The 57,671-nt window shown below is 38.2% G+C and carries 51 protein-coding genes, 1 tRNA gene and 2 pseudogenes (1 of these 54 running past the window's edge); 25 read left to right on the plus strand and 29 right to left on the minus strand.

The window, feature by feature from the left end:
• Positions 1 to 326: 326 nt before the first annotated feature.
• The 5 genes and pseudogenes from AC1M9D_RS02400 to gatC all read right to left on the minus strand — a co-directional run.
• Positions 327 to 431: pseudogene (locus AC1M9D_RS02400) on the minus strand (hypothetical protein); the annotation flags it as partial.
• The gene (locus AC1M9D_RS02405; RefSeq protein ID WP_481611424.1) at positions 425 to 1,225 is read right to left on the minus strand and encodes an NYN domain-containing protein; all 801 of its coding nucleotides are present in this window, start codon (positions 1,223 to 1,225) and stop codon (positions 425 to 427) included. The gene AC1M9D_RS02405 and the pseudogene AC1M9D_RS02400, both read right to left, overlap by 7 nt.
• Positions 1,226 to 1,297: 72 nt before the next feature.
• The gene (gene gatB / locus AC1M9D_RS02410; RefSeq protein ID WP_481611425.1) at positions 1,298 to 2,773 is read right to left on the minus strand and encodes an Asp-tRNA(Asn)/Glu-tRNA(Gln) amidotransferase subunit GatB; all 1,476 of its coding nucleotides are present in this window, start codon (positions 2,771 to 2,773) and stop codon (positions 1,298 to 1,300) included.
• Positions 2,773 to 4,251: an Asp-tRNA(Asn)/Glu-tRNA(Gln) amidotransferase subunit GatA gene (gatA, locus tag AC1M9D_RS02415; RefSeq protein ID WP_481611426.1), complete on the minus strand. Its 1,479-nt coding sequence runs from the start codon at positions 4,249 to 4,251 to the stop codon at positions 2,773 to 2,775. Before gatA ends, gatB begins: the two co-directional genes overlap by 1 nt.
• A 45-nt stretch (positions 4,252 to 4,296) precedes the next feature.
• A complete protein-coding gene (gatC, locus tag AC1M9D_RS02420) occupies positions 4,297 to 4,611 on the minus strand; it encodes an Asp-tRNA(Asn)/Glu-tRNA(Gln) amidotransferase subunit GatC (protein ID WP_035269791.1) in 315 nt (104 codons plus the stop codon).
• Between the two features lie 133 nt (positions 4,612 to 4,744).
• On the opposite strand from gatC, the gene AC1M9D_RS02425 reads away from it, so the two are divergent.
• The 6 genes from AC1M9D_RS02425 (at position 4,745) to AC1M9D_RS02450 (ending at position 9,524) form a co-directional block, all read left to right on the plus strand.
• Positions 4,745 to 5,791 (plus strand): rod shape-determining protein, encoded by a 1,047-nt coding sequence (locus AC1M9D_RS02425; RefSeq protein ID WP_035269793.1) that lies wholly within the window; start codon positions 4,745 to 4,747, stop codon positions 5,789 to 5,791.
• A 30-nt stretch (positions 5,792 to 5,821) separates the two neighbouring features.
• The gene (mreC, locus tag AC1M9D_RS02430) at positions 5,822 to 6,679 is read left to right on the plus strand and encodes a rod shape-determining protein MreC (RefSeq protein WP_035269796.1); all 858 of its coding nucleotides are present in this window, start codon (positions 5,822 to 5,824) and stop codon (positions 6,677 to 6,679) included.
• Positions 6,666 to 7,160: a rod shape-determining protein MreD gene (gene mreD, locus AC1M9D_RS02435; RefSeq protein WP_092766998.1), complete on the plus strand. Its 495-nt coding sequence runs from the start codon at positions 6,666 to 6,668 to the stop codon at positions 7,158 to 7,160. The genes mreC and mreD overlap by 14 nt, the downstream gene beginning before the upstream one ends.
• On the plus strand, positions 7,148 to 7,714 hold the full coding sequence (locus AC1M9D_RS02440; protein ID WP_481611427.1) for a Maf family nucleotide pyrophosphatase: 567 nt from the start codon (positions 7,148 to 7,150) through the stop codon (positions 7,712 to 7,714). The genes mreD and AC1M9D_RS02440 overlap by 13 nt, the downstream gene beginning before the upstream one ends.
• A gap of 51 nt (positions 7,715 to 7,765) precedes the next feature.
• Complete coding sequence (gene rng / locus AC1M9D_RS02445) at positions 7,766 to 9,220, plus strand: ribonuclease G (RefSeq protein ID WP_035269804.1); 1,455 nt, start codon at positions 7,766 to 7,768, stop codon at positions 9,218 to 9,220.
• Positions 9,221 to 9,356: 136 nt separating this feature from the next.
• Positions 9,357 to 9,524, plus strand: a complete 168-nt coding sequence (locus AC1M9D_RS02450; RefSeq protein WP_171076802.1) for a PA1571 family protein — start codon at positions 9,357 to 9,359, stop codon at positions 9,522 to 9,524.
• A 52-nt stretch (positions 9,525 to 9,576) separates the two neighbouring features.
• On the opposite strand, the gene AC1M9D_RS02455 is transcribed toward AC1M9D_RS02450, so the two are convergent.
• On the minus strand, positions 9,577 to 11,031 hold the full coding sequence (locus AC1M9D_RS02455) for a WS/DGAT/MGAT family O-acyltransferase (RefSeq protein WP_481610929.1): 1,455 nt from the start codon (positions 11,029 to 11,031) through the stop codon (positions 9,577 to 9,579).
• Positions 11,032 to 11,197: 166 nt separating this feature from the next.
• Entirely contained in the window at positions 11,198 to 11,932 is a 735-nt protein-coding gene (locus AC1M9D_RS02460) for a phosphoadenylyl-sulfate reductase (RefSeq protein WP_481611428.1), read from the minus strand.
• Between the two features lie 198 nt (positions 11,933 to 12,130).
• Between AC1M9D_RS02460 and thrH the strand changes: the two genes are divergently transcribed.
• Positions 12,131 to 12,748, plus strand: a complete 618-nt coding sequence (thrH, locus tag AC1M9D_RS02465; RefSeq protein WP_035269809.1) for a bifunctional phosphoserine phosphatase/homoserine phosphotransferase ThrH — start codon at positions 12,131 to 12,133, stop codon at positions 12,746 to 12,748.
• Positions 12,749 to 12,799: 51 nt separating this feature from the next.
• Here thrH and AC1M9D_RS02470 read toward each other — a convergent pair whose 3' ends face one another.
• From AC1M9D_RS02470 to AC1M9D_RS02490, 5 genes are all read right to left on the minus strand, one after another.
• On the minus strand, positions 12,800 to 13,987 hold the full coding sequence (locus tag AC1M9D_RS02470) for an OmpP1/FadL family transporter (RefSeq protein ID WP_092767001.1): 1,188 nt from the start codon (positions 13,985 to 13,987) through the stop codon (positions 12,800 to 12,802).
• Between the two features lie 296 nt (positions 13,988 to 14,283).
• Positions 14,284 to 15,648 carry an OmpP1/FadL family transporter gene (locus tag AC1M9D_RS02475; RefSeq protein ID WP_092767002.1) on the minus strand — a complete coding sequence of 455 codons (1,365 nt, stop codon included), beginning with the start codon at positions 15,646 to 15,648 and terminating at the stop codon, positions 14,284 to 14,286.
• A gap of 336 nt (positions 15,649 to 15,984) precedes the next feature.
• Positions 15,985 to 17,271 carry an OmpP1/FadL family transporter gene (locus AC1M9D_RS02480; protein WP_481611429.1) on the minus strand — a complete coding sequence of 429 codons (1,287 nt, stop codon included), beginning with the start codon at positions 17,269 to 17,271 and terminating at the stop codon, positions 15,985 to 15,987.
• A 219-nt stretch (positions 17,272 to 17,490) separates the two neighbouring features.
• Positions 17,491 to 17,566, minus strand: a tRNA-Arg gene (locus tag AC1M9D_RS02485).
• Positions 17,567 to 17,636: 70 nt separating this feature from the next.
• On the minus strand, positions 17,637 to 18,986 hold the full coding sequence (locus AC1M9D_RS02490) for an amino acid permease (RefSeq protein WP_481611430.1): 1,350 nt from the start codon (positions 18,984 to 18,986) through the stop codon (positions 17,637 to 17,639).
• Positions 18,987 to 19,308: 322 nt separating this feature from the next.
• Between AC1M9D_RS02490 and prpF the strand changes: the two genes are divergently transcribed.
• The 4 genes from prpF (at position 19,309) to AC1M9D_RS02510 (ending at position 22,741) form a co-directional block, all read left to right on the plus strand.
• Entirely contained in the window at positions 19,309 to 20,496 is a 1,188-nt protein-coding gene (gene prpF, locus AC1M9D_RS02495; protein ID WP_481589110.1) for a 2-methylaconitate cis-trans isomerase PrpF, read from the plus strand.
• A gap of 234 nt (positions 20,497 to 20,730) precedes the next feature.
• Positions 20,731 to 21,405 (plus strand): GGDEF domain-containing protein, encoded by a 675-nt coding sequence (locus AC1M9D_RS02500; protein WP_481611431.1) that lies wholly within the window; start codon positions 20,731 to 20,733, stop codon positions 21,403 to 21,405.
• A 21-nt stretch (positions 21,406 to 21,426) separates the two neighbouring features.
• The gene (locus AC1M9D_RS02505; protein WP_481611432.1) at positions 21,427 to 21,693 is read left to right on the plus strand and encodes a nucleotidyl cyclase domain-containing protein; all 267 of its coding nucleotides are present in this window, start codon (positions 21,427 to 21,429) and stop codon (positions 21,691 to 21,693) included.
• Between the two features lie 136 nt (positions 21,694 to 21,829).
• A complete protein-coding gene (locus AC1M9D_RS02510) occupies positions 21,830 to 22,741 on the plus strand; it encodes a polyprenyl synthetase family protein (RefSeq protein WP_481593593.1) in 912 nt (303 codons plus the stop codon).
• Between the two features lie 34 nt (positions 22,742 to 22,775).
• Here AC1M9D_RS02510 and putP read toward each other — a convergent pair whose 3' ends face one another.
• The 5 genes from putP to AC1M9D_RS02535 form a co-directional block, all read right to left on the minus strand.
• Entirely contained in the window at positions 22,776 to 24,266 is a 1,491-nt protein-coding gene (gene putP, locus AC1M9D_RS02515) for a sodium/proline symporter PutP (RefSeq protein WP_092767008.1), read from the minus strand.
• Positions 24,267 to 24,433: 167 nt separating this feature from the next.
• The gene (locus AC1M9D_RS02520) at positions 24,434 to 25,288 is read right to left on the minus strand and encodes an SPFH domain-containing protein (RefSeq protein ID WP_035268029.1); all 855 of its coding nucleotides are present in this window, start codon (positions 25,286 to 25,288) and stop codon (positions 24,434 to 24,436) included.
• 24 nt (positions 25,289 to 25,312) lie between these two features.
• Positions 25,313 to 25,786 (minus strand): NfeD family protein, encoded by a 474-nt coding sequence (locus AC1M9D_RS02525; protein WP_180028098.1) that lies wholly within the window; start codon positions 25,784 to 25,786, stop codon positions 25,313 to 25,315.
• 86 nt (positions 25,787 to 25,872) lie between these two features.
• On the minus strand, positions 25,873 to 26,802 hold the full coding sequence (locus AC1M9D_RS02530; protein ID WP_481611433.1) for a patatin-like phospholipase family protein: 930 nt from the start codon (positions 26,800 to 26,802) through the stop codon (positions 25,873 to 25,875).
• Between the two features lie 74 nt (positions 26,803 to 26,876).
• On the minus strand, positions 26,877 to 27,494 hold the full coding sequence (locus tag AC1M9D_RS02535) for a lysophospholipid acyltransferase family protein (protein WP_481591646.1): 618 nt from the start codon (positions 27,492 to 27,494) through the stop codon (positions 26,877 to 26,879).
• A 137-nt stretch (positions 27,495 to 27,631) separates the two neighbouring features.
• Here AC1M9D_RS02535 and AC1M9D_RS02540 point away from each other — a divergent pair, with 137 nt between their 5' ends.
• The 6 genes from AC1M9D_RS02540 to AC1M9D_RS02565 all read left to right on the plus strand — a co-directional run bounded on the left by AC1M9D_RS02540 (position 27,632) and on the right by AC1M9D_RS02565 (position 33,208).
• Complete coding sequence (locus tag AC1M9D_RS02540) at positions 27,632 to 28,918, plus strand: MFS transporter (protein WP_481611434.1); 1,287 nt, start codon at positions 27,632 to 27,634, stop codon at positions 28,916 to 28,918.
• A 110-nt stretch (positions 28,919 to 29,028) separates the two neighbouring features.
• Positions 29,029 to 29,748 (plus strand): HAD family hydrolase, encoded by a 720-nt coding sequence (locus tag AC1M9D_RS02545; RefSeq protein WP_481611477.1) that lies wholly within the window; start codon positions 29,029 to 29,031, stop codon positions 29,746 to 29,748.
• 140 nt (positions 29,749 to 29,888) lie between these two features.
• Positions 29,889 to 30,797 carry an AEC family transporter gene (locus tag AC1M9D_RS02550; RefSeq protein ID WP_035268008.1) on the plus strand — a complete coding sequence of 303 codons (909 nt, stop codon included), beginning with the start codon at positions 29,889 to 29,891 and terminating at the stop codon, positions 30,795 to 30,797.
• Positions 30,798 to 30,922: 125 nt separating this feature from the next.
• On the plus strand, positions 30,923 to 31,435 hold the full coding sequence (locus AC1M9D_RS02555) for a hypothetical protein (protein WP_180028102.1): 513 nt from the start codon (positions 30,923 to 30,925) through the stop codon (positions 31,433 to 31,435).
• A gap of 629 nt (positions 31,436 to 32,064) precedes the next feature.
• Positions 32,065 to 32,403 carry a hypothetical protein gene (locus tag AC1M9D_RS02560; protein WP_481591651.1) on the plus strand — a complete coding sequence of 113 codons (339 nt, stop codon included), beginning with the start codon at positions 32,065 to 32,067 and terminating at the stop codon, positions 32,401 to 32,403.
• A 148-nt stretch (positions 32,404 to 32,551) separates the two neighbouring features.
• Entirely contained in the window at positions 32,552 to 33,208 is a 657-nt protein-coding gene (locus AC1M9D_RS02565) for an FAD-binding protein (RefSeq protein WP_481611478.1), read from the plus strand.
• Here the strand turns inward: AC1M9D_RS02565 and AC1M9D_RS02570 are convergent.
• The 3 genes and pseudogenes from AC1M9D_RS02570 to AC1M9D_RS02580 form a co-directional block, all read right to left on the minus strand.
• Positions 33,165 to 33,938: pseudogene (locus AC1M9D_RS02570) on the minus strand (citrate:proton symporter); the annotation flags it as partial. The gene AC1M9D_RS02565 and the pseudogene AC1M9D_RS02570 overlap by 44 nt on opposite strands.
• 337 nt (positions 33,939 to 34,275) lie before the next feature.
• Positions 34,276 to 35,598: a polyamine export protein PaeA gene (gene paeA / locus AC1M9D_RS02575; protein ID WP_035267989.1), complete on the minus strand. Its 1,323-nt coding sequence runs from the start codon at positions 35,596 to 35,598 to the stop codon at positions 34,276 to 34,278.
• 141 nt (positions 35,599 to 35,739) lie between these two features.
• Positions 35,740 to 36,732, minus strand: a complete 993-nt coding sequence (locus tag AC1M9D_RS02580; protein ID WP_035268043.1) for a LysR family transcriptional regulator — start codon at positions 36,730 to 36,732, stop codon at positions 35,740 to 35,742.
• Positions 36,733 to 37,413: 681 nt separating this feature from the next.
• Here AC1M9D_RS02580 and AC1M9D_RS02585 point away from each other — a divergent pair.
• The gene (locus tag AC1M9D_RS02585) at positions 37,414 to 39,015 is read left to right on the plus strand and encodes an isocitrate lyase (protein WP_035267987.1); all 1,602 of its coding nucleotides are present in this window, start codon (positions 37,414 to 37,416) and stop codon (positions 39,013 to 39,015) included.
• 194 nt (positions 39,016 to 39,209) lie between these two features.
• Entirely contained in the window at positions 39,210 to 39,797 is a 588-nt protein-coding gene (locus tag AC1M9D_RS02590; RefSeq protein ID WP_180028109.1) for a 1-acyl-sn-glycerol-3-phosphate acyltransferase, read from the plus strand.
• 30 nt (positions 39,798 to 39,827) lie between these two features.
• Here AC1M9D_RS02590 and AC1M9D_RS02595 read toward each other — a convergent pair whose 3' ends face one another.
• The 4 genes from AC1M9D_RS02595 to trpS all read right to left on the minus strand — a co-directional run bounded on the left by AC1M9D_RS02595 (position 39,828) and on the right by trpS (position 44,503).
• A complete protein-coding gene (locus AC1M9D_RS02595) occupies positions 39,828 to 40,565 on the minus strand; it encodes a sulfite exporter TauE/SafE family protein (protein WP_481611435.1) in 738 nt (245 codons plus the stop codon).
• Positions 40,566 to 40,734: 169 nt separating this feature from the next.
• Complete coding sequence (locus AC1M9D_RS02600; RefSeq protein WP_481611436.1) at positions 40,735 to 42,444, minus strand: flotillin family protein; 1,710 nt, start codon at positions 42,442 to 42,444, stop codon at positions 40,735 to 40,737.
• 18 nt (positions 42,445 to 42,462) lie between these two features.
• The gene (locus AC1M9D_RS02605) at positions 42,463 to 43,101 is read right to left on the minus strand and encodes a YqiJ family protein (protein WP_481593582.1); all 639 of its coding nucleotides are present in this window, start codon (positions 43,099 to 43,101) and stop codon (positions 42,463 to 42,465) included.
• Between the two features lie 388 nt (positions 43,102 to 43,489).
• The gene (gene trpS, locus AC1M9D_RS02610) at positions 43,490 to 44,503 is read right to left on the minus strand and encodes a tryptophan--tRNA ligase (RefSeq protein WP_481611437.1); all 1,014 of its coding nucleotides are present in this window, start codon (positions 44,501 to 44,503) and stop codon (positions 43,490 to 43,492) included.
• 201 nt (positions 44,504 to 44,704) lie between these two features.
• Between trpS and AC1M9D_RS02615 the strand changes: the two genes are divergently transcribed.
• The 3 genes from AC1M9D_RS02615 (at position 44,705) to AC1M9D_RS02625 (ending at position 48,288) form a co-directional block, all read left to right on the plus strand.
• Positions 44,705 to 45,628 (plus strand): DUF808 domain-containing protein, encoded by a 924-nt coding sequence (locus AC1M9D_RS02615; RefSeq protein WP_481611438.1) that lies wholly within the window; start codon positions 44,705 to 44,707, stop codon positions 45,626 to 45,628.
• A 55-nt stretch (positions 45,629 to 45,683) separates the two neighbouring features.
• Positions 45,684 to 46,583: a KPN_02809 family neutral zinc metallopeptidase gene (ypfJ, locus tag AC1M9D_RS02620; protein ID WP_481611439.1), complete on the plus strand. Its 900-nt coding sequence runs from the start codon at positions 45,684 to 45,686 to the stop codon at positions 46,581 to 46,583.
• 205 nt (positions 46,584 to 46,788) lie between these two features.
• On the plus strand, positions 46,789 to 48,288 hold the full coding sequence (locus tag AC1M9D_RS02625; protein ID WP_481611440.1) for a cation:proton antiporter: 1,500 nt from the start codon (positions 46,789 to 46,791) through the stop codon (positions 48,286 to 48,288).
• Positions 48,289 to 48,966: 678 nt separating this feature from the next.
• Here the strand turns inward: AC1M9D_RS02625 and AC1M9D_RS02630 are convergent.
• Positions 48,967 to 49,929, minus strand: a complete 963-nt coding sequence (locus AC1M9D_RS02630; protein WP_481611441.1) for an alpha/beta fold hydrolase — start codon at positions 49,927 to 49,929, stop codon at positions 48,967 to 48,969.
• 105 nt (positions 49,930 to 50,034) lie between these two features.
• Here AC1M9D_RS02630 and AC1M9D_RS02635 point away from each other — a divergent pair, with 105 nt between their 5' ends.
• Positions 50,035 to 50,358 (plus strand): MGMT family protein, encoded by a 324-nt coding sequence (locus tag AC1M9D_RS02635; protein ID WP_481611442.1) that lies wholly within the window; start codon positions 50,035 to 50,037, stop codon positions 50,356 to 50,358.
• 32 nt (positions 50,359 to 50,390) lie between these two features.
• Here AC1M9D_RS02635 and AC1M9D_RS02640 read toward each other — a convergent pair whose 3' ends face one another.
• On the minus strand, positions 50,391 to 50,831 hold the full coding sequence (locus AC1M9D_RS02640) for a universal stress protein (protein ID WP_180028116.1): 441 nt from the start codon (positions 50,829 to 50,831) through the stop codon (positions 50,391 to 50,393).
• A 411-nt stretch (positions 50,832 to 51,242) separates the two neighbouring features.
• Between AC1M9D_RS02640 and AC1M9D_RS02645 the strand changes: the two genes are divergently transcribed.
• On the plus strand, positions 51,243 to 52,649 hold the full coding sequence (locus tag AC1M9D_RS02645) for a KAP family P-loop NTPase fold protein (RefSeq protein WP_481611443.1): 1,407 nt from the start codon (positions 51,243 to 51,245) through the stop codon (positions 52,647 to 52,649).
• Here AC1M9D_RS02645 and AC1M9D_RS02650 read toward each other — a convergent pair.
• Complete coding sequence (locus AC1M9D_RS02650; protein WP_481611444.1) at positions 52,632 to 53,249, minus strand: CatB-related O-acetyltransferase; 618 nt, start codon at positions 53,247 to 53,249, stop codon at positions 52,632 to 52,634. The genes AC1M9D_RS02645 and AC1M9D_RS02650 overlap by 18 nt on opposite strands.
• A 104-nt stretch (positions 53,250 to 53,353) precedes the next feature.
• Between AC1M9D_RS02650 and AC1M9D_RS02655 the strand changes: the two genes are divergently transcribed.
• Positions 53,354 to 53,977 (plus strand): FMN-binding negative transcriptional regulator, encoded by a 624-nt coding sequence (locus tag AC1M9D_RS02655; protein WP_092765925.1) that lies wholly within the window; start codon positions 53,354 to 53,356, stop codon positions 53,975 to 53,977.
• Positions 53,978 to 54,021: 44 nt separating this feature from the next.
• On the opposite strand, the gene greA is transcribed toward AC1M9D_RS02655, so the two are convergent.
• Together greA and carB are read right to left on the minus strand one after the other, a co-directional pair.
• The gene (gene greA / locus AC1M9D_RS02660; RefSeq protein WP_035266896.1) at positions 54,022 to 54,498 is read right to left on the minus strand and encodes a transcription elongation factor GreA; all 477 of its coding nucleotides are present in this window, start codon (positions 54,496 to 54,498) and stop codon (positions 54,022 to 54,024) included.
• A 94-nt stretch (positions 54,499 to 54,592) separates the two neighbouring features.
• On the minus strand, positions 54,593 to 57,671 hold the 3' portion of the coding sequence (carB, locus tag AC1M9D_RS02665; protein WP_481611445.1) for a carbamoyl-phosphate synthase large subunit. 155 nt of this gene lie beyond the right edge of the window; only the last 3,079 of its 3,234 coding nucleotides appear in the window; its start codon lies beyond the right edge, outside the window; it ends in the stop codon at positions 54,593 to 54,595.

Here is a 57,671-nt window from a genome sequence, read left to right on the forward strand (position 1 = left end):
ACAGAATTAGGTCGCCCTCATACCCAAGTTGTCTCTTAAATTTGAGTAGCTTAAGGGAACTCAGCCTTTCAAACCTTTATGCAACAAAGCCGCTTAGAAAAATCAAAACTTAAGCAATTAATTGAAGAGCTTGGATTTCTTAGAAATATGCCTTATCAATATTTTTTTGACCTAGATACTGATACAATTCAAGACTATAAAAAGAATATAAAATTGATTGAGGAATGTAAGAAGATTAGTAAAACTGCATTTCAATAGAAACTATCATTTTATTAGATTAAAAAACCCGCTCTAAAGCGGGTTTTTTATTCCAAAATTAATCAGTTTTAACCAATCAATTTCTTCATCAATTCATTCACTTGTGCAGGGTTAGCTTTACCTTTTGCGGCTTTCATGACTTGACCAACAAGACCGTTAACGGAATTTATTTTAGTTTTACATATAGGTTTTTATGTTCATTACTAATGCGTTCTTCTATTTGAAAAATTTGTGGAAAGCCTTTTACCAAATCCCCTAATTTCTTAAAACCATATGTACGAGGGTCAAAATCCACTTGTAAAAGTTTCCACTGAGAGCCAAGTGATGCAACACTAATCCATTCACTATCATGATTATCAAACACTTGTTTAATAATATTTAATGGTAGAGAAGTTGTGGCTGTATCGTTTTTTATTTCTTGTTTCGGTGCATCCTTAACATTATTTTCTTGTTTAACTTCTTTAGGGGATGGTGTATTAGTTTCTTTAATTAATGGTTCTTCATAATTACTTAAGTTTTCTACATAAGTAAAATGTGAGCAAGCATTCCTAAATGCTTCAGGCGTTTGCTTTTTACCAAAGCCGTAAACGGTTGCTCCTTGTTCCTTAATACGAATGGCGAGAGCAGTAAAGTCACTATCGCTAGAAACCAAACAAAAACCATCAAATCGACCTGTATAGAGTAAATCCATTGCATCAATAATCATAAAACCATCAGTTGCATTTTTACCTGTGGTATAGGCAAATTGTTGCATTGGCTTAATTGCTAAACTATTGATAGCTTGTTTCCAATTTCCATTTTGACTGACAAAGTTTCCATAAATACGTTTGACAGTTGCTTCACCATATTTGGTAAGTTCATTTAGAATATTTTCTATATCTTTTGCGGAAGCATTATCTGCATCAATTAAAACTGCTAATTTATTTGTTCTTTCTTCTGAAACGTTAAATATTGTTTTTAAAGCCATTATTCTCTCAAAAATAAAAACCCCACTCTAGGTAGGGTTTTTATCGCATAAAGATGATTAATTAGTCAATCATCAACCAATCAATTTCTTCATTAATTCATTCACTTGCGCAGGGTTAGCTTTACCTTTTGCTGCTTTCATCACTTGACCAACAAGACCGTTAAAGGCTTTCTCTTTACCAGATTTATACTCTTCAACCATCTTCTCATTAGCAGCAAGCACGTCCTTAATAATTGCTTCAATTGCGCCTGTATCAGTTTCCTGTTTTAAGCCTTTTTCAGCAATAATCTCGTCCGCAGTTTTGCCTTCATCCCACATAAAGCCGAACACTTGTTTCGCAATCTTACCGTTAATGGTGTTATCCACAATACGCGCAATCATGCCACCCAATTTCTCTGCTGATACAGGAGAGTCTGCCAACTCTAAGCCCGCTTTGTTTAAAGCACCTGAGAATTCACCCATCACCCAGTTTGCAGCAATCTTACCTTGTGCAGCACCGCCCGCAGCCTTAACAACTTCTTCATAAAACTCTGACATTTCACGAGTCAATGTTAAAACGTGCGCATCGTACTCAGTCACACCAAAGTCAGCCACAAAACGCGCACGACGTGCAGCAGGAAGCTCAGGCATAGTCGCTTTAATCGCTTCGATTTGCTCATCTGCAATGATCACAGGCAACAAGTCTGGGTCAGGGAAGTAGCGGTAATCGTTCGCTTCTTCTTTCGAACGCATTGAACGCGTTTCCATCTTCACAGGGTCGAACAAACGAGTTTCTTGGTCGATGGTGCCATCCCATTCCAAGATTTCCATTTGACGTTCAATTTCAACATTGATCGCTTGTTCAATGAAACGGAATGAGTTGAGGTTTTTAAGCTCACAACGTGTACCAAACGGCTGACCCGGACGACGTAAAGACACGTTACAGTCGGCACGGAACGAACCTTCTGCCATGTTGCCGTCAGAAATGCCTAACCAACGCACAAGGGTGTGAATCGCTTTAATGTAGGCAACAGCTTCTTCAACCGAACGCATATCGGGTTCAGATACGATTTCTAAAAGCGGCGTACCTGCACGGTTTAAGTCGATACCTGACATCCCTTCAAATTGGTCATGGATCGATTTACCTGCATCTTCCTCAAGGTGCGCACGGGTTACGCCAATGCGTTTAACTGTGCCATCTTCAAGTTGGATGTCGATATGACCCAAGCCCACAATTGGGTTGTCCATTTGGCTGATTTGGTAGCCTTTTGGAGAGTCAGGGTAGAAGTAGTTTTTACGTGCAAATACTGACGCTTGGTCGATGTAAGCATCGATACCCAAACCAAAGCGAATGGCAAGATCAACCACTTCTTTGTTCAATACAGGCAGTACGCCCGGCATTGCCAAATCAACAAGGCTCGCTTGTGTATTTGGGTCTTGACCAAATTCAGTTGAAGAACCTGAGAAGATTTTAGATTTAGTCGCAAGTTGAGTGTGAATCTCAATACCAATAACGACTTCCCAACCATCAATCAAATTTGACTTAGGTTTTGCATTATTCTTCGCCATTATGCATTCTCCTCAGCAATTACAGCGCGTTTGGTGTGCCAATCAGTTGCTTGTTGGTATTGGTGCACCACAGACAACAATTGAGATTCTGACCAGTAGTTACCAATCAACTGTAAGCCAACAGGTAAATTATTTTGATCAAAACCAACAGGCGCGTTAATCGCAGGAAGACCTGCAAGGTTGACCGCGATGGTATAGATATCGCCCAAGTACATTTCAACTGGAGAAAGGTTTGCACCAATCTTATAGGCCGTTGTTGGTGCAGATGGCGCAGCAATCACGTCAACAGACTCGAATGCTTTTAAGAAATCTTGTTGGATTAAACGACGTACTTTTTGTGCTTTGACATAGTAGGCATCGTAATAACCTGCAGACAGCGCATAAGTACCAATCAAGATACGGCGTTGAACTTCAGCACCAAAACCTTCAGAACGAGAACGTTTGTACAAGTCCATGATGTCTTTTGGATCTTCACAGCGGTAGCCATAACGTACGCCGTCAAAACGTGACAAGTTAGACGATGCTTCAGCAGGGGCAATCAGGTAATAGGTTGGAACATATGCCTCAGTCATGTTGAGGTCAATTTCAACAAGCGTTGCGCCCATCTCTTCCAATTTTTTTAGAGATTCTTCAACACGAGCTTTAACGTCAGCAGCTAAACCTTCAACATTAAAGTACTGTTTTGGAATACCAATACGTAAACCTTTTACCGATGTGCCATTGAGGTTAGCCACGTAGTCATCAGCATCTTTTTGTACAGATGTTGAATCTTTTGCGTCATGACCTGCCATCACGTTCATAAGGTAAGCACAGTCTTCTGCTGAACGCGCCATTGGACCGCCTTGGTCAAGTGATGATGCATAGGCAATCATACCGAAACGTGATACACGACCATAGGTTGGTTTTAAGCCTGTAAGGCCACAGAACGATGCAGGTTGACGGATTGAACCGCCTGTATCTGTACCAGTCGCAAACGGTGCAAGGTCAGCTGCTACAGCCGCAGCAGAACCACCTGATGACCCGCCTGGGACACGATCTAAAGCCCAAGGGTTCGCCGTTGCACCGAAGTAAGATGATTCTGATGTAGAACCCATGGCAAATTCGTCCATGTTCACTTTACCTAAAGTCACTAGGCCCGCAGCTTTACCTTTCGCTACAACGGTTGCGTCGTACGGAGAGATAAAGTTGTCTAGCATTTTAGAACCAGCCGTGGTTTTAATGCCTTGCGTACAGAAAATATCTTTATGTGCAATAGGTAAACCAGTCAAAGTGGTTGCTGTACCTGCTTTGATCGCTGCATCAGCTGCATCAGCTTGAGCCAATGCTTGTTCAGCAGTCACAGTGACATAAGATTTGACTTGCGCATCAATTTTTTCAATACGGTTTAAATAATGTTGCGTCAATTCACGTGAAGAGAATTTAGCGGTTGCTAAACCATCGATAAGTTCACGAACCGATAAGCGATGTAAATCTGTCATGAGAAAAATTCTTAACTAAAATTTAAATAGGGCAAAACTGAACAATTATTCAATTACACGTGGAACAAGATACAAACCGTCTTGCACAGCTGGTGCAACGGCTTGATAGTCATCACGATGGTTTTGTTCAGACACAGCGTCTTCACGTAATGGCTGCGGATGGTCAAATGGACTCTTAAGTGGCTCAACACCTTCGGTATCAATGCCTTTCAAGGTTTCCATCATTCCTAAAATTTTATTCAAACTTTGAGCATATTCAGCAGATTGAGTGTCATCCAAAGACAAGCGTGCTAAGTGTGCAATGCTTGAAACGGTTTGTGCATTTAAATCTGCAGATTGCTGAGCATCTGATGCTGACATGCTGTCTCACCTAATCAGTAATAAAAATATTCAAAATATCATGCGTTATAATAAGCGATTGACTTGTCCAAAGCATCACATTTAGTTAAAGTTGCCATCTTACGTCTATATAACGTTGAACTGAGAACGACCCGTGATTCTAAAACGACTAATTGGCTTGTTTTCGCCAGATCTAGCCATAGATTTAGGCACCGCTAATACACTAATTTATGCGCCAGGACGGGGCATTATATTAAATGAACCGACTGTTGTGGCAATTCGTCACAGTGGTTCACAAAAAATAGTTGCCGCTGTTGGCTTGGATGCTAAGCAAATGCTTGGTCGTACCCCTGCGAATATTTCTGCAATTCGTCCAATGAAAGATGGCGTGATTGCGGATTTCGAAGTCACTGAGACCATGTTAAACCAATTTATTGGTAAAGTGCATGAAAAGCGTCTTTTCCCACCAGCGCCACGTGTTGTGGTGTGTGTGCCATGTAAATCAACTTTGGTTGAACGTCGTGCGATTCGTGAGGCTGTATTCAATGCAGGCGCACGTGATGTACGTTTAATCGAAGAGCCAATGGCAGCAGCGATTGGTGCAGGCATGCCAGTTGAGCAAGCATGTGGTTCGATGGTCGTAGACGTAGGTGGTGGTACAACTGAAATTGCAATCATTTCATTGCAAGGTTGTGTCTATGCAGATTCATTGCGCATTGGTGGTGATGTTTTTGACGAACAAATTATTCATTATGTTCGTAAAGCACACGGTTGCGTCATTGGTGAAACAACGGCTGAAACCATTAAGAAAGAAGTGGGTATGGCGCTTCCTGATGAAGATGGCAAAGTGTTAGAAATCGAAGTTCGCGGTCGTAACTTGGCGGAAGGTGTTCCGCGCGCAATTACGGTGACTTCTGATGAAATTACTCAAGCAATCACTGATCCATTGCAAAGCATTGTGTCTGCAGTGAAATCTGCGCTTGAACAAACACCTCCTGAGTTGTCATCAGATATCGCGGAGCGCGGTATTGTATTGACTGGTGGTGGTGCGTTATTACGTAACTTAGACAAGTTATTATCGCAAGAAACAGGTTTGCCAGTAGTAGTTGCTGAAGATCCGCTTTCTTGTGTAACACGTGGTGGTGGCAAAGTCTTAGAACTCTTTGACAACCCGAACCATGACATGCTGTTTGTTGGTTAATTTTCTGTAATTTAATTTAAGGACGAGGCGGTGCAACCGAATCTGTTTTCAAGACAACCGCCATCTTTTCGCTCTTTCATCATTGCAGTCATCGTGTGTTTGTTCGTGTTAATGTTTAATTGGCGCGCTCCACACTTGATTCAACCAGCAAGAGATGTCTTGTACGCGGCATATAATCCCATTTATGCCATTGCAAGCTATCCCGTTTTATCGAAAGAATGGCTCAGTCAACAAACCAAGTCTGAAGCGCAACTGCGTCGTGAGAATACTGCGATGCAGGCAGAGCTGCTTCAGGCTCAGGTTCGCCTTCAAAAACTCTCAGAACTCTCCGCTGAAAATACGCGCTTACGTGGATTATTGGATACGCCTTTGATCATTGACGGTCGTATGGAAATCTCTGAGGTGATTGGCACAGATGCTGATCCGTTACGTCATATCATTATCATTAACCGAGGTGCTGCGAGCCAACTGCGTGTCGGGCAAACGGTGTTGGATGATAACGGTATCATGGGGCAGATCATCAATGTTTATCCGCACAGTAGCCGTGTCATGTTATTGTCTGATAAAGAACACTCCTTATCTGTACGTCTTGAAAACTCTGGCATGCGTGCCATTGTGTCAGGCACTGGTGATTTAGGTCGTCTGAAAATGGAATATGTACCGACCAGCGCTAACGTCAAAGTCGGGGACAAGGTGTATAGTTCAGGTTTAGGACAACATTTTCCTGCGGGTTATTTGGTCGGAACAGTGTCCAAAGTTAAGCGTGAAAATACCGGTGAGTTTGCGCAGATAGACGTGAAACCTGCAGCTCAGTTGGCAGGTGGACACCATGTAGTGGTACTGTTCTCAGACTCATTAGCCATGGAGCAACCTCATGCTCAGCGCTAAAAAAATATCATCAGTTAAAACACGTGATCCTCTATGGATCATCGTGCTTTCAATCATTATTGGTTCGGTGTTGGTGGTGTATCCTCTGTCTTATACATTAGCAGGATGGCGACCGCTGATCATGTTGATGATTACGGTGTATTGGATCTTGCTTCAACCGACATGGTGTGGTGTTTGGTTTGCTTTTGCAGTCGGATTATTTACCGATTTACTGCTTGATGCACCCCTTGGATTACATGCGCTAAGCTTTGTTTTACTCACATTTACCATCCGTTGGTTTGTGCGTGAACGCCGTTTAATGACGTTTGGAAATACTTGGGCAATCGCTAGTGTTGCTATATTGGCACATTTGATTTATGTCCTTTTTGCACAAATTATTTCCGATATGCAATTTTCGATAACTCGTCATTGGCAGCCATTAATGAGCAGTATTTTAACTTGGCCCATCTTGTATTATTTGCTTAGAAAATGGCGAATTTAATCCTGGCGTCGAGCTCGCCTCGGCGTAAAGAATTGCTTGCACAGCTTGGACTTAAATTTGATATTTTTAGTCCAGAAATCGATGAGTCTGTACGTGATGGTGAGCAAGCGCATGATTATGTTCGACGTTTAGCAGAACAAAAAGCTCAGGTTGTTTTAGCGCGATTTCCAGATGCGGTGGTCATTGCTGCAGATACAAGCCTCAGTTTAGATGGGCAAATTATTGGCAAACCTGACTCGAAGCAACATGCGTTTGAAATTTGGCAATCCTTGTCAGGGCGTCAGCATGAAGTTCTCAGTGGCGTTTGTGTGGCTTCACAACATAAAACAATAAGTACGGTAGTGAGCACAAAGGTTGATTTTCAATCACTCAGTCATCATGATATGGAAGAATATTGGTCAACTGGGGAACCTGTAGGAAAAGCAGGGGCTTACGCAATACAAGGAATCGCCGCAAAGTTCGTTCCTCGTATTGAAGGTAGCTACACCAATGTGGTGGGTTTGCCTTTACATGAAACATCACAGTTACTGAATCAAATATTGAAAAGTGGTTAAGGCACTAAATTAACCTTTTAAAAAATTTTTATAATGTTTTGAGTGTTTTTTATGTCTGACGAGTTGTTGATTAACGTCACCCCAATGGAGTGTCGGGTGGCGTTAGTTGAAAATGGGACGGTCAACGAACTATTTGTTGAACGCAACGCTAAACGTGGTTTAGTCGGGAATATTTATAAAGCCAAAGTTGTACGTGTATTGCCTGGTATGCAAGCGGCATTTGTAGACATTGGCTTATCTCGTACTGCTTTTTTACATATCAATGACATGATTTGGCCTCGTAATCAACCGACGCCAAATGTCTTTGATCTTCTGCAACCAGGTCAGATTCTGACAGTGCAGGTCATGAAAGATATGTTAGGCACGAAAGGTGCGCGTTTAAGTACTGATCTTTCCATTCCTTCTCGCTATTTGGTGATGATGCCTTATGGACATCATACTGGCGTTTCTCAGCGAATCGAATCAGAAGAAGAGCGTGATCGTTTACGTTCGATCATTGAGCGTATTCAAGCTGAACATAAGTTACCCGGTTCTGTCATTGTCCGAACTGCAGCAGAGGGGATCGAAGAAGCCGCTATTGCGCAAGATATGGCGTATTTGGCAAAACTTTGGGAATTTATTCAGCGCAAACAAAAAAGTGTCGTGGTTCCATCACTTATCTTTGAAGAGCTACCACTTCCTCAACGTATCATCCGTGATCTGGCAAATGAAGATACGGTAAAAATTCAAGTCGATTCAAGAGAAGTGTTTGGCAAGCTACAAGAGTTCGTGGCTGAGTTTGTACCAAATATGGTTGATCGTCTGAAACACTACCCTGGTGAGTGTCCGATATTCGACTTATACAATGTTGAAACGGATATTCAAAAAGCATTGCAAACACGTGTTGCTTTAAAGTCTGGTGGTTATCTGATGATTGATCAGACGGAAGCCATGACCACTATTGACGTCAATACAGGCTCATATGTAGGTGGACGCTCTCTTGAGGACACCGTCTTTAAGACCAACATGGAAGCGACACAAGTCATTGTGCGTCAACTCAGACTGCGCAACTTAGGTGGAATTATCATTATTGACTTTATTGATATGCAAGAGGCCTCACACCGTGATGAAGTGCTTAAGCAATTTGAAAAAGTCTTAGAACGTGACCATGCAAAAACTAAAATCACCCAAGTGTCTGAGCTTGGCTTAGTAGAAATGACGCGTAAACGGACGCGTGAATCACTTGAACATTTGTTATGTGAGTCTTGTCCAACGTGTCAGGGACGTGGTTATGTGAAAAGTGCCGAGACTGTTTGTTACGAAATCTTTCGAGAGATATTAAGATATGCTCGAGATTTTGAGTCTCAGACTGACTTTACTGTCGTTGCGCATCCATCGGTTGTGGATCGATTATTAACCGTAGAAGCTGCGGCCGTCTCTGATTTAGAGCATTTTGTGAAACGTGTCATTAAGTTTCAAGTCGAAAATTTATACACGCAAGAGCAATACGATATCATTTTGAATTGAAATTGTAACAGAATATCGTTAAACACTTGTTACAACTGAGATTTTACATTCGATCTCGATTTCTCAATACTTAAGAAATCAAATCGAATAGCCAAAGACAGCGATGTTGTCTTAGCAAAGTGAGGTCAAAGTGGGTATGAATTTAACGGAACAATTAGCGGGTAGCCATCGTCAAATTGTGGATTCAAACAAAAGCGCTTGCTTGATGCTCAACGATCAAGGTCAAGAAGTTCGAGTTACACAAGCGATGGTCGTTTCGCTCTGTCAGCAATTAATCAAGCAGTGTCGTAATATTAAAAATTAAGGGGCCTTTTTAAAGCCCCTTAATTTTTTTGTGAATATCGAAATATACAGCCTTAAGCTGGTTTTTCATTTGCAACTTCTATATCCGCTACTACTTGTTTCTTCACTGCACTACGCTTAGTGGTCTTTTTCATAATCTGCGGTTTTTCATCTTCAGGTAAACCCACAATTTTTTCAAATCGTTGAATCTCATCTTCTAAATGGGTCAATAAATTTTGCATCTTAGGCAAAGCATTTCGACATGCGGTTAAACCGACTTCTAATTTATCCATATAACTGGTCATTGTAATATTCAATGCTTGACCATCAAGTACGATAGAAGCAGGGTAGAGTGCGTCCAAACGTGCACCATTCCAATATAGCGGCTCTTTAGGCCCTGGTACGTTAGAAATAACGAGGTTAAATGCCTGACGTTTAGGTGCTAAACCAGAGATGATATTTAAACCTGCAGGACCATATACGAAGGCACTATAGTTGAGAATCTGATCTGAAGTCATGCGTTTGAATTTTTGCTTCGCATTCATTACGCTACGACGAATAAGATCGAGTCGTTCTAATGGATCGGCTTTATGTGTCGCTAAGTTGGCCAGAATCATCGTTATACGATTTGACATATCTGAATCATCAGTACGAACGGAGACAGGAACCATAGCGATTAATGGTTTCTCAGGTAAAGCACTTTGACTGATTAAGTATTCACGCAAAGCACCAGAGCAAATCGCGAGAACAATATCGTTAATGGTCACACCCAGTGATTTTGAAATATGGTTGAGGCGCTTAAACTCATATGACTGAGCAGCGAAACGACGCGATGAGCTGACTTTTTGATTCAGAATACTACTTGGGGCTTGGAAACTAGATACATAGTCCGGATTACGTCCCATATCCTTAAAGACAGTTTCAGACAGCACTTTGAATACACCCGGTGTAGACTGCACTTGACCTTTCAAATTAGACAATATTTGTTTTGCACGGCTTACTTTAGGTGTTTTAAGTCGCTTAGCACGCGGACCTTCGACACACCATGGCGGAACGATACTTCTTGCATTTGGATCATGAGAGAGTGATTTTTCAATTAAACGCATGCCTGCAATACCATCGACCATCCCATGATGTATTTTGAAATACATGGCGAAACGATTGCCTTCAATGCCCTCAATGATATGACACATCCATAATGGCTTAGCTCGATCAATTAATGAACTGTGCTCTTGGGAAATGTAGGTGAGTAGCTCACGAATACGACCAGGATGTGGTAGAGCAATATGTCTGAAGTGATGATCAAGATCGAATTCAGTGTCTGTGTCCCAAAACAGTCCGTTTAATTTATTATTAAACGGTGGAATTGGAATAGATTTTGAGTTGCGAATATCTGCCACTAAATCTTGAATAAAGGTTGGTGGCGCATCTTCTGGAATTTCAAATAAAAATAATCCGCCAACATGCATGGGCTGTTGTCTTTTTTCCAAAGATAAGAAAATAAAATCAAGCGGGTGTAATGGGCGCATAGTCTAGGTTTGCCTCACTGCAAATTTCTAAAATTGTTTTTTAGAATTATCAATCCAAGAGATCAGTATAGACGTATTTGTTGGAGGGGGCATAAATTTTTTTAATGAATGGTCAGTACAAAAAAGCCACTTTAAATCAGTGGCTTAAAACTTTGTGAGACAGTTTTTACTTTTTTAAATTACCTGAATGTAAACCACATTCTTTATGCGTTGCTTCTTCCCACCACCAACGACCTTCACGCTCGTGCTGATTTGGAAGTACTGGACGCGTGCATGGTTCACATCCAATTGAAATAAAACCTTTTTCATGCAATGGATTATATGGAATTTCCATCATGCGAATATAATTCCAAATGTCAGCACTCGTCCAATTCGCCAAAGGGTTGTATTTAATGAGTTGTTTACCTTCACCTGAAAAACCTAGATCAGCTTGAATCACTGGAATTTCAGTACGTGTACCCGGACTTTGATCTTTACGTTGACCCGTGATCCATCCATCAAGTGTTGCTAACTTTTTACGAAGAGGTTGAACCTTACGGATACCACAACACTCTTTATGATCATCTTGATAAAAGCTAAACAGTCCTTTTTCGTTGACCAGATTCTGAACAGCTTCAGCTTCCGGGAAACATATTTCAATGTTGATATTATAGTGCTTACGAACAGTCTCAATAAATTGATAAGTTTCTGAATGCAAGCGACCTGTATCTAGACTAAACACGCGAAAAGGTTTACCTAAATTTGCAGCCATATCAATCAATACAACATCTTCAGCACCTGAAAATGAAATGGCAATTTCACCTGTTTGATTTAAAGCTAAGGCTATAATTTCCGAAGGGGATTTATCTTCATACTCTGATGCAAGTGCATCAATTAAATCTATGCTTGGAATGGTAGTCATGAGAATCCTGGCGATATAGGCTTGGAAACAACAAGTCCTATATTAAAATATTTGATGTATATTTTAGTTGAATTCAGAGATTTATCTTATGAAATAAAAATAAATACTTATGAATAAAATAGATTTAAAAAATTACATCGATATTCAACAATCTTCGGCTATGATATTGCAAATTTTATTAATGCTGAGGGCAGTATCATGGAAATCGTTTGTCTAGATCTTGAAGGCGTTTTGGTTCCTGAAATTTGGATTAATTTTGCAAAAAAAACAGGAATTAAAGAGCTTGAAGCAACAACTCGAGATATTCCAGACTACGATGTGCTCATGACTCAGCGTTTAAATATTCTTAAACAGCATGGTTTAGGTTTAAATGACATTCAAGCTGTTATTGCAGATATGGGACCGTTTGAAGGTGCTAAGGAGTTTGTCGAGTGGGTACGTACTCATTTCCAACTCATCATTTTATCAGACACATTCTATGAATTTGCTCATCCATTGATGAAGCAGTTAGGTTGGCCTACGATTTTCTGTCACAAATTAGAAACTGACGAAAATGGTATGATTACAAATTACAAACTACGTCAACCTGATCAAAAACGTAAAGCAGTGCAAGCTTTACACGGTTTAAATTTCCGTGTAATTGCTGCAGGCGACTCGTATAACGATACTACGATGCTCGGTGAAGCAGATCAAGGTTTCTTATTTGATGCGCCGGATAATGTAATTGCAGAATTCCCACAATTTCCTGCGATTAATGGTTATGCTGCATTGAAAGAAGCGATCCGCAACGCTTCTGTACGTGATATTCCAGCCTAAGTTATTACTTTGAAAAAAGGACGCTTTAGCGTCCTTTTTTTATAACAATTGTTAGAATCGATACCCGATTTTCATGCCATAACCTAATGCATAATTGTTGCTGAATTCTCCAACATTTATTCCACCCGTTTGAGCAGTTGCATCGCCTAACCAGAAATATTTAACACCAGCTTGAATAAAGCTTTGCTGTGATGGGTTGAATTGACCACCTAAGCCTACACTCCAATAACCTTCAGTTGGACCTAAAGTGGTTACAGGGTTTCCAGCTCCAGAGTCATAGCCTACAGTTGTGGTTGCTGCCCATTGATCATTAAATTTATGTGCAACACCTAAGGTTGCAGAGTACTGATCATCGGAATACGAAATGAGGTCCTGTCCAACTAATCCAAGTAATTTAGGTGTAACCGTAAATTGATCCCAATGAACCCAACGCAGGTTAGCAAACGCCAAAGTGTTTGTTGCAATTCCAGACTGTAAATCAATATTTACAGATTGTGGAGTAACTGCTTCAGTTACTGCAGCGATCTTATCTAATCTATTAAACTCAGGCTTTTTTAATGCATCGGCGTAAAGTGGAAGGAGCGAGGTTTCATTCGACTGAGCTTTGTGTTTAATCTCAGAGCGATAAGTGATAGATGCTTTTAATGCAATTTTTGGAATTTGATATGCAGTACCTGCAATCCAGCCGTAGGCTTCTTTTTGGTCTACATGGATGTTATAGCCATTTAAGACTTGGTATGCACTACCTTTTAGATTGATATCAGCTTCAACTGTTTGCCATACTGGACCAGCGTAAAAATTCCAATTTTCAGTGGGTTGATAGCCAATAAGTGCAGTTAAATTTTGTGTTTTAACTTCAACTGATGTACCACTTAAACTATTCCCAAATGATTGATTTTTAGCATCGTATAATGCATCTGCACCAAAAGGCTGATCGTAAATTAATCCTAAAGAAACTTGGTCAGTAATCTGTAGTTTAAGAGCAGTGTTTACAAAATAATAATCACTGCCCATATCGGTAATTTTTTCGCCTGTTAAATCCTGACCAGTGATTTTATTAATCACGGTGGAAGAACCTTTAACGGTGGGATCTAAAACAGAAATACCAGCTTCTGCATAATTACCTGATTGGAGAAATGCTGAAATTGACTGACCTGAACGATCTAATCCTGCGGCGTAAATTGAAGTTAATGGGAGCGTAGATAATAAGACTGAGTATGAAAGTACTTTAAATTTCATGATGTTCATCCATGAATGCCATATGGCGAAAAAAATTGCATGAAAAATAACATAAATAAAAAAAGAGTAAATACTCGGAAATGTTTGAAATATAATCAAATTTATGTAGCTTCAATATCAAGTTATGAGATTAAATAATTATGTCCATGTTTTTAAAAAATATTATTGAGCAAAAAAGGAATTGTAGTTTGAGTCGTTTTCTTATTTTAAATGATGATATAACAGGCAATTAATTTATACTTGTATAAAAATAAAAAAAGACCACAATCATGTGGTCTTTTTTTATTGATGAATGATTAGAATTTATAGCCGATTTTAAGACCATAAGCTAAAGCGTCATTGTCTTCAAACTTTCCTGCTGCGCTATGTGCACCTGTCTGAGCATCAGCATCACCTAACCAGAAGTATTTAACACCACCTGCAATAAACGTAGCTGGAGTAGGGCTATATTGAAGACCTAAACCTACGTTCCAATAACCTTCTGTTGGTCCAAGTGTCGTTACAGGATTGCCTGCACCTGAGTCCCATCCAACTGAAACATTACCAGCCCATTGCTCGTTAAATTTACGACCTACACCTGTTGTTACAGACCATTGATCTTTAGAATAATCAACTAGGTTAAATCCATTAGGTTTGCCCAAAGATGGTAATAGTCCACCAGCAAGCTCTGATAATTGACCAAATTTATGAGGGCGTATAGAGAAACTTGACCAGTCTACCCAACGGATATTAGCGAAAGCAACCGTGTTAGCCATAATGCCAGATTGTAAATCTAAATTTACAGATTGTGGTGTAGTGATTTTAGTTTCACCAGATGAATTAAGACCTGCCAAAGCTGAACCTGGTAATGCTCCAGAAGCCACTAGTAAAGAACCTAGAGGCGCAATGAGAGGAATACTTTCATTAACATTGACTTTATGATCAATTTCGGAACGATAAGTAATCGATGCTTTAAGCGCAATCTCAGGAATTTGATATGCTGCGCCAGCTAACCATCCAAAGGCATTGTCTTCAGGAATATCAGCATCATAACCATTAAATAAGCTATATGCTGAACCACGAAGTTTTACGTTACCTTTAACTGTTTGATAGACTGCACCACCATAAAAGTTAAAATTTTCTGTAGGTTGGTAGCCTAAAATCAGTGATAAGTTTTGAGTATCAACTTCGACAGATGTGTTTCCAGTTATTTGAGTTCCTAAACCGATTGCAACTGGTAATCCAGTAGACGGATCTGTGATTACAGGTATACCGTTAAAGCTTCCTGTTGGATTAGCAGTCACTACTGGTAATCCATTTGTCAAAGCAGTTCCAGGTAATACACCATCGGCTGGGCTAGCGACAAAATTATTTGTTCCTGTGTATTCAGCATCTGCACCAAAAGGTTGATCATATAAAAGACCCACTGAAATATTATCAGTCGCTTGTATTTTTAAAGCTGCGGTAGGGAAGTAGTAATCACCAGCCATATCTCCAGTATGATTACCCGATAAATCTTTACCAGAGACAGATGGATCTAAAATTGAGATACCTGCTTCAAAGTAATTTCCTGGTTGAAGGAATGATGAAATAGATTGTCCAGAACGATCTAATGCAGCAGCAAAAGTGCCTGATGATGCTAAACCGAATAATACAGCAGCTGATAATTTTGTTAATTTCACTTGAATTTTCCCTGATCTTCTTCAATGAATTATTTTGTATTTTCCAATTGAATTGAGGACTAGTTATCTTAAACTGATCCTAAATCTTATGTTCACAAAATAACACATTAAGAATCAGAGTAAATACTCTAAGGAAATAAATTTATAATTGAATTTTAATTCTGATAAAAATAATGGGAATTTTATTTTTATATAAATTATTGAATTTATGAATTATTTAATCTTGAATGACAGTATCTTATCGTTAATTTATAAATGAACTATACAGTCAGTCAACAGCATTCATGATTAAATAAAAAAGAGCACTTAAGTGCTCTTTTGAAAAATAAATGGCATTTAGAAACGATAACCCATTTTTAGGCCATATGCCCAAGCATTATTATCTTCAAAATTACCGACATATTTGCCAACAGAACGAGCTTCAGCATCTCCTAACCAAAAATATTTGACGCCTCCACCGATAAAAGTTGCTGGAGTAGGACTAAACTGTGCACTTAATCCGACATTCCAATAACCTTCAGTTGGACCAAGTGCAGTTACAGGATTACCAGCACCTGAATCCCAGCCGGCAGAAATAGCACCACCCCATTTTTCATTAATTTTTCGCCCAACACCAACTGTGGCAGACCATTGATCTTTATCATAATCGATAATATTTTGTCGTTGACCTGATAATAATTGGGTAATACTTCCAAATTTATCAATATCTATACCATAGCCACCCCATTCGACCCATCGTACATTCGCAAAAGCAACTGTATTGGCCATAATGCCAGTTTGGAAATCTAAATTAACGGATTGAGGTGTGGAGATTTTAGTTTTTTCTGAATCAGAATTAAGTAACTTGTTTCGTAAACTATTTGCTGCTAATGCTTGAGCTTTATCTTCTGCAGAAATAGGCAGAGAACTTACCACTTGCTCAAATGTAAGTGTCCCGTTTGCTAATGCCACTAGTCCATCAATTGTTGCAACTTGATTGTTAATTACACCAACGACTAAATTTGAATTTTCAGTAGTGTCAAGCTCATGATCAATTTCAGATCTATAAGTCAAAGACACTTTTAATGCAATTTCTGGTATTTGAAAAGCTGCTCCTGCTAACCAACCGTAGCCTTCATCACGTTTAAAAGTTGAATTATAACCAATACTAGACAGTGTTAAGTTGCCTCTCACATCTTGATATACACCGCCTGCATAAAAGTTCCATTGTTCATTAGGTTGAAAGCCGAAAAGAGCAGTAATATTATTTGAATTAACTTTTACATTAGTGCCTGCAAGTGGCCGATTACCTAAGGCTCCATCATCAGGAATTATACCATCTGTATAAGTTGCAGATGCCCCAAATGGCTGATCGTATAGAATACCGAAAGAGAAATTTTCGTTAAGTTGTAATTTCAAAGCTGCGCTTGGAAAATAATAATCATCACCCATATCACTAATTGGACCCAATTGATTTTTTCCAGATACATCAGGGTCAATAATGGAGATACCAGCTTCAAAGTAGTTATTTGGTTGTAAAAATGCTCCTATCGATTGACCTGAGCGATCCATTGCGGCTGCATAAGCCCCAGAAATCGGTAATAAAGCAAATAATACAGATGCACTGATGGTTTTTAATTTCATGTTATCTATCCTTAGATAATGTGAATTTTTAATTTAATAGAATTTTTTTAGTTATTTCCTTAAGAGCTGATAGATAAACGATTTATGCTAAAATGTTTATTTTTTACTCTACAAACAACATATCATAAAGGTAATGAGATGCAACAAAAATTTGACTGAAATGACATTATTTTTTTTATTTTGGGTCAATTTGTTGATAAGTGTATTAATCTCAGAAAATGGTGCGCCCTGCGGGACTCGAACCCACGCCGGTCACTTAGGAGGCAACTGCTCTATCCAGTTAAGCTAAGGACGCATACTAATCTGATCAAATAAATTTTTGAAAAAAAGTTATTGCTTAGCAATAACTTTTTTAATGCGTCTTACTATTTTCGGTAAAGTAATTTAAATAATACCAACATCAGGATAATCCAGATCGGAATCATGATCACAGCACCGCTTAAGCCCTGAGTCCACATGATGTAAAGCACGACAATAATAAACCCAAGAACCAAATAGTTACTGGCTGGTGACCATAGAGCAGGAAATTTTGAAGTGGTATTTGACAGTTTCATCGCTTGTTTAAATTTCAAGTGAGTCAACGCAATCATCGCCCAGTTAAGTACTAGAGCACCAACAACAATATAAATTAAATTACTTAAAGCATCTTCAGGTGCAAAATAGTTTAATAAAACACATCCGAAAATTAACACTGCTGACAACAATACCGCAGGAACAGGTACACCTTGTTTATTGGTTGTTTCAAAAATTTTAGGGGCATTCCCTTGTTTTGCTAAACCAAAAAGCATACGGCTATTCGCGTACATTCCACTGTTATATACTGATAGCGCAGCAGTCAAAATAATAAAGTTGAGCAGGTGAGCAGCCCAATCAATACCCAGTTGACTGAAGATCATTACGAATGGACTTTTATCTAGACCACCAAGTTGCAGTTGATTCCATGGAACTAAAGAAAGAAGAATTGTAAGCGACCCAACATAGAAAATCAGAATACGGAAAACAACTTGATTAATTGCTTTAGGAATCGTTTTCTCTGGATTTTCAGCCTCAGCTGCCGCCATACCAATCAGTTCAATACCACCAAAGGCGAACATCAGGAATGCCAACATGAAGAATAAACCTTCGAATCCATGAGGGAAGAAACCACCGTGAGTCCAAAGATTACTGAATGATGCAGTAGAGTCAGATCCTGCTGTAAACAACAAGAATAGACCGAAGATAATCATCGACACGACAGCTGCTACTTTAATAATAGACAGCCAAAACTCTGATTCTCCATAAAATTTAACATTACAGAGGTTAACTAAGGTAATGATAATAAAGAAGAAAAGAACTGATGACCAAGCAGGAATGTGAGGCCACCAATAGTTAATATATTTCGCAACAGCTGTTAATTCGGTCATCGCGACCAAAATATAAAGAATCCAATAGTTCCAACCTGCTAGGAATCCAGGAAACTTACCCCAATATTTATTTGCAAAATGACTAAATGATCCTGCAACAGGTTCATGAACAATCATTTCGCCTAATTGGCGCATAATTAAAAAAGCGATTAAACCACCAATTGCATAACCCAAAATAATAGATGGGCCGGCAGATTGGATCACGTGTGCGGAACCTAAAAATAAGCCTGTACCAATTGCACCACCCATAGCGATTAATTGGATATGACGATTCTTTAAGCCACGCTGAAGTTGTGAAGACTTGTTATTCAAAGTATTCAGCCCGACGATTGAAATAAGTTACAAGATTGTAATAGATCAAATTGCATTAGCCTAGTACGTCAGCGTTCATGAATGTTTTTTATGATTTAAATAAAATAAAATTATTATAGAAAAATGATTTAATTATTTTTTAATCAATCATTTAATTTTATTAGAATTTGTTTTTGTGAGAGTGAATTAAATTTAATCTATCGTAATTGATGGAAATTCATACCATAGTGTTAAGTGCTCATGTTCACATAAAAAATCATTTATACTGTATTGAACTAAAAATCACGATTGATAACAAATATTAAAAGAGAAGGAATGAGCTATGAGTTCAACACCACAAATTAAAATTCCAGCCACTTATATGCGTGGAGGAACGAGTAAAGGTGTTTTCTTTAACTTAAATGATTTACCCAAAGAAGCTCAAGTTCCAGGTAAAGCAAGAGATCAGATCTTATTACGTGTGATAGGAAGCCCTGATCCTTATGGCAAACAAATCGATGGAATGGGTGGTGCTTCATCTAGTACCAGTAAGACAGTCATTCTCTCTAAAAGCGCTCAACCTGATCATGATGTAGATTATCTTTTTGGACAGGTTGCAATTGATCGACCATTCGTCGACTGGAGTGGTAATTGTGGCAATCTTACGGCTGCTGTAGGCTCATTTGCGATTTCAAATGGTCTCGTGAGTGCAGAAAAGATCCCAGAGAATGGAATTTGTACGGTAAAGATTTGGCAGGTCAATATTCAGAAAACGATTATTGCGCATGTCCCAATCACAAATGGTCAGGTTCAGGAAACAGGTGATTTCGAGCTTGATGGGGTAACATTTCCAGCTGCAGAGGTGCAAATAGAATTTTTAGATCCCGCAGATGATGGAGAGGATGGGGCTGCCATGTTTCCCACAGGAAATGTGGTTGATGAACTGGAAGTCCCAGATATTGGTCGCTTTCAGGTGACGCTGATTAATGCGGGTATTCCAACTATTTTTATGTGTGCTTCAGACTTGGGGTATGAAGGAACTGAACTTCAGGATCATATCAATAATGATGTCGAGGCCTTGGCCAAGTTTGAAAAAATTCGTGCTTATGGTGCTGTAAAGATGGGTATTATTCAGCATATTGATGAAGCGGTTCAACGTCAGCATACACCTAAAATTGCATTTGTATCTGCGCCTAAAAATTACATCTCATCTAGCGGAAAAGCAGTACACGCTGATGAGATCGACTTGACGGTTCGTGCTTTATCTATGGGTAAACTGCACCATGCCATGATGGGAACCGCAGCTGTAGCGATTGGAACCGCCGCTGCAATTCCTGGAACATTAGTCAATTTAGCCTCAGGTGGTGGTGAAAAAAAATCAGTCAGATTTGGGCATCCTTCTGGGACACTCAGAGTGGGCGCTGAAGCGGAGAAAATTAATGACCAATGGACTGTAAAAAAGGCCATTATGAGTCGCAGTGCTCGAGTACTCATGGAGGGATGGGTGCGAATTCCTGGCGATACGTTTTAATATGAAAAAACCACTTTCGAGTGGTTTTTTTACGCGCTTAAAATATGTGATAAGTATACTAAATTAGCCTGAAAGCATTACTAACAGTACGATTCACTCATAAATAATTGAGACTATGACAATTTTGACATGTTATATTAAGGAAATAAGTCAACGTGATTATATTCACCGAATTCATAAAATTAAGTTGCTGAATAGCCTTCGCTCCACGAATAATTAAAATGAGAAAGACCAATGAAGAAGGATAATAATTTTGAGCAGGATACGCCCAAGATTGATCAAGAGTTTCTAAACCAAATTCATGCTACAAATAAATTAGATTTGGTATCTGTGATTGCCAAAATCCCTGTGCCTGTGGCGCTAGTTCAGCATGATGGTGTATTTATTAGTGCAAATCAATTATTTGCTGATATCTATGAGAGTGATGCACTCTATTTACTCGGAAAGAAATTAGGTTTCGTATCAACGACGGTTTACCAATTATTTCAAGATGCGCTGCAATTGTTTCGACATGATTCACGCTTATACAAAATTGAAAATGAGTTCTATTCAAAAGGGCATTTTTTTCAAATTTATTTTAGTGCTTTAAGAGATAAATCAACCTCTTTGGATTGCGTGTTGATCGTATGTGCAGATATAACAAAATTGAAAAGACGTGAACGTGTCTTGATCCAAAATAATAAAAGGTTGTTTGAAGAGCTATATTTGGATCCTGTGACTGGGATGAACAATAAGCTGGCATTTGAACAGTTTTTAAAAGATCGCTTCCTTATTCAAGATCGGAAAAATTATTATTTTATCAAGTTTGAAGTCGAAAATTTTAAAAAGTTTAATCAGCTCAATAGTTATACCATTGGCGATGAAATTTTGAGTCGTATTGGATCTCTGATTAAAGAGGAGTTGAATTAAGATTTAGCAGAAGTCTATCGTTTGAATTCTGCAAGTTTTATCTTGGTGATTCAAGAATCGACTCCTTGGAAAATTCTCACCATTGCTGAACGCCTAAAACAAACATTGGTCCGTGAAAAAATTTATTTCGATCCTCAAGAGGATGAGGTACTCACGTGTGCGATTGGGATTTTTCATCCTAATTGCCAGAAAATGTACTCAGAAAAGCAAATATTAGAAACCTTAGATCGGGCTGTTGACATTGCACATGTATTGGGTCGAAACTCGATTCATGTGTTAGATGAATAGTCACTCTTCATTTAAACCTATCACTAAATAAAACAAATCAGCATTGTGTTTTGTAGCAATCACAATTGGTTGTAGAATAAGGACAATTTTATATATACCGACATGAAACGGTATAACTTGAGGTTCAAAGACGGCAGTGACAGTACATATCTCTGTGAATAGTGAAGTATTACAACGTGCTCAGCAGCAAATCCAACAGGATCTGAAAATTGCCCTAGATGCATTTTTCATTCCAGAGCCTTTGAAAAGTGCTGTAAATCATGCAGTCATGTTAGGTGGAAAACGGGTTCGTCCAGCTTTAGCGTATGCAACAGCAGAATTAAGTGAAGATCATAAAAATTTTGCTGCTGTGCGACGTGCAGCAGTCGCAGTCGAGTTAATTCATTGCTATTCACTTGCTCATGATGACTTACCATGTATGGATAATGATTTATTGCGTCGTGGTCAACCAACTTGCCATGTTGCATATGGTGAAGATACAGCACTACTTGCGGGAGATATCTTGCAGTCGATGGCATTTGAGGTTTTAGGAAGTCGCCTTTTTGATACACAAGTCACTGTAGATCCTTCTATTGTGTTGAAGCAAATGCAGATATTGGCGACATCATCTTCTAAGATGGTTTGTGGTCAAGTCCTAGATTTGCAAGCGGAAGGCAAGAAAATTGATCAGGAAGCATTGGAAAATATTCATCTTAATAAAACTGGTGCACTGATTCAGGCGGCAATCATGATGTCAGCAGTGACAGTGATGGACGGTGTAGATGCAGGAATACCGAAATTGCGTGAATTTGGTCAAGCATTAGGTTTAGCATTTCAAGTACAAGATGATATTTTAGATATAGTTTCGGATACTGAAACGCTTGGAAAGACCGCTGGAAAAGATGAACTTGTAGAAAAATCAACATATCCAGCTTTATTGGGCTTAGATGCTGCAAAAGAATATGCAAAAAAGCTTCATCAGCAAGCCATTAGTGCTTTAGATTATTTTGGTGATTCAGCATCTGAACTTAAACAGATTTCAGCTTTTTTACTTGCTCGAAAGAGTTAAAAAAAAGAGGACTGAAAGTCCTCTTTTTTATTTGTTATTTTGTCGCTTTATATAATCGGTCTGCTTCGTCAAATCGGTCAGTAACATCTGAGTTCGGTTGCTTACCTAATAAACTCACAACAATGATTGCGATGAGAGAGCAAATAAAGCCAGGAATGATTTCATAGATTCCAGTATCAGCCCAAATATTTTTCCATACAATAACGGTCACTGCACCAATGATCATCCCCGCCAAAGCGCCATTTAAAGTCATGCGTTTCCAGAATAAAGACAGAATAATGAGCGGGCCAAATGCTGCCCCAAAGCCTGCCCAAGCGTAGGCAACTAGACCAAGTACTTTAGATTCAGGGTTTGACGCTAAAACAATCGCAAGTAAAGCAATCAGTAGCACCATCAAACGACCCACCCAAACCAGTTCTTTTTGAGAAGCAGTTTTACGGATGAAAGATTTATAAAAATCTTCGGTTAAAGTGCTTGAACATACAAGAAGTTGACAACTCAATGTACTCATTACCGCAGCCAAAATTGCAGCTAATACAATGCCGGCGATCCATGGGTTAAATAGAACTTTCGTTAACTCCATAAATACAGTTTCAGGGTTAGCATTCACAATATTAGCGAACTGTGGATTTTGCTGAAAATAAGCAATACCGACATATCCAGCAGCCACTGCACCACCAAGGCACAGAATCATCCAAGTCATACCAATACGACGAGCATTAGGAATCGATTTAACTGAATCAGCAGCCATAAAACGTACAAGAATATGAGGTTGTCCGAAATAGCCTAAACCCCAAGCCAGTAATGAAATAATTGCGACGGTACTTAAGTTACCCATTAAACTGCTTGCTTCTGGTCGCGCTGCTTCAAGTGCTAGATTCACTTGAGATAAATCGGAAAAAGTCAGTAAAGCCACGATGGGGGTAAGCAATAAGGCAAAAATCATTAATCCCGCTTGGATGGTGTCTGTCCAAGAAACAGCTAAGAACCCACCAATAAAAACGTAACTGATCGTTGCAATTGCACTAATCCAAAGGGCAGTGCTGTAAGAAAGATCAAACATACTTTCAAATAATCGAGCGCCTGCCACCATGCCTGAAGCACAATAAATGGCAAAGAAGATTAAAATGACAAATGCAGAAACGATTCGTAGAATTTTTTTCTGATCATTAAAACGATTGGAAAAGTAATCTGGGAGTGTAAGGGCATTGTGTTGAACTTCAGTATGAACTCTGAGACGTCCTGCCACTAACAGCCAGTTGAGCCAGGCACCAATAATTAAACCAATTGCAATCCACATTTCTGATAGACCGGAAAGATAAATAGCACCTGGCAAACCCATAAGTAACCAGCCACTCATGTCAGAAGCACCAGCTGAAAGGGCTGTTACAAAACTTCCCAAGCGTCGTCCACCCAAAATATAATCTGAAAAGTTCGTGGTCGCTCGATACGCGATTAAACCAATCACGACCATGGCGACAATATAGAACAAGAAAGTGATTAAGGTGGGATCAAAGGTGCTCATACAATTTCCATGATGCAGTTAGACGATAGATTGTTTTCATGCAATCTTTCAGGATGCGAAATTTAACCATAAATTTAAAATAAATGCTGAAGAATTGAATCTTGAGTCATATCAATAACAAAGGCAGCCGAAGCTGCCTTTTAAATTTTGAAGAGTGTTTGAGCGATTTAAGGATTATTACGACCCATTACCCCACGAATCGTATTCATGATGTCAGCAGGCAATACCACAGTTTTAGCATTATTAGATTTAGCCATATCCTGCATTGCTTTTACATATTGTTCACCAAGTAGATAAGCGACAGGGATCTCTTTGTCGCCTACGGCATTGGTAACCATATTAATGGCTTTTTCTGAAGCTTCAGCGAGTACAACTTGAGCCTCAGCATCGCGACGTGATGCTTCAAGACGACCTTCAGCTTCAAGAATCGCAGCTTGTTTTTCACCATCAGCACGTGTCACTGTCGCACGACGCTGACGTTCAGCTGCGGCTTGGGCTTCCATTGCGGATTGCATTGTACCTGATGGTTGAATATCTTGGATTTCAACCGTTTTAAGCGTAATTCCCCAATCTGAAATATCATCAGAAATTGCTGCTTTTAGCTTCGCTTTAATGTGATCACGTGAAGATAAAGCATCATCCAAGTCCATTTCACCGACGATTGAACGTAAAGAAGTTTGGACAAGGTTTTGGATTGCCCAAGTATAGTTTTCGATACCGTAGACTGCTTTTTCTGGTGTAGTAATGTTGATATAGGCAACAGCGTTCATTAAAAGAACTGCGTTATCTCTTGTAATCACTTCCTGAGATGGAATATCGAGAACGATATCTTTTGTCGTGACTTTATATGCGACTTCATCAACATAAGGAATCACAAAGTTTAGACCTGGACTTAAGGTTGTATGGTATTTACCCAGACGTTGTACGATCCATTTATAGCCTTGAGGAACGATACGAACCCCTTTAAAAATAGTGATCCCGACGAATGCCAAAAATGCGATGGCAATAATTGAACCAGACATTTCTACTCCTTTAAGAATTATTGTTTATAACGGTGAATTGAGGTTATTGTGCGCTTGAACGACCAGCTCATTACCTAAAATATCTGTAACTCTGACACGATCACCGACCTGAACAGGGCTCAGTGTTCTGCAATTCCATTCGTCAGAGCCGAGAACTGGAAGCTGAAAACGAACTTTGACCAATTCAGGTTCATGACCAATTTGAATCACCATCCCAACTTGTCCGATTGTCGCTTCACGTGAGAGACCCGCTTTAGTCTTATCAACGGAAAGTGGTTTAATAAATTTAAACCAAACCACCGTACATGAAATCGATAGGACAACCCATAAAATAATTTGAGTTGGAAGCCCCATAGAAGGAAATAGCCACACGAGTATGCTAATAATGACTGCAGCTATACCAAACCACAGTGCAGCAAAGGCCGGTAAAATGAGCTCAGACAGGATGAGCAAAATACCTAATACAAACCAATGCCAAGGTTCAATCAATAAGTCCATACATCTACTCTAATCGTTATCTTGTTATAGACGAAAACATCTATATCAAGATAACAGACTAGGGCAGAGAAGCCTATAAAAAATGCTTAAAAGCGAGCTGTTGGTGCAGGTTTGAAAGCAGCAGGAGATTTTTTGAAATTGGCAATTGCGGTATCTATTGATTTAATTTTCAGTTGCGCTGCTTTCTCACCTTCAAGTATTGCCTCATTGCTGGCTTTCAAATTCAAAGTTCCTAAATGGCCAACTTTTGGCTGAATCACGACTGTAGCTGCATTGAGTTCAGTATTGATACTTTGTTGACCCATAATATTAATCGTTTGATCCAACAGTCCCCACATGCTCATCGGCTTATTGCCTGCAGGGCGTGCAGAAATATCAACTGCTATCACAATATCTGCACCCATATTTTTGGCAGTTTGAACTGGAATTGGACTCACGAGTCCACCATCAACATATTTGGTTTTGCCAATCGTTGTTGGAACAAAGACGTTAGGGATACTACATGACGCTCTTACGGCTTGACCTGTATTACCTTTGACGAAATCAGCGCGTTTACCATTATCTAAACGTGTGGCAACTGCAGCAAATCGAATCGGGAATTGTTCAATCGGTTTGTTCCCAACCTGTCGATTGACATAATCTTGGAGCTTTTGACCGAGGACCACACCCTGTCGATTTAAAGTTAAATCACGAATATCGGACTCTTTCAGCTGAAGTGCAATTTGCTGTAGTTGATAGGGAGATTTGCCTGAAGCATAAATACTACCGACAAAACTTCCAGCACTTGTACCCGTAACAATTTTGGGTTTTATACCATGAGATTCTAAAACCTTTAATACACCAATATGCGCAAAACCTTTTGCACCACCACCGCCTAGAGCAATGGCGATCACTGGCTCGCGTGCTTGAATTTGAGTGGATTGTGTAGGATTTTTTACAGTAGAGTTACAGCCTGATAGCGCCAATAAACTCAGGCCAATGAAGCTGATTTTGGGAAGATTGAGGAGCAATGACATAGACATTAATCTGTTAAAAAGTGTCAAAATTTTAGGCATATCTCAACAGATTGCTGTCTATTTTTCTAGCATTTTTACAAAAGTTCTTTAAAGGGTAATGCTAAACGACTTATATTTTTAGGAGAAATTTTTCCACGATAATATTCTAATATTTTGTGCAGATCAGATTCATAGTCTCCCGTCATTTCAAGGCTTCCTAAACATCGTATGACTTTATGATCATAGTCAAATGCAAACATTACCACTGGTATATTTGCACCTAAGGCAATGTGATAAAAACCGCTGCGAATCTTTTTAGCACTTTTTCGTGTACCTTCAGGTGCCATTGCCACCCAAATTTTATCTCGTTCATGAATAGCTTGAACAATTTGTTGAGTCAAGCCTTGGGGGGTATCGCGTTTTACCGGAATCACCCCGATCCATTTGAGTAAATGTTTGAGTGGAGATTTGAACAGACTATCTTTTCCAAAGATTGTGACTTCAATGCCAATGCCAAGCATCGCGAGAAAGGCATACAGTCCATCATAATTTGATGTATGCGGGGACACAATTGCGACAGCTTTGGGAAAATTTGGAAATTCTCCTTCAAAAGACCAGCCTTGTCGAAGATAAAGCTGTTTGAACGCTGCTCGACTCAACGTTGAACCGCGTTGAGGAACTTGTGATGGTAATTTTGGAAATCTATTGTTCATTGTGCGTTGTATAATTGCTTTTTAAACTTATTATAAAGACCTTGTGTATGAGATACATTGGCAGAATAAGAATCAAGTGACAAGGACATCTCAATACGGATTGATTAAGAAAACATCAGTTGCAGGACACCTCTTTCATGTCACCAAATACCAAAATGTATGTGCTTTTATTTTCACTCTATTGGGCGCAAGGATTGCCAGTAGGATTTATGACACATACTTTGCCCGTGATTCTGCGTGCTGAAGGTGTTTCCTTAACGCATATTGGTGGATTTGGATTGCTGATGGCTCCGTGGGCACTCAAAGTTTTATGGGCTCCATTGGTTGATCGCCATCATTTGTTCAATCAAGGGCATTACCGCAGTTGGATTATACCCACTCAGTTACTCACAATTATCACATTGATTATCTTATCATTTATCCCCATTCAATCACTGAATCAACCTCAATATCTCTTTGGATTTTTCATGGCACTGTTGATAATGAACAGTATCGGAGCGACTCAAGATATAGCAACTGATGGCTTAGCTGTGAATATTCTAAAAGGCGAACAACAGCATCTAGGCAATATGTTCCAAGTGATTGGTTCAAGATTGGGCTTTATTGTGGGAGGCGGTGCGATATTGTGGGTATTAGATGCATTGACTTGGCAAACCACTTTTTTATGCTTGGCTGTTTTGGTGGCATTTAATACGCTACCCGTATTATTGTATCGTGAGCCTCAACATGCTTCACAAAGTATCAATAATCATCAAGATGATGATTCATCATCTAAAACTCAAAGTTTTGTGAAAGCTTTAAGTCATTACTTAAAATATTTTTTTCAAAATCGAGAACTCAGACTTTGGTTTTTTGTATTGTGTAGCATTAAAGTGACGGATGGTTTGTCTGGACCTATTCTTAAACCATTGTTGGTCGATTTAGGACTATCTAAGACGCAAATTGGTGTCAATGTGACCATGCTTGGAGCATTTGCTGCTTTGATCGGAGCAGGTATTGCAGGTTGGCTACTTAGGTTTTATTCGCGTCAAAGTGCTTTAATTACTTTTTCACTGCTTAAATTATTGAGTCTCATTGGATTTGCATGGTTATCGCATTATGAGGCGCGACCTTCTGAATTGAACGTCGTGTGGATCTATATCATCAATGCTTTAGAAGATATGTTCGCTGCGATGTTATTGGTGATTATTCTAACCTTGGTGATGCAATACAGTCGGAAAGAATTTGCAGGAGCAGATTTTACTTTCCAAGTCGCATTGATGGCTTCCATTGCGGGAGCACTGTATACCGTGAGTGGCATATTAGGCGATTGGCTCGGTTATACCTCATATCTCATTTCGATTTGTATATTAGGATTATTTTTGTTCATACCGATTTTAGTATGGAGTCGGTATACAGCTCAAAACAAACATCAATGGAATTAGTCTGTAATCTATCTTTTATTCATTTTCATGCTTAGGATGAAATAAAAATGAATAATCGAGATTGCGGAGAGTTGATAGCATGGGCAAATGAATACACTCCTCTGAGCACTATGAAAATTCAAGCTGTTATTTTTGATTTGGACAATACACTGACACACCGAGATTTAAGTGTTCAAACTTTTAGTCGGGCATTACTTAATACTTATAAACAGCAAATCGATCAATCTGCCTCGTCTGCGCAAGCTGAGATTCTCGAAACGATTCGATATATTGATCATGGTGGCTATCCCATCCGAGAAAGAATGACTGCACCTACCATTGGTGGTTCAGTTGCTCATGCATTACTCAAGCAGTTGAAATGGAAAAAAGCACCAGAATTAGATGAATTAAGTGACTATTGGTTTAATCAATTTGGACTAAACGCAGTCATGATGCCAAATGCTATTCAGACGCTTGATCAGCTTAGAAGCGAAGGATTTAAGTTGGCAATCATTTCGAATGGAGGACATTTTACTCGACACAAAATTATCGAAGGTCTAGGAATAGCACATTGTTTTGATGTGATCATGAGTTCTGAGAAGGCAGGTGTGTCAAAGCCTCAAGCAGAAATATTTCATATGACTTGTCAACAATTAGGAATTGCACCTGACCATTGTCTTTATGTTGGTGATCATCCATTGAATGATTATTGGGGTGCTACTCAGGCTGGATTAGATGGACTATATTTGGAGGGGTTTCACCAATCCTTAGCTGAACATCAACCGCCGTTAAATAAAACAATTCAGACTTTGCCTGAAATTTTAGCGTATATAAAACAAGTCAATGCATGATGTAAATGATGAATTTTTGAGACGATCAGCTTGATGCAGTGTAATATAAAATGATCAGTTCAAAATGCATGCAATTAACTACTGTGGTTGATTGAGCGTATTAGGGCTGAGCGATCTGCACTCGATTAGGCTCATCATTTATGTACAGCATTGTTTTATCCTTAGTGCCGCTGATAGGACTCATATTAATTGGATATTTTCTTAAACAGAAATCGTATTTAACAGACGAGTTTTGGGCGGGTGCAGAGAAACTTAACTATTTTGTGTTTTTTCCTGCCATGCTTTTTGGTAATTTGGCTCAAGCTGATATTCATATGGAGATGGTGAGTAAAATTTTAGTCATTTTACTCGTGGTCTTTCCAATTGCTTGTGCGGTTTTATATATTTTAAAAAGAATTTTTCAGACCCCAACACGAAGATTTGGAGTCTATGTTCAAAGTAATGTACGTTTTAATACCTATATTGGTTTAGCAGTTGTTGCTTCGCTTTTTCCAGCAGAAGGCATGACGATTTTTGCATTACTGTTGGCGATCAGTATTCCTGTTGTGAATATCATCTCGGTATTGGCACTGACCGATCATGAAAATATGAATTTTCGCGCAGTGATTATATCGTTACTCAAAAATCCTTTAATTTTAGGTTGTCTGGTTGGGGTGCTCTACAATGTATCCGGGCTGCCATTATGGAAAGGTGCAGAGTCATTAATTTACCAACTTGCGATATGTAGCTTACCTATGGGACTAATGTGTGTCGGTGCTGCATTGCAATTTGTGGCTCTTAAAAAAGAATCATTACCTCTAATGATCAACACGCTATCGCGTTTATGTTTAATGCCGATTTTGGCTTGGCTGGTCTGTAAAATGCTGGGCTTCAATGCTTTAGAGACGCAAATCTTTATTTTATATTTTGCATTACCAACGGCTTCAGCTGCTTATATTCTGACAAAAGTATTGGGTGGTGACAGTCAATTAATGGCTGGCATAATTAGTCTGCAAATTATCGGTGCTGCAATCACACTACCCATCGTTTTGACTTTAATATTGCATTAAAACTCAGAAGTATAATTCCAAATATTTAGAATCATTTGAAAGCTTATCGATTCAATTTGAATTAGATTATGTATTTGTGTTGAATTATGAGAAAATGCAAGATTAAGTTGAATTGAAGTACTCCCATGACACACCACAATGCTGAATCTTTAAGTGATATCGAAATTTTAGATATTTTACAGTCTATGAAATCTGACGAACTTAATGTTGAGGCGAATAAACTGATTCGTAGTGGTGGTAAAGAGGGGCGTCAGGAAGCACATAAAAAAGCCTTGGTTGCATTACATCAATCTTTTGAAGAAAAGTTTGTTGAAGCAGTGACACTTGCTTTAGGTTTAAATGAAGCACAAGCAAAAAAAATTAAATATAAAAAAGACAGAATTCGTATTCTTAAAGCGCGTGGTATTGATTATCTTGAGATTGATGGTGCTGAAACAGCACAAGTTTTATCGCAGGTTGCACAGGCGATTACACGCGAAGAAGCAATCGTAACGCGTGATCTACACAATATTTTTCCGTTTTGGAAAGAAGGCTGGCCAATGGTTCAGTTAGATAATGCGTATGCTATTTTAGCTGAAGATATCGATATTCATTATCAAGCAACTTTAGATAAACTTTTAGAAATCTATGGTCGCTAATACTTTATTATTCAAGTTAAACGAAGAATTGAAAACGTAGTTTAGCGAACCAAGTGACTGAAAACCGATTTAAGCAACGACTTAAATCGGTTTTTTCTTTTACCATCAACCATGGTGTTGTTCTACTTGGACATTGCATTGGGATACTTTTTTAATCTGCCCGCTGTATTAGGATTCTTTATCGGAATTTCTGCAGATACTGTGACCCCCTGTGACAGTTATACAACCATACTTATTGCTTTGTATTCAGTTTTGCTTTGTCTTGGTGCTGACTTTTCAAGTGCTATTGCACATGATGATGTATTTTGGACTAGTAAATATTAAGACCTTCTAAAATAGACCTTAAAATTTTGTTTTTTAGTTTTTTATTGCCATGTTTGTAATGCTCCTACATATTCAATCAATGGTGATGAACGGGCCAATGATGTATCTATCATTTGAAATTGAACAGTTATTTTCGATAAAAATAGTCGACCAGATTATCATAAATAATGTTAAATAAATCACAAAATAATTAAATAACGTTAGTTATTTGTCATTAATACTACATATTTCATCCTGTATATTAAAAAATGCTTAACAAAAGTTAGGTGTATTTAACATAAATTCTTTATAACGAGGTTTTAATCATGAGCTTAGTTGAATTAAAGCAAGAAGAAATCAATGAAGTATCTGGTGCTGGAACGTTGATTGGTGACTCAATCATCCACGGTGTGAACTTATTCAATCAAACACTTAATTCAAAACTGATTTCATCAGTTGGTGTTGTATTTAGTGCAGTAGGTTTAGGGCTAGTACACCAAGCTGCTGATACTACTGGTTTAGTGGCATCAAAAACATTAATTGGTCTAGGTCGTGCACTTGGTGGCGATGTAGATGAAACTCCAAACCATTACGAAAAAGAAAAGGCAGAAGGTCAATATAAACTTCTTCCGACTTTAAATGGCGTTCGTGCTTGGCTTTCATAAGTTTTAAATAAAGTGTTAAAGGCAGACTGGTCATGAGTACTGGTCTGCTTTCAGTAACATAAATAATAAAGCTAAACTTTTGGTGGCTATAACAATGCAGAATTCTTCAGAACAAATAGATCACGATAAAAGAAACTTTCTAAAAACAATGGGTAGCTTAGCTGCTGTTGGTGCTGTTTCAGCATGGTTCCCAACACAAAAGGCAGAGGCTTGGTTTTTTCCTTTACAAGAAAGATTAGTAAATTTCCCAACTGAAATCTCAATTTTTAAACAGGAATATGAAAATTGGTCTGGGGAATCTCGTTATGAAAATGCATGGACAGCATCACCCAGAAATCAAGAACAAGTTTTAAAAGCGATTAATTGGGCTCACCAAAATGGTTATAAAGTCAGAGCCAAAGGGATGTCTCATAATTGGTCACCTTTATTGTTGGATGATCAAGACACGATTACTAAAATTTTATTGATTGATATGCCAACGCATATCAACAAAGTCAGTATTGATGCAAACGATATTGTGACTGCCGAAGCAGGCATTCAAATGGAAGCATTGTTAACCGCAATGGAATACCGTAATCGTGGATTTGTGGCAGTACCAGCACCTGGAGATTTAACTTTGGGTGGTGTGTTGGCCATTGATGGTCATGGCACAGGTGTACCTGCCGTAGGGGAAAAAAAACAAGAAGGTCAAACTTATGGTTCGATCAGTAATTTAGTGGTATCGATCACTGCTGCTGTTTTCGACCAACGAGAAGGTCGATACGGACTAGGCTGGCCATCAGTGCAAGAGTTAATAATCCATTAAACCATCTCAAATGCGCTCGATTTGCCTCTGGGTTTGATGAAATTTGAATATTGTCGCCATGGCTAATATCCAATTCCATGATGCCTAATCTTTTTCGCTCCATTCGGCCATACATGGTTCCTAAAAAGTACAACCAACCAATGGCGAACAGCATCGGTAAAATCATAGGAACAAACACATCGCTAGGATCTACATGGAGTGCACTTGCCGCACGTGCAGTAGGTCCACCCCATGGCGTTAAATTCATGATTCCACTGGCTAACATCATGAGACAGGCCATAATTAAAGGGCTCATGCCTAATCGCTTGTAAAGCGGTAACATGGCAGCAACACAGATCATATAAGTGGTAGAGCCATCACCATCTAAAGACACGATCAATGTTAAGGTAATCGTACCTAATACTACTTTGAGGGGATCACCTTTTACCAATCTGAGAATAAATTTCACTGATGGATCGAATAAACCTGTATCAATCATGATGGCAAAATACAAGATAGCAAATAGCAACATGACGCCGGTAGGTGCTAACTTTTTAACACCATCTAACATCATTTCACCAAGTTCATTAAGTTGAATATGGTTCAAACTATCTACAAAAAAACCTAATCCATATGCAATTAGCGCAAAAAGAACGGGAATAAGCGTGAGTGCGACGAGGGGAGTCATACGTCTAGACATAATGAGGTACATAAAGCACAAAATCATGCCCAAACCAAGCAAGGTCAACATGGATCTATCCTTAGATTAGCGTTTTAATCAATATTGTTTCTATTACAGTATTTGTTATCTTCGAAAACGCCGACCATCTTAGAGAAATTTATGATTAAACTAAATATTGTTTAGAAAATATTAAAATAACCATAATTTTTATAAAAAATAGTAGTTAAAATTCATAAGTTTAAAATTTATATTTTGTGATTGGAGACATTAAACATGATTTTTAAGTGTGATAGTTGTAATAAAAATTGAGTATAAATTCTAATTTTAATAATTTTTGAAGGCGAAAAATCTCAAGTTTAATTAGATAAACTGAATAAAAAAATCCACCTGAGTGGTGGATAGTGTCTTATTCAACAGTTGATTCTAATTCTGCTTTTTCATCAAGTAATCTGGTCACGAGTAGTTGGTCAATTTTAAAATGGTCAACATCGACCACCTCGAATTTATAACCATTAAATACTACACTATCAGCAGGACGTGGAATCTTACGAAGTTTAAACATCATAAACCCAGCTAAAGTTTCATAGTTTTCATCATCAGGCATTTCATCAATTTCTAATGCATGCTTGACATCTTCAATAGGTGTACTGCCTTCAATCAGCCAAGAATGATCATCCCGCTTGATAATTTGAAGATCTTCATCCGTTGGCGTAACCCAGTCACCCATCACGGTAATCATAATATCAGATAGGGTAATAACACCAACCACCAAGGCATATTCATTGATGACTACGGCAAACTTTTCTTTACTAGATCTGAAGCGATCAAGTAATTCTGATAGTGTAAGTGTATCTGGAATCGTTAATACATTACGGATAGTGGATTCATTCAACTGATTAAATTTTTGATTATTTAAAATACGAATCAAGATATCTTTAGCATCAACATAGCCAATCACTTGATCAATATTTTCATTGCAGACTAAATATTTTGAATAGGGAAATTCAGCCAGTTTTTGACGAATACTTTCTTCTGATTCATTGATGGTAAAGAAAACTACGTTTTCACGTGTAGTCATGCTCGAAGGAACATTTCGTTCTTCAAGTTCAAATACATTTTCAATAAAGTGATGTTCTTGTTTTTGTAAGACACCTGCTTGTGCCCCTGCATCCATTACCGCGGAAATATCATCAAAAGTAATATTATCATCACGAGTAGTATTTACTTTGAATAAACGGAATAAGAGGTTGGCAATTGCATTGATAAACCAAGCTAATGGACGACAAACAGTAATGAATACCTGAATAGGATTAATTAAAGAGACAGCGATTTTTTCAGGTGCAATCATTGCCAATCGTTTAGGCATAAGATCAGCAAATAAAATAAACAGTGATGTCACTAAAGTAAATGACAATGCAAAACCAATTGATTGTGACCAAGGACCATCATAGAAACGATCGACCAAAATCACAAAATAAGGTCTAAATGCAGCTTCACCTAAAATCCCTCCCAAAATTGCAATAGCATTTAAGCCGATTTGCGAGGCAGCAAAGAAATCAGCTGAATTCTCTTGGAGCGTAAGCACTTTTTGTGCACGATCATCACCAGACTCAGCCAAAATTTTCAGTTTCACTTTACGTGATCCTGCAAGTGCGATTTCACTTAATGATAAGAATCCAGCTCCAGCAATCAAAATCATAATGATCACGAAATTCTGAAAGAGGCTCACACGAACACCTTTGTTTTTAAATTATTTATGAGGAAAGTTTTATCACAAAAAACATAGAGGTAGTGAATTTTTACACTACCTCAATATCATAGTTATTGAATAAAAATTTTTAAAGTATTGATTTAAATCAGCTCTACTCAATCAAAATTGTGAGAAGTGGGTATTGTTATTTGAAAGAAATTCACGATTTTCTTCCTCAGTCATTTGACGAGCAACATATAAAATCAACTGACGTAACCAACGATGAGCAGGATGATGATGTAATAGAGGGCACCACGCCATTTTAAGTTCAAATTCAGGAATGTAAAATGGAGGGTCTTTGAGCATCAAGTTTTGACTTTTAGCTTGTAGGCGAGCGATTTTCGTCGGTAATGTCGCAATGAGATCGACATTAGACGCTAATAAACCTGGCATTTGATAATGACGTGTAAATACCGAAATTTTGCGTTTTTGACCAATACGTTCTAAAGCTTGATCAATCCAACCTAAACCAGCTTGTTTTTCTGGGTTAACACCAAATCCTACCCCCATCCCAGTTTTAGAAACCCAGATATGTTGCGCATCTAGATAACTTTTTAGATTCAAATTATTTACGGCAGGATGCTTATTATTCAGTAAGCATGAAAAGCTGTCACGCCACACCAGAACCTGATGAAAACTTTGTGGTATTTCGTTGAAACGGTTGATGGCAAGATCAACTTTACCTTGTTCCATATCACGATAGGATACATCACTCGGTGTTAGAAAATCTAAAACAACATTTGGTGCTTCTGAACGCAGAGCCTTAACTAAGCGAGGCACAAGTGTAGCTTCAGCATAATCTGAAGTCATGATGCGGAAAACACGGTTTGACGTATAAGGTCTAAATTCTGTTCGTGGTTCTAAGATCATAGATAGATCAGAAAGAGCATCACGAATACGAGGCTGTAGTTCTAAAGCCCTTTCTGTAGGAGTCATTCCTTCAGAAGAGCGAATTAAAAGCGGATCATTAAATAAGTTACGAAGACGACGTAAAATATTACTCATTGCAGGCTGAGTAACACCCAATTGTTCTGCTGCACGTGTAACATTCTTCTCTCGCAAAAGAACATCTAAGTAAATTAAGAGATTGAGATCAACCCGCTCAAGATTCATAAAAAAAATACCGAAAATAAATTTTTGAAATCGTGGGGAATTATGCCATAAGCGCTTAGGTTTGTGTGTTTTTATGCTGATTTTTTCAGCATAATTTAACATATATTCATCAAATTTACGTTTTTTTTGTCATAAGACAGACCCTATACATTTATTTAAAAAATAGGGCTTTAGTTGTTTTTGAAATTACCATGCTATGTTCTAAATTGTTTTTAGGTTTATCTCAATTTAAATGCTTTATTGTTGAGTCCATCAATATGGTTCACAGTTTAAAAAATATTCATTTAAAACTAACAGTTTATTAATAATGCTCTGTCAGAAAAGTCAATTGAACGGTAAAATCTAAAGATGTTTGAAGAAAAAATAAACGTAATGGTGAGCTTGATACTTAAGTCTAATGAATAAGAATTACTCAAATTGTGTTAAAAGTGTACAAATACTTATTTTATAAATTTTATTAAAATCAATAATTTATTGAATGGTATTTCATTTATATTACGACTTTAATCTACATATTTTTTAAATAAATACTGAGAATTAAACGAAAATATTGGATTAATTTCTAGAGTCAATCTAAGCTAAGTCCATAGCAACGAAGCGCTCTAAATCTGAACAATTAATACCGAGTAGATTTAGTCCTTCGATTGATAAATCCTAAAATTATATACAGGGTAAAATATCATGACTACATACCAAACAGCGATTGATGCAATCCGCGAATTAAAAGCAAAATTCGGCAACACTTGGGCAGACATCAGTCCTGAAGATGCTGCACGTATGCAACTTCAAAACCGTTTCAAAACGGGTTTAGATATTGCGAAATACACAGCTGCGATTATGCGTCGTGATATGGCTGCTTATGATGCTGATTCTAGCAAATATACTCAATCTTTGGGTTGCTGGCATGGTTTCATCGCACAACAAAAAATGATTGCGAACAAAAAATACTTCGGTACTACTGAACGCCGTTACATCTACCTTTCTGGTTGGATGGTTGCTGCACTTCGTTCTGAGTTTGGTCCACTTCCTGACCAATCTATGCACGAAAAAACTTCAGTTCCTGCATTGATCGAAGAAATCTACACATTCTTACGTCAAGCAGACGCAAAAGAATTAAACGACTTATTCCGTGCACTTAAAAAAGCGCAAGAAGCGGGTGACACTGCTAAAGCTGCTGAAATTACTTCACAAATCGACAACTTCCAAACTCACGTTGTGCCAATTATTGCCGACATCGACGCTGGTTTCGGTAACGAAGAAGCAACTTACTTACTTGCGAAGAAAATGATCGAAGCGGGTGCATGTGCACTTCAAATCGAAAACCAAGTTTCTGACGCGAAACAATGTGGTCACCAAGCAGGTAAAGTAACTGTTCCACACGAAGACTTCATTGCGAAAATCCATGCACTTCGCTATGCATTCTTAGAAATGGGTCTTGACGACGGTATCATCGTTGCACGTACTGACTCTGAAGGCGCTGACTTGACTCAAAAAATCCCAGTGGTTAAAGAGCCAGGCGATATCGCTTCTCAATACATCAGCTACTTAGACACCACTGAAATTGATATTTCAGAAGCGCAAGAAGACGAAATCCTAATCAAACGTGATGGTAAATTACACCGTCCTAAGCGTTTAGCTTCTGGTCTATATCAATTCCGTGAAGGTACTCAAATTGACCGTGTTGTACTTGACTGTGTAACAAGCTTACAGAACGGTGCTGACCTTCTTTGGATCGAAACTGCAACGCCAAACGTTGAAGAAATCGCTCACATGGTGAACCGTGTACGTGAAGTTGTGCCAAATGCAAAACTTGTTTATAACAACTCACCATCATTCAACTGGACGTTAAACTTCCGTCAACAAGCTTACGACCGTTGGGTTGCTGAAGGTAAAGACGTATCTGCTTACGACCGTGCTAAGTTAATGAGCGCTGAGTATGACAATACTGAATTAGCTGCTGATGCTGATGCGAAGATCCGTACGTTCCAAGCTGATGCTTCTCGTGAAGCAGGTGTATTCCATCACTTGATTACACTTCCGACTTACCACACTGCTGCGCTTTCTACACATGAGCTTGCAGAAGGTTACTTCGGTTCTGAAGGTATGTTGGCTTATGTTGCTGGTGTACAACGTAAAGAAATCCGTGGCGGTATCGCTTGTGTTAAACACCAAGCAATGGCTGGTTCAGACATCGGTGATGACCACAAAGAAATCTTCGCTGGCGACAACGCGCTTAAAGCGGGTGACGATGCGAAAAATACAATGAACCAATTCTCTGCATAAGCACTGAACTGATTCAAAAAAACCCTGCGTAAGCAGGGTTTTTTTATTGTTAATGAAATTATTTAACTAAATACATGAGCCAATTTAATTGATGTATAGATAGAAAAACAGCGGTAGTAAAACCTAATACATATTTTGAATAAAAGTAATGCCAAAGCTGTTACAATCCCGAAAATTTACATTTGTATATTTATATGTTTGAAAAATTTGCTGAACAGAGTTTAAATGCATTAGGTTGGGAAATTGATAACCATTGGCCCTTAGATTTAGACCAATGTGTCATGATTGCTGCACCACACACCAGTAACTGGGATGCTTTATACGCGCGATTAGCGCTCAAAGCTTTAGGTGTAAATGTCAGAATTACAATTAAAGACAGCTATATGAAGTTTCCATTTGGTCCTTTTGTCCGGGCTATGGGAGGGATCGGAATTAATCGCCGACCGAAGAAAGAGGGAGAGGAAAGACCAAGCATGGTGCAATTAATGGCAGATCTTTTTAAAGATCATCCAAAATTGGTCATGTTGGTGACGCCAGAGGGAACAAGGTCAAAACAAGAAAAATGGAAAACGGGTTTTTACCATGTAGCAATTACAGCGAATGTCCCAATCGCTTTAGCATATATGGATTACAGTCAAAAAAAATGCGGTGTAGGTAAAATTATTTATCCTACTGGAGATATAGAAGTGGATATGGCAGAAATTATGGAATTTTATTCAAAGATTTCAGCTAAATTCCCCGAAAAATTTAGTGTTGACCAACGATATTCACACAACAGTTAATATATGGAGAAGGCAGAACAATCTGCCTTTTTAATACAAGAAAATTGCGTTTAAGGTTAAAATAAAGCCTGAAAAAAACAATAAAGTTAAGACAATCGATTTAAATTTTTGCTCAGATATTTGATAAAAAATTTTTGCACCAATGATCGTAGGTAGGCTAACTGCAAAGATCAAAATCCACAAATAAGACAAGTGATTCACGTTAATGGTCTGGTTAAATAAATAGATGATCAAAGTAAACAGTTGGATGGCAAAATTAAAATGTCGAAGAATGTTGCGTTGCTCATGTTTAGGAAGTTGTTTAAGCATCACCCAAGCCGAGGGAATTGCACCACAGAATCCACCGAGCCCACCTAAAATTCCACCCAAAAAACCAATCAAGCCGTCCATCCTGAGTCTGGTATCTTTTAAACAATGTAGTTGCGGATTAAAGAACATGAGTGGGCACCAAATTAATAAAAATATCCCAAGTAGTAATTTGAACGTGTCTGCATTGATATAATGAAGCAAAAAAGTACCCAAAGGTACTCCAATTAAGCCAGCGATAATATAGACCCAAACGATAGAAGGCTTTATAAAGGTTCTTGGTTCTTTATACATTGAAATGATATGACACCATAGTGATGCACAAACGACCAAGGGGGCGGTGATCTGAGGCGGTAGAATCCATACCCAAAAAGACATCGCAATAAGAGCGAAGGCAAAACCTGTGAGTCCTTGAATAAATCCAGCAAAAATTGCGCCTAGAATAAAGATACAAAACGTCATAAGGTGACTGCATCAATTGCTAAAGCAGGAGTAAAAGAAAAATGCATGAGATCGTCGGATAAGGAAAACTGATCAATCCTAAAATAATATTTGTTATCTTAAAAATAATAAGAACAGCAATAGCTAGCAGTAAAGCGAATAAAAGCCCTGAAAATCAGGGCTTTTATTATTAATTGGAGTTAGGTTTTAGGTTTTGTGTAAGACCGTTGATGTCCCCACCCTGAATACCGAGTTCACTCATTAAGCTGTCAATAAGAGGTGCTTGCGAACGATATCTAAGTGCGCTATTCACCACTTGATCTGAAAGTGCAACGGATTGTGATAGATCTGCTTGATCAGCTGAAGTTGTGGCGCCAGTAATGCCACCCAGACCATTCACTTGTAATATCTTGATATCATCAATATTTTCCATTGGTTTAACACTTTCACGGATGATTTCAGGCAAATACTTCAAAAGTGCCAAACGAATTTGCATCTCAACTTGTTCACTTGACAAAATATTATTTGCTTCATTGACTGCGCGTGTCCCTTCAGCATCGACTTGGTATTGTTTTTCTAAAGCTTGAGCCAAAAGAATTTTAGCATCAGCTTCACCTTTAGCTTTCAAGCGGACTTTTTCAGCTTCTGCTTCAGCCGCAGTACGAACAGCTTCAGCCTCATCTACAGCAGCTTGTTTTGATGCCTCGGCAGCGACAGTAATTGAAATAGCATCAGTTTCTGCAGCCTGTTTTGCAGCAACAAGTTCAACCGCTTTAATACGCTCAGCTCGCTGTGTTTCACGAACCGTCACAACTTCTTCCTCGGCTTTCACTGCTTGCGCACGAGCTTGGTCAGCAAGTACTTTGGCTTCAGATTCAGCACGAGATTTCTCGGCAATCGCGATTGCGCGATCTTGTTCCGCAAGTTCAATGGTTTTCTTTTGCTCTACTTGTGCTTGTTCAATAATTTGTGCTTTTTGAATATTTTGATTTTCGACATCACGTGCAGCTGAAATACGTTTTAATTCAATTTCACGTTCTGCAGCGATTTGGGCTTCTTCTGCCTCACGCTTTTTGGCAGCTTCTTGCGTTGCGATTTCAGCAAGTTGTTCAGCTTTACGAATCGAAATTTCACGCTCTTGTTGCATCTTTGCGTATTCTTCTTCACGCAGGATTTGAAGGCGTGCTTGTTCAGCTTCTAAATTTTTTGCTTTAATGGCTAAGTCAGCATCTTGTTCAATATCGTTACGTTTTTTACGACGGTCTTCAATGGTCTCTGTTAATTTTGTTAAGCCTTCTGCATCGAATGCATTTTGTGGATTAAAAAATTTAAAGCTGGTCTGATCAAGACCTGTTAAAGATACAGTTTCGAGTTCTAAACCATTTTTGAACAGATCTTCTGAAACAACTTGCTGAACTTTCTGAACGAAGTCGACACGTTTTTCATGTAACTCTTCCATAGCCATTTCTGCTGCTACTGCACGCAGGGAATCTACAAATTTACCTTCAACCAAATCTTTTAATTCATTTGGTGACATGGTTTTTTGACCCAAAGTTTGTGCTGCGGTAGCAATCGATTCAGCTGTTGGCTTAACACGAACATAGAACTCAGCCATCACATCTACACGCATTCGATCACGCGTAATCAAGGCTTGATCAGCTGCACGTTTAACTTCTAAACGAAGGGTATTCATATTAACAGGAATAACTTCATGTAAAACAGGAAGTACAATTGCACCGCCTCCTAATATAACTTTTTCCCCACCAAAACCAGTTCTGACAAATGAAACTTCCTTGCTTGAGCGTTTATATAGTCTTGCAATAATGGTTCCGATGACAACCAGCGCAATGAGAATAAGTCCTGCAATTATAATAATTTGATAAAAACTTGAACTAAACATTTTTTTCTCTAAGTTGATTTATTGTGAAATTGCTTGAAAGCCTTTGAGACTACGTTGTGTAAGTAAGACTTGCTGACCTTGTACGAATATTTCGTCAGCTTCAGGTTCGACTAAAATGTAATGTGTTTTACCAAAGCGATCTTTGAGTTTTGCTTGCGCAGGATAGTGCAGTCGAGCAGTGCCTAAAATGATTTCTGCTCGAAGTCCAATTAAATCGTCGCTATGAATTGCTGTGGTTTCATCTTTAGGGATGATCTTTACTATCCATCTTGAGAATAGCCGTACGAATGGCATACAGACCACAAGTACCAGTGGAGTAATGAGCCAGACTGTTAAAAATGATCCAAATACATGATGGATGATAGATTGGGCTAAGAAGCCAACAATTGAAAAGGTCGTGAGAAAGATGATCAGCCAAATTAATACAGGAATACGTCCAAGATAAAGCCAATCTAAAAATTGAATCCAAATACTAGATTGATGGTCAACGATCATTTCAGGAGAAGAATCTAATGAACTAGGTAGAAATTGCTCTAAAAATCCTTGACTACTGAGACCTGTTATTAATAGAAAGACTTCAAGAATGCCTATAAAAAACATCAAGCAGATACTAATACTGAAGAATAGATTTGACGGATTTATAAACATGTCCCACATGGGTAGTCTCTTATAGATATTAGAATTTTTATCAAATTTTAATCAAAATAATAAAATAAAGTGACGTAATTATCAATTATATAATATTGATTTCATTTTGAATGGATTCAACATAAAAAAATACGCAGTGATTGGGGTGATCACTGCGCAGAACAACGAATCTGCTTACACAGTTTCGGTTAAGGAGAAATGTTATGAATTTTGGGGGTATTCATAACAGTAATTAAATGATATTCAATTTCATTTAGCAACTCATTGGTAGTCGGGTTAAAACGTGTAAGATTACGTTAATAAGTTTGATTGAAGGTTAATTTTAAATAGGCTAATAAATAGCCATAAAAAAAAGCCGCAATGTGATGCGGCTTTAAGTGTGCTTATTTTTTAGGGATTAAAATTTAAAAACACCTAATCCAGCTTTAACTTCATCTAATGTTGCTTGCGTAATATCACGACATTTGTCAGTACCAGTTTTTAAGATATCCATAATATAATCAGGATCCTTAGCAAGCTCCATACGACGTTCACGAATAGGCGTGATCAACTCTTTTAGAACACCTTCAAGGCGTTTTTTGACTGTACCATCACCTAAACCACCACGACGATAGTGATCTTTAAGCTCTGCTACTTCTTCTGGTTTTGGATCGAAAGCATCTAAATAAGTAAATACAACATTACCTTCCACCTGACCTGGATCTTCAATACGAAGATGATTAGGATCTGTATACATAGCATTTACCGCTTTTTTAATGTCTTTATCAGAAGCATCTAAAACAATTGTATTGCCCAATGATTTAGACATTTTAGCTTTACCATCAAATCCTGGTAATCGACTAACATTCGATAGCAGTGCCTTACATTCAGGCAAAAGCTCTTGACCAATCTGACGATTTAAACGACGAACAATTTCATTTGTTTGTTCAATCATTGGAATTTGGTCTTCACCCACGGGCACAATCGATGCTTTAAAAGCAGTGATATCAGCTGCTTGAGCAACTGGATAGCATAAGAATCCAGCTGGGATGTCACGCTCGAACCCACGCATTTGTATTTCAGACTTAATCGTAGGATTTCGTTCTAGTCTTGAAACTGTGACAAAGTTTAAATAAAGCATGGTCAGCTCATTCAAAGCGGGCAAGCTTGATTGAACGCAAATTGTTGTTTTTGTCGGGTCGATCCCAACAGCGAGATAGTCAGTTGCAACTTCAATAATATTACGTCTAACTTTTTCGAAGTTATCAGCATTGTCTGTAAAAGCTTGTGCATCAGCCAATAATAGATGTTGGTGATGGGAATCTTGCAAACCTACTCGTGAACGTAAAGAACCGACAAAGTGGCCTAAATGAAGTTGTCCAGTTGGACGGTCACCTGTCAAAATAACAGGGCGATTATCTTGATTACTCATTTTCTATACCAAAGTCATCAACACTAGGGCTGAATTTTTAAAATTTCGTAATATTGTACGGCATTATTTTTTTTTATGTCAGCATAAAGCATCGAAAGAATCGAATTAAAAACGCCTTATTTGAGATAGTATTAATAATGTTGATACAGAATAAATTGAAATAGAAGAATAAAATTCCAAAAACAAAGAAGGATAACAATAATGGCAAATAGTTTATTGGTGCTATTAGATGATATAGCCACCATTCTTGATGATGTTGCGCTGATGAGTAAAATGGCTGCAAAAAAAACGGCCGGTGTATTGGGTGATGACTTGGCACTCAATGCTCAACAAGTTAGTGGTGTGAAAGCCGACCGTGAATTGCCTGTCGTTTGGTCTGTTGCAAAAGGCTCATTTGTTAATAAATTAATTTTGGTTCCATTAGCATTATTAATTAGTGTGATTGCACCTTGGCTTATAAATCCTTTATTGATGTTAGGTGGATTATTTTTATGTTATGAAGGTGTAGAAAAAGTAATTCACTCATTACACCATAAAAAAGCTAAAACATCTGAACAGGCCGAAAAAGAACTCGAAAACTTAAATGTAGATCTAGCAACTTTTGAGAAAGATAAAATCAAAGGCGCGATACGAACAGACTTTATTTTATCTGCTGAAATTATTGTGATTTCATTGGGTACAGTTGCAGCAGCTACTTTTGGAATAAAGGTTGCAGTCTTGTCAGTCATCGCAATTTTAATGACGATTGGTGTTTATGGTTTAGTTGCTATGATTGTTAAAATTGATGATTTGGGATTTTATCTCGTCAAACAAACGTCTACATTGAAACAAAGAATTGGTCAGGGCTTACTTGCTTTTGCACCTAAACTTATGAAGACACTAACCATTGTCGGAACAATCGCGATGTTCTTGGTTGGTGGTGGTATTATTAATCATACCATCCCATTATTTCATCATTTTACTGAAGATTCAGTCAATTATATTGAACATATTCCAAATGTAGGCAGTATCATCGGTGCTTTAACCCCGACGCTCTTAAACTTTGTCATAGGTTTTATTGCAGGACTTATTGTTTTGGTCGTTGTTTCAGGAATACAAAAACTATGGAACGCTAGAAAAGTTTAGAGTTTGATGAAATAACGTATTATATGAAGTTATATGATTAAAAAGGGCTGAGATTATGCGTTGGAAAGGCCGGAGAGTAAGTAGTAATTTAGAAGATCGCCGTGGAGGCGGTGGGGCTAAAGCTGGTGGAATTAGTATTCTCGGTTTAGTTGTTGCATTTGTTGCTTGGAAATTTTTTGGGGTTGATCCACAACAAGCCTATCAGGCAACTAAACAAGTGACTTCTAACAATCAGCAACAAGCGATAGGGATTGAAAACCCAACACCCGAGCAACAAGAAACAGCGGCATTTGTTGGTACGGTACTCGCTGATACTGAAGATACATGGACCACCGTTTTTCAAAAACAGGGAATGCAATACCAAGCACCGAAACTAGTGATGTTTAGTGGTGTAGTCAATTCAGGCTGTGGTACAGCCCAGTCAGCGATGGGGCCATTTTATTGTCCTGCAGACCAAAAAATCTATATTGATACTGATTTTTTTAAAGGTATGCGTCAGCAACTGGGTATATCGGGTGAGCGAAATCAATCAGAATTATCTACACAAAATGCTGCTGGTGACTTTGCACAAGCTTATGTGATTGCGCATGAAGTCGGACATCATATTCAAAATCTTTTAGGTATTTCAACTCAAGTCCAACAAGCTAGACAACGAGCTACTGAAGCTCAAGGGAACCAATTATCAGTCCGTTTGGAATTGCAAGCTGATTGTCTAGCTGGTGTGTGGGCAAAAGATACACATCAACGAACTCAATTCTTGGAGCAAGGTGATGTTGAAGAGGCAATGGATGCGGCGCATAAGATTGGTGATGATTATCTTCAGAAAAAGGCTAGAGGACATGTGGTTCCTGATAGCTTTACCCACGGCACAAGCCAACAAAGAATGTATTGGTTCGATCGTGGCATGAAAACAGGTGATGTGAACCAATGTGATACATTCAATACCTCAATCTAAATCTACCAAGCAGAATCGATTGATTTTTTTGCAAAGTTAGTACATGTAGCCTGCTAATGAAATAATTTATTAGGAAGGCTACACATCTTTAAAAAAAAAGGGATTGCGAGTAAACATTCTTTATATAAAATAAATAAATGGCTATAGTTTTTTCATTTAAAATTTAAATGATCTCATTTAAAGAAAACATATCATAGAGTGCAAAATGGGCAACTTTTTTTTTCTCCAAGTATTTACAGTGGTTTTTGCCCTCTCAATTGCCACCACCATATTCAATAAACGCACTCTAGGTTTTCCCCAAGCGATAGGGGTGCCAATTGTTTCAGCAATTTTTGTCTTTATTCTGCAATGGGCTGCCAATTTATTAGGGGATAATCGTTTTATCACCATTAATTTGGCAAATATTGAAGAAGCAGTTCGTCATATTGATTTTTATGATTTTCTCGTAAATGGTGTTATTTGCTTCATTCTTACATCGTCGGCATTGAAATTTAAAGTGTCTGATCTAAAAGTGTATTGGAAGCCAATTAGTATTCTTGCCACTATTGCTTTGGTTTTGTGTGCAGCATTGTTTGGTGGATTATTATTTGGATTTCAATATTTGATTGGTAACCCTGTACCAATACTCGTACTTTTATTACTCGGTTCTGCTTTAGGGGCTACAGATCCAATCGGAATCAAAGGGGTACTCAGTTCTGTACGTGCACCACATCATTTAATGGTGAAATTGGAGGGTGAATCACTGTTCAATGATGCAATGTGTATCGCTGTATTTATGACATTGTTGAATGTGCTTGAAGGCGAGCATTTTAGTCTGTTATTGACACTACAAACACTCCTTTATGAAATTGTGGTAGCTGTAATTATTGGTTTGGTATTTGGTTGGGGAATTTTACGATTGCTTCGCGAGAAGCATGAAATGGAATCATTAATCCTAACGACAGCTTTACTGGCTTGTGGTTCATATTTGGTCGCTTTATTTGCTCATGCATCAGCACCAATCGCATGTGTGATTGGTGGACTTATTGTTGGTAATAAATGGAAAGAAATTTTACAAAATCGTGAAATCCAAGAAGTAAATCACTTTTGGCATACAGTCGAAGGCATCATTAATTCTTTTTTATTTACTTTAATTGGTTTAGAGCTGTTTATTCTTGATCTTAATGCCAGCATGATACTTGGCGGTATTATCGCATTTGTAATTTTACATATTTCACGTTTTGCTGCGAACTTTCTGGCTTTTGCATTCTTCCCATCGTTTCGTAAGAAAAGCTATAACGGTAGCCTAGCAATTTTATCATGGGGTGGAGTAAGAGGGGGGATTTCATTGGCTCTAATTCTTGCGGTTGCTAATGTCCCAGAGTTAAGGCAATACAGTAGTATCTTGATTGGTTATACTTTTATTGTTGTTTTATTATCGGGCGTAGTATGTGGTTTAGGTTTGCCAGCAGTCATGAATGCTTTCTATTACAATCCTAATGAGGAAAAAGAGGGCTTAAAGGGAATATATCAGCGATTATGTAATAAGCTTAATCGTAAAGGATTTAAATATATTGTTGGTGAAGATAGTAAAGGTAATGAGATTATTACGATTTATAATCCTGAAGTGATATTAGATCGGACTTCTGATGATGGTGTGGCAATCGTCCATCATCCCGCTAAAGCTGAAGAGGTGAAGAAGTTAGAAAATCCAGAAAATTTCTAAAAAAAATTATATTTAATTGAAGCAAGCATGATAGTGCTTGCTCTTTATTTTTATGAATTAAGCATGATCAATGCAGAAGATAACAGTGATATTGTTTAAATATTTTATTCAGTTACGCAGAATTTTATCGATGAAATATAAAATTAAAATGTGAAAATTACATCATATTTAAGGCAAATTTTATTTCTTAACTTACTAAAAAGTAAGTATTAATTTTCAATATAAAATGAAAAGTATACTAGTTTACTAACATTAAAATGTTAGGTGAACAAGTTACCGTATGTAGTTAAACTAAATATAGCAGAAATTATGATAAGTAAGCCTTTGAAATTTGGTGGCCTGAAATATCCTAAAAGTAAGAAAAATATTAATTCTTTTGTCATAAGTGTTTGTAAATAAAGTATATATTTTGATTGTGGATGAGCGGTTACAAAAAGCTGATAAAAGACGCAAAATCTATTCGCATTAAATCTTAAAAATGTGATACAAATCTCACTTATAGATAATAGTGTCTATCTTTTTTGTATCTTAGATGTAGAAAGATCGATAAAAATAAAATTTATAAGTGAGAATTTACCATGGCTAATATCTCCGTAATATCTAAAGAGAGTCATCAGGTATTAGAGAATGTCAACTCAAAAATGGAACATCTAAGATGTCCCATTCATTGTCTATAACTTATTTGAGTAGATTAAGAAAATTTAAATAATGTTGTACGAGGATTTGTTCTTGTTCCAATATTGGTGTATGACCTACACCTTTTAAGATGATAGGCTCTTGAGCATTTTTCAGTAATCCTTTAAGTTCAGCTGCAGCTTCTACATTAATAATTTGATCACGATCTCCCCAAATGATGAGTGTTGGTTGATCGATTGAACGAGCCGCTAGCGCAAATGTTTCAGGTGTAAATGATTTGGACATGAGAATAAGTTGCTCAACGAGATTCGTGTTATTCGTAACATTGGATATCATGAGCTTTTCTTGTTCGACTTTCAGTTCGTTCGGTATAAATGGAGGTTGCTGCGTAGCAATTTTAAATAACCGATCAAAATCTCCAGGTTTAGAAACGATAAAATTTTTGAGTAAGTTTGGGTCTTTTAAGTAAGGCGTATTGGCAGATTTAAATACACCTGCACTGTTAATGAGTAGTAATGATTTAGTATCGATTGGATACTGCGCCGCATAAAGTAATGCTACAGCTCCGCCCATGGAGTGACCGGCAACATTTAGATTTTGATCAACATGAATGGCTTCTGCAAAGCGACGTAATTTTTCTGTCAGATTAGGAATTGAATAATCAAAATCTGCAGCTACTTTACTATCACCTTGTCCAGGTAAATCAGGGATAATGACGTGATAATGTGGTGTCAGATAGCGAGCGACTCGGTTCCAATTATCCCGACTGCCTGCAAGACCATGCACAAGCATAAGTACTGGTTTGCCTTTGGTTCCACCTTCACTGTAAGCCCAATCGATGTCGGAGACTTTAATGCGCTTGGTATTCAGTCCAGCCCAAGCACGTTCTTGTTGTAAAATATTTTGTATATTTATACTGCTTGGCGCGGCTTGAGTTGTCGATGTAATAGAGATTGTACCGACTGCAATTGAAGCAGCAAGTAAGTGTGAAAATATCCTTTTCATTGTATTTCTCTGTGTATTGTTATTGTGCAAATTTAGATTAAGTGAGTCTGTTATGAAATGCATTTGCTCAAATCAATCATCCGATAAACTATAGGTCAATTATTGATGAATCGATCAGTATCAGCGGAAATGGCACAGTTGATCTTGGCCACAGTATCACAAATTCCTTATGGGAAAGTAGCCAGTTATGGTCAAATTGCTGCGATGTCCGGACTGCCTAAACATGCACGTTTGGTTGGTCGTGTGTTGAATCAATTAGATGTGAGTAGCGATTTGCCTTGGCATCGTGTCATTAATGCACAAGGTAAAATTAGTCATCAGCGTTTGGATGATCAAGGTTTTAATTGCCAGCAAGCTAGATTGATTGAAGAGGGAGTTGTGTTTAACAATGGCAAAATAGATTTCAAGATTTTTGGATGGTTCGAGTAGCTCCGTATGATGGTATACGGAGCTATCAGATATTATTGCTTCACGACAAAAACAGGTACATTGACTTCAGTGATGAGGCTTTGTGCGACACTGCCCATAATTAATTTCTTGAATCCTGAGCGACCGTGCGAGCTGATAACAATAAGATCAATATTAAGCTCATCAATCGCTTTCATTATGGTGCGGTGAATACTTTCTCCTTCGAGTATTTTAGTCTCTACATCTATTCCATATTCATTAAACTTTGTTTTAGCTTGAGCAAGGTTGTCTTCAATAAATTTTCGTGCTCGTTCAATTAAAAGATTTGACTGCCCATCTGAGAGATATTCGGCTGCGATATAGGGATCGAGTGTCATCACTTGAACAACAGTAATTTTGCTATTAAATGCTTTAGCCAATTCAACAGCATGCTGAACGACGTTGAGTGCTACTTCAGAACCATCCACTGGAACGAGGATATTTTGATAACTCATGTTGTTCTCCTTTTTAACCGTTCTGTTTAAAAGTGTATAAGTTCATCATAGACCTTAATTGTTCAAAATAAAACCAAGTGTAAAGCTATGGTTTTTTATATTAAGTTATAGTTTTTAATTTATTGTCTTAAAATTTTAGAGGTATAAGATAGTAACGAACTATGAAGAATGAAATCTGATTAACTGAATCATAAAAAGATCAATTTGAAAATATTGTGATGGGTAGAGATGTAATTAAGGATGCGTCAGATATCTTTATAAAGTATGGAGTCTATAATTAGAATTAAAAAGTATAAGCCTTACTTTAGCGACTATATTTTGAAAACCCACTCCGTTTGAGTGGGTTTTTTATGTCTTTAAGAGTGATAATGATAAGATATTTGGAAAATAAGCAACTGAATTTTAACAACAATGAAAGATTATCCAGTAAATATCATTCATGAAGATTTTGAGAATATTGAAATCGCTTGGGAAGGCGATTTATGGGATCGCCGTCGTCTAGGTGAGCAATTAGAACGTTATGTAGATCGCTTAAATTGTGGTGCTGTTCTAGCTTTAGATGCTTGTTGGGGTGAAGGTAAGACCTGGTTTGTAAGGCATTGGAAAAAGCATTTAGAAGATCAAAGTCACCAAGTTGTTTATTTAGATGCTTTTGCCAATGATTATTTAGATGATCCATTTTTGACGATTGCAGCAGAGATTAGCCATGCTTTGAACGATGCAAATGAGATCGATGATGCTGATATTAAAGATTTTAACTCTAAGACTGCTTCGGTATTAATTTCTTTGGCGGCTGTCATGCCATTAATTGCCGCAAAAGCAGGTTTGCATTTGGTAGGACTAGGCGGTGCAGGTGAAGCTTTACAAGAGGTCTATAAAGAGGGCAAAGATGTATATGACACAGCAAGTGAAGAAATAGCCAATAAAGTTAAAGAGCACATTGAGAAGAAGATTGAAAATCATCATATCGAAAAGCAAACCATTCAAGATTTTAAGCAAGAGCTCGCTGAACTTGCTGCAAAATTAGAAAAGCCATTGGTATTTATTATTGATGAGCTAGATCGTTGCCGACCTGATTTTGCTATTCGTTTAATTGAAAGGATTAAACATTTTTTTGACATTCCAAAAATTGTTTTTGTTTTGGTAATGGATAAAACCCAATTTTCAAAAGTGGTTTGTCATAACTATGGTTATGATGAAAGTCTTGGTGAAGAATATTTAACAAAGTTTATTGATTTTACTGTTGAATTTCCTAACTTAGGAAAGACGCAGTTGTATGAAGAGGTAATAGCACAGCAGTTATATCGTATCGGCGAATTAACATCTGTAGATACTAAAAATGAATTGTTTTTTTGGATTTTAAGTTTGCAATCTAGCAAAGAATACAATTCTAGAGAGTTGGTGAAAAAAATTAATCAATATGCACTCTTGAGAACAAATGATTTCAAGCTTAATCTAATTTTAAATGCTTTCATCTTTGATGAAAATTTTAATATTTCAGCTAATTATTTGCATAAGATAATTGATTATTTATTCAACTATTTAAACGGCGATAAAAATGGATATACGACAAAATCTTATTTTATCCGACAGCAATTATTGAACGAAAAAAATATCGATGACATTATTATTTGCAATTTGTATGAAACACTTTTAGATATAGAAGAAAGATTTAAGACTGTAGGGCAACAGGATCATAAAAATCAAACTCTTCAAAGATTCTTGAGCCCTTATTGTATTAGTAAATTAAAAGATATTAAGGATTTTAATTCGATTTGGATGCAATATATAAAAACAGGACTATTTGAAAAATATTGATAATTTTTCAATATCATCGGTCTGCAACTGTTCACGCATTTTTAAAAACTGCTTTTCATCTAAGTCATATAGCTTAAGAGAAAGCAATTTTTTAATATCTTGTTCAGGGAAACGGTATTTAATAATTTTAGCAGGTACACCACCGACTACAGCATAAGGCGGTACATCTTTGGTCACGACTGCACCTGTAGCAACGACTGCACCTTCACCAAGTTTTACCCCTTGCATAATCATGGCACGACTACCAATCCAACAACCATCACCAATGATCGTGTCGCCAGCAGGCACAAAACTACGCGTATCAAAAGGAAATGCTGAAATCCAGTCGGTACGGTGTAACTGATTTCCACCCATCATGATGACACACTCAGCGCCAAAGCAGACAAAATTGCCAATATAAAGCTGATCGATGGGTTTTTCAGGTGTGGAAGGTTTGTCATGTAGGTAACGCACCACACAACGCTCAAAACCTTGATCCCAATAGGCTGAGTAATAACTATAATTGCCTTTGATATGGATATTCGGATTTTTTACCGTTTTAGAAATAAATTCGAACTCACACCAATGATTGACAGGCGAGTTGATCAACTTTTCAGACATGATGAAATAAAAGGAGAAGATTTTAGGGCATTATATACCAATTAAAACTTACATCCTGAATGAAAACTTTTATATTCATTGAGCATTAGAAGAACGGAAAAGCTATGTTTGTTGAAACAGAATTTAGAGAAGATAGACCTGAAGAAATATATAGAATAATAAAGGAGTATCCTCTTGCATCTTTGGTCGCACAGACCCAAACAGGGTTAATTGCTGAACATATCCCGCTCATATTAGTTGATGAACAAACATTGAGAGGACATGTTTCATTACAGAATGCACTATTCAATCATTCGATTTTGAATAACCAAATACTATGTATCTTTAAAGCAGAAGATGCTTATATTTCACCGAATTATTATCCTTCAAAATTTGAAGATCACAAAAAAGTACCTACTTGGAATTATCAAGTTGTACACATTAATGGTGAAATTCAGTTTTTTCATGATCAGAAAACTAAACTTGCAGTATTAGGTCAACTCACTCAACAACATGAACGTATCACGAATGGTAAAAATGCTTGGAAAATGGCAGATGCACCTAAAGATTACTTGATGGAAATGCTCAACCATTTGGTTGTATTTGAAATTAAAATTGAAAGAATCATCGCTAAATCAAAACTAAGTCAAAATAGAGAGGAAAAAGATTTTCGTAATGTTATTACGAAGATTCATGAAGCTGGAAAAGTGCATCTAGCAAAAACAATGAATCAATTAAAAAGAGTATAAAAAAACCCCTCATCAGAGGGGTTTATAGCCTAAAATATCAAGAATTAGAGATATTCTACGCTCACAATTTCGTATTCAACTTCACCTTGAGGTGTCGTAATTTTAACTTCATCGCCTTCATTTTTACCCAAAAGACCACGAGCGATAGGAGAATTCACAGATATTTTGTTAATTTTAAAATCTGCTTCGTCGTCACCAACAATTTGATACGTTTTACGTTCTTCAGTATCCAAATTTTCAATTGTGACAGTCACGCCAAAAACGACGCGTCCATTTTGCTCAAGTTCTTTAACGTCAATCACTTGTGCAGCACCCAATTTTCCTTCGATATCTTGGATACGGCCTTCACAGAAACCTTGTTGCTCACGTGCAGCGTGGTATTCCGCGTTTTCTTTGAGATCTCCGTGTTCACGCGCTTCAGCAATCGCTGCTGTAATACGAGGACGATCTACAGTTTTAAGTTGGTGTAATTCTTTCTCAAGCGCTTCTTTGCCTTGAGGTGTCATAGGATAACGTTGCATAGTTGTCCCTCAAAAAAGTAAGTATGAAAAATACTAAGTCTATAAATGAAAAAAAGCCCGCCACCAAGAGGTGGCGGGACTTCTTGGTAGTGTATTAACCTACTGTTTGTAAGTCTTGCAAACGATATACATCCATTGGCAATTTGATTGCTAAAGCTTGGCAAACTGCATCTGCACCATTAAGGGTAGTCGTATGATAGACCTTACCTTGAAGTGCAGAACGGCGGATTGAGAACGAATCCTGCTGAGCTTGTTTACCTTCTGTTGTATTGATAATGAGGTGTATTTCGCCATTTTTCAAGCGGTCCACAATATTTGGACGACCTTCAGTCACTTTATTTACACGTTCACATTCAATACCAGCCGCTTTGATGACATCGTAAGTGCCACCAGTAGCAAGTATTTTGAAGCCAAAGTCAGCAAGTTGTTTTGCAATACCAGCTGCACGCGGTTTATCAGAATCACGTACAGAGATGAACGCATGTTTAACTTCACCTTCCGTTGGAAGACCTGGTAAACGCTCATTTGCACCTAATACAGCTTTATAGAACGCTTCACCAAATGTTTTACCAACACCCATTACTTCACCTGTAGATTTCATCTCAGGCCCAAGGATTGGATCAACACCAGGGAACTTGTTGAATGGGAACACTGCTTCTTTAACAGAGAAGTGCTCAGGGATAATCTCTGTAGTGAATCCTTGAGATTCTAAAGATTGACCCGCCATACAACGTGCAGCGACTTTCGCTAAAGACTCACCGATACACTTAGATACAAATGGAACTGTACGTGATGCACGTGGGTTCACTTCTAAGATGTAAACGTCTTCGCCTTTAACAGCAAACTGTACGTTCATTAAACCAACAACACCAAGCTCTTTCGCCATCGCGATAGTTTGACGGCGCATTTCGTCCTGAATCTCTGTAGAAAGAGAGTAAGGAGGGATCGAACATGCAGAGTCACCTGAGTGGATACCTGCTTGTTCGATGTGCTGCATGATACCGCCGATCACCACGTCTTTACCGTCAGATACGCAGTCTACGTCAACTTCGATCGCGTCGTCTAGGAAGCGGTCAAGAAGAACAGGGGCATCGTTAGAAGCTTGAACAGCATCACGTAAATAGCGACGTAACTCTTCATCGTTGTATACGATTTCCATCGCGCGACCACCAAGTACATATGATGGACGTACTACAAGTGGATAGCCAACTTTCGCTGCTTCAGCCATACCTTCTTCAGCAGATTTTACAATGCTGTTGTTTGGTTGACGAAGTTGCAGACGTTGAATCATTTGTTGGAAACGTTCACGGTCTTCTGCACGGTCAATCGCATCAGGAGATGTACCAATAATTGGTGCACCAGCTTCTTCTAAAGCACGAGCCAATTTAAGTGGTGTTTGACCACCGTACTGTACGATGATGCCTTTTGGCTTCTCAATACGTACGATTTCTAACACATCTTCAAGTGTAATTGGTTCGAAGTACAGGCGATCAGATGTGTCATAGTCAGTAGAAACCGTTTCTGGGTTACAGTTCACCATGATTGTTTCATAACCGTCTTCACGCATTGCAAGCGCCGCGTGTACACAGCAGTAATCGAATTCGATACCTTGACCAATACGGTTAGGACCACCACCGATCACCATGATCTTGTCTTTGCTAGACGGGTTTGATTCACATTCGTCATCGTAAGTTGAATACATATACGCTGTGTCTGATTCAAATTCAGCAGCACAAGTATCTACACGTTTGTAAACTGGGGTTACGCCCAAGTTCCAACGATGTTTACGGAATTGTTTTTGTGAAATACCCATCAAGTTCGCAATGCGAAGGTCAGATAAACCTTTACGTTTAAATGAACGGATGTTGTCCGCATTTAGATCGCCAAAACCTAAAGTTTTGATTTGGTTTTCTGTTTTGATGATGTCTTCGATTTGGATCAAGAACCATTTGTCGATCTTAGTCGCTTGGAATACATCTTCTAATGTAAAGCCGTGACGGAATGCATCAGCAACATACCAAATACGCTCAGGACCCGGAACACGAAGTTCTTGTAAGATTTTCTCACGCGCGCCTTCAGCACCCACTTCGATTTTTTCATCAAAGCCAGTTGCACCCACTTCAAGACCACGAAGTGCTTTGTTCATAGACTCTTGGAAGTTACGCCCAATCGCCATCACTTCACCAACAGATTTCATCTGTGTAGTTAAAGTTGCGTCAGCTTGTGGGAATTTCTCAAAGTTGAAACGTGGAACTTTAGTTACAACGTAGTCAATCGCAGGTTCGAAAGATGCTGGAGTTGTACCGCCAGTGATGTCGTTTTTAAGCTCATCAAGGGTATAACCAACCGCTAATTTTGCAGCGATTTTCGCAATAGGGAAACCAGTTGCTTTTGAAGCCAATGCAGAAGAACGAGATACACGTGGGTTCATCTCGATCACAACCATACGGCCAGTATTTGGACAAATACCAAACTGTACGTTAGAACCACCTGTTTCTACACCAATCTCACGCAACACTGCTAAAGATGCATTACGCATTAACTGATATTCTTTATCTGTTAATGTTTGTGCAGGTGCAACAGTGATTGAGTCACCTGTGTGTACGCCCATTGGGTCAAAGTTTTCAATCGAACATACGATGATACAGTTGTCGTTTTTGTCACGAACAACTTCCATCTCATATTCTTTCCAACCAATTAAAGATTCATCGATCAATAATTGTTTGGTCGGAGAAAGATCGAAACCGCGTTCACAGATTTCAAGGAATTCTTCTTTGTTGTATGCGATACCACCGCCTGAACCACCCATGGTGAATGATGGACGGATAATCACTGGGAAGCCGAAACGTGCTTGAATTTCTAAAGCTTCTTCCATTGATTCAGCGATTGCTGCTTTTGGACATTCAAGACCAATTTTACGCATTGCTTGGTCGAAAAGTTTACGGTCTTCCGCTTTTTCGATCGCTTCTTTCGTTGCACCAATCAATTCAACATTGAATTTTTCTAAAATGCCATGCTCATCAAGGGCAAGGGCACAGTTCAATGCAGTCTGACCACCCATTGTTGGAAGAACTGCGTCTGGGCGTTCTTTCTCAATGATCGCTGCAACAGTTTGCCAAGTGATTGGCTCGATATACGTTGCATCTGCCATTGCAGGGTCAGTCATGATCGTT

The organism is Acinetobacter sp. ANC_7682, assembly GCF_056779795.1.

What these genes read in the sequence shown, in the direction of transcription:
- AC1M9D_RS02645 (WP_481611443.1), top strand. Translation starts at nt 51,243, where the DNA reads ATGAAAGATTATCCAGTAAATATCATTCATGAAGATTTTGAGAATATT.
- AC1M9D_RS02520 (WP_035268029.1), bottom strand. Translation starts at nt 25,288, where the DNA reads ATGTCTGGTTCAATTATTGCCATCGCATTTTTGGCATTCGTCGGGATC.
- AC1M9D_RS02615 (WP_481611438.1), top strand. Translation starts at nt 44,705, where the DNA reads ATGGCAAATAGTTTATTGGTGCTATTAGATGATATAGCCACCATTCTT.
- AC1M9D_RS02580 (WP_035268043.1), bottom strand. Translation starts at nt 36,732, where the DNA reads ATGAATCTTGAGCGGGTTGATCTCAATCTCTTAATTTACTTAGATGTT.
- AC1M9D_RS02535 (WP_481591646.1), bottom strand. Translation starts at nt 27,494, where the DNA reads ATGAACAATAGATTTCCAAAATTACCATCACAAGTTCCTCAACGCGGT.
- AC1M9D_RS02455 (WP_481610929.1), bottom strand. Translation starts at nt 11,031, where the DNA reads ATGCGCCCATTACACCCGCTTGATTTTATTTTCTTATCTTTGGAAAAA.
- putP (WP_092767008.1), bottom strand. Translation starts at nt 24,266, where the DNA reads ATGAGCACCTTTGATCCCACCTTAATCACTTTCTTGTTCTATATTGTC.
- greA (WP_035266896.1), bottom strand. Translation starts at nt 54,498, where the DNA reads ATGCAACGTTATCCTATGACACCTCAAGGCAAAGAAGCGCTTGAGAAA.
- AC1M9D_RS02540 (WP_481611434.1), top strand. Translation starts at nt 27,632, where the DNA reads ATGTCACCAAATACCAAAATGTATGTGCTTTTATTTTCACTCTATTGG.
- AC1M9D_RS02650 (WP_481611444.1), bottom strand. Translation starts at nt 53,249, where the DNA reads ATGTCTGAAAAGTTGATCAACTCGCCTGTCAATCATTGGTGTGAGTTC.
- AC1M9D_RS02550 (WP_035268008.1), top strand. Translation starts at nt 29,889, where the DNA reads ATGTACAGCATTGTTTTATCCTTAGTGCCGCTGATAGGACTCATATTA.
- AC1M9D_RS02560 (WP_481591651.1), top strand. Translation starts at nt 32,065, where the DNA reads ATGAGCTTAGTTGAATTAAAGCAAGAAGAAATCAATGAAGTATCTGGT.
- AC1M9D_RS02405 (WP_481611424.1), bottom strand. Translation starts at nt 1,225, where the DNA reads ATGGCTTTAAAAACAATATTTAACGTTTCAGAAGAAAGAACAAATAAA.
- trpS (WP_481611437.1), bottom strand. Translation starts at nt 44,503, where the DNA reads ATGAGTAATCAAGATAATCGCCCTGTTATTTTGACAGGTGACCGTCCA.
- AC1M9D_RS02595 (WP_481611435.1), bottom strand. Translation starts at nt 40,565, where the DNA reads ATGACGTTTTGTATCTTTATTCTAGGCGCAATTTTTGCTGGATTTATT.
- gatC (WP_035269791.1), bottom strand. Translation starts at nt 4,611, where the DNA reads ATGTCAGCATCAGATGCTCAGCAATCTGCAGATTTAAATGCACAAACC.
- AC1M9D_RS02600 (WP_481611436.1), bottom strand. Translation starts at nt 42,444, where the DNA reads ATGTTTAGTTCAAGTTTTTATCAAATTATTATAATTGCAGGACTTATT.
- AC1M9D_RS02525 (WP_180028098.1), bottom strand. Translation starts at nt 25,786, where the DNA reads ATGGACTTATTGATTGAACCTTGGCATTGGTTTGTATTAGGTATTTTG.
- AC1M9D_RS02655 (WP_092765925.1), top strand. Translation starts at nt 53,354, where the DNA reads ATGTTTGTTGAAACAGAATTTAGAGAAGATAGACCTGAAGAAATATAT.
- AC1M9D_RS02590 (WP_180028109.1), top strand. Translation starts at nt 39,210, where the DNA reads ATGTTTGAAAAATTTGCTGAACAGAGTTTAAATGCATTAGGTTGGGAA.
- AC1M9D_RS02530 (WP_481611433.1), bottom strand. Translation starts at nt 26,802, where the DNA reads ATGTCATTGCTCCTCAATCTTCCCAAAATCAGCTTCATTGGCCTGAGT.
- AC1M9D_RS02460 (WP_481611428.1), bottom strand. Translation starts at nt 11,932, where the DNA reads ATGACTACCATTCCAAGCATAGATTTAATTGATGCACTTGCATCAGAG.
- AC1M9D_RS02635 (WP_481611442.1), top strand. Translation starts at nt 50,035, where the DNA reads ATGAATCGATCAGTATCAGCGGAAATGGCACAGTTGATCTTGGCCACA.
- AC1M9D_RS02605 (WP_481593582.1), bottom strand. Translation starts at nt 43,101, where the DNA reads ATGTGGGACATGTTTATAAATCCGTCAAATCTATTCTTCAGTATTAGT.
- thrH (WP_035269809.1), top strand. Translation starts at nt 12,131, where the DNA reads ATGGAAATCGTTTGTCTAGATCTTGAAGGCGTTTTGGTTCCTGAAATT.
- AC1M9D_RS02565 (WP_481611478.1), top strand. Translation starts at nt 32,552, where the DNA reads ATGGGTAGCTTAGCTGCTGTTGGTGCTGTTTCAGCATGGTTCCCAACA.
- AC1M9D_RS02555 (WP_180028102.1), top strand. Translation starts at nt 30,923, where the DNA reads ATGACACACCACAATGCTGAATCTTTAAGTGATATCGAAATTTTAGAT.
- AC1M9D_RS02625 (WP_481611440.1), top strand. Translation starts at nt 46,789, where the DNA reads ATGGGCAACTTTTTTTTTCTCCAAGTATTTACAGTGGTTTTTGCCCTC.
- AC1M9D_RS02630 (WP_481611441.1), bottom strand. Translation starts at nt 49,929, where the DNA reads ATGAAAAGGATATTTTCACACTTACTTGCTGCTTCAATTGCAGTCGGT.
- prpF (WP_481589110.1), top strand. Translation starts at nt 19,309, where the DNA reads ATGAGTTCAACACCACAAATTAAAATTCCAGCCACTTATATGCGTGGA.
- ypfJ (WP_481611439.1), top strand. Translation starts at nt 45,684, where the DNA reads ATGCGTTGGAAAGGCCGGAGAGTAAGTAGTAATTTAGAAGATCGCCGT.
- AC1M9D_RS02545 (WP_481611477.1), top strand. Translation starts at nt 29,029, where the DNA reads ATGAAAATTCAAGCTGTTATTTTTGATTTGGACAATACACTGACACAC.
- rng (WP_035269804.1), top strand. Translation starts at nt 7,766, where the DNA reads ATGTCTGACGAGTTGTTGATTAACGTCACCCCAATGGAGTGTCGGGTG.
- AC1M9D_RS02500 (WP_481611431.1), top strand. Translation starts at nt 20,731, where the DNA reads ATGAAGAAGGATAATAATTTTGAGCAGGATACGCCCAAGATTGATCAA.
- AC1M9D_RS02440 (WP_481611427.1), top strand. Translation starts at nt 7,148, where the DNA reads ATGGCGAATTTAATCCTGGCGTCGAGCTCGCCTCGGCGTAAAGAATTG.
- AC1M9D_RS02585 (WP_035267987.1), top strand. Translation starts at nt 37,414, where the DNA reads ATGACTACATACCAAACAGCGATTGATGCAATCCGCGAATTAAAAGCA.
- gatA (WP_481611426.1), bottom strand. Translation starts at nt 4,251, where the DNA reads ATGACAGATTTACATCGCTTATCGGTTCGTGAACTTATCGATGGTTTA.
- AC1M9D_RS02450 (WP_171076802.1), top strand. Translation starts at nt 9,357, where the DNA reads ATGAATTTAACGGAACAATTAGCGGGTAGCCATCGTCAAATTGTGGAT.
- AC1M9D_RS02470 (WP_092767001.1), bottom strand. Translation starts at nt 13,987, where the DNA reads ATGAAATTTAAAGTACTTTCATACTCAGTCTTATTATCTACGCTCCCA.
- AC1M9D_RS02480 (WP_481611429.1), bottom strand. Translation starts at nt 17,271, where the DNA reads ATGAAATTAAAAACCATCAGTGCATCTGTATTATTTGCTTTATTACCG.
- gatB (WP_481611425.1), bottom strand. Translation starts at nt 2,773, where the DNA reads ATGGCGAAGAATAATGCAAAACCTAAGTCAAATTTGATTGATGGTTGG.
- mreD (WP_092766998.1), top strand. Translation starts at nt 6,666, where the DNA reads ATGCTCAGCGCTAAAAAAATATCATCAGTTAAAACACGTGATCCTCTA.
- AC1M9D_RS02640 (WP_180028116.1), bottom strand. Translation starts at nt 50,831, where the DNA reads ATGAGTTATCAAAATATCCTCGTTCCAGTGGATGGTTCTGAAGTAGCA.